Origin of the sequence: Actinotignum sanguinis (assembly GCF_003957255.1) — a bacterium.
Taxonomy (GTDB): Bacteria; Actinomycetota; Actinomycetes; order Actinomycetales; family Actinomycetaceae; genus Actinotignum; species Actinotignum sanguinis.
This window is the reverse complement of record NZ_QDIE01000005.1, coordinates 1-57,671: the sequence shown is the minus strand read 5'-3', so window position 1 is coordinate 57,671 and position 57,671 is coordinate 1. Positions and strand designations below refer to the sequence as shown.

The window sequence follows — 57,671 nt, the reverse complement described above, 5'->3', positions numbered from 1 at the left end:
CACCCCGATGCAGTGGAGTCCGGATCGCAATGCCGGTTTTTCCACCGCGGATCCGGGCCAGCTCTACCTGCCGGCTATTACCTCGCTGTCCTATAACTACCAGGCGGTCAACGTGGAATCGCAGCTCGCGCAGCCGCGTCGCTGCTCCACTGGATTCACGGGATTCTGGAGGTGCGGCGCGGCCACCCGGCCATGGGCTCGGGTGATTTTGTGCTGCGCGAATCGAATAATGACGCGATCCTCGCTTTCACCCGCTCCTGCCCAGAGGAGACCCTCCTCTGCATCATGAACCTGGCCAATACCCCGCGCGCCGGGCGCATCGAGCTGCCCGACTATGCCGGGTGGCTGGCCACGGATGTGTTTGGCGGGGCAGGTTTCCCGGCCGTCGGTGCCGCTGGCGGTTACGATGTCACGCTGGGCAGCCGCGATTTCTTCTGGCTCAAACTAGATGCGCCCGGGCAGGCGGAACCGGGCCCGGTGGAAGGTGCCCGCGCCGCAGAAATCGGAGAACAGGTGGACTTCACGGCGCTCTCCCGCCCGGCGCCGCCGGCCGCCGCGGCACCCGCGCAAAAGCCCACCGCGGCGAACACCGCAGATCATGAAGAAGGGAGCGCAGCGTGAGTTGGGACATCGGCGAGCGGATTCCGGAACTCGAGGCGTGGATGCACGCCCGGCGCTGGTACCGGGGCGAAGCCCATCCGCTCTACCTGCGGGCCCGCGCTGACTTCGCGTGCGGCGCAGAGCCCTTCACCCTCACCTGGCTCATTATTGACGCCGGGTCTACGCTCTACAACGTCCCGCTGCTCCTCGCCCCCGCTACCGGGTCCACGCTGCACGACGACGCCGCGCCAGTCACGGCGGTCGCGCCGGTCGCGCCGGCTGAGCCAATCGAGCCGGCCCCTCCCGCCACCCCGATTGCCCGCGCCCACGGCCACCTTATTTTCGACGCGACCACGCATCCTGCCGGCCAGCGTTTCCTCTTCGAGGCCGCCACCGGCCAGCCGGGCAGCGAGCCCCTCCTGCATTCCCCGGCGCTCAGCACGACACCTAGCCAGCCCGCCAACAGCACCCTTGACCTGGTCACGCGCCCGGCCGGCTTCCCGGGGAGCTACCGCGCTGCCCGGCCGCTGAGCGGCGAACAATCCAATAGCTCAATCATCTATCAGACCAGCACCGTGCCCCTCATTATCAAGCTCTTTCGGGTGCTGAGCCCGGGCGCGAACCCGGACGTGGAGCTGCAGGCCGCGCTTTCGGATACCGGCACGGTTCCCGCGCAGTGGGGCTCGGCAGCGCTCGTGGGTGGCCCGGCCGCAGCGGGCAGCGATGTGCTGGTGGCGCAGGAGTTCCTCACCGGCGCCCACGACGCCTGGCGCGTCGTCACGAGCTCTTTCCCCGCCCCGAACAGCCCTGTTCTGAATACTTCCCGCGCGCTGCTGGGCGATTTTTCCGAACGCATCCGCGAACTCGGCTCCCTCACCCGCGCTTTCCACACCGCACTCGCCACCCGCCTGGGTACCACCGCGGCGACGCCGCAGCTGCGCGAAGCGCAGCTGGCCAGCTGGCATGCACGAGCTCGCGCCGCCCTTACGGCTATCCCCGAGCTAGCAGCCAGCCGTGCGCGCATCACCGAGGTTTTTGCCGCCGCCGCGGCCACCGCCTGGCCGGCGCTCCAGCGCATCCACGGGGATTACCACCTCGGGCAGGTTGTGGATGTGCCGGGGCGTGGCTGGGTGGCCCTCGATTTTGAAGGTGAGCCCCTGCGCCCACTCCCCGAGCGCGTGGCCCCCGACCTCGCCCTGCGCGATGTGGCCGGCATGCTGCGTTCCTTCGATTACGCCGGTGGCCAGGGCGAACGCGATGGCCAGCCCGCCTCCCGCATGCGCGCGTGGACCCGCGCCGCGGAAGTTGCTTTCCTATCCGGCTACGGCGCGATTCCCGCCGCGCACCGGCCCCTGCTGCGCGCCCTCCTCCTGGACAAGGCACTTTACGAAGTTGTGTACGAGGTCAATCAGCGCCCGGACTGGATCGATCTCCCCCTGGGCGGAGTCCACCGCCTGCTCGAGAACTAGCAGAACCGCAGGTCAGCCCGCCGCCCCGCGGCGGGCTGCGGCGTCGTCGCCCTTCGCACGCCACCACCCACGCCCGCCACCTCCTCCGCACCCGGCCCGCGCGCTGTCCACGGCAGGCAGCCGCGGCCCGGGATAGCGCATCTTTCAGGTATCCTGGGATATGTAGATAGTCGCGCGGTACTTCCCGGAAATTCCGCGATGCCGCTTGGCAGGACACAGCACATCACCGGCGCGCGCGGGTGGTTTCCCGCTCTGACCGCCTACGCTCCATCGTGCAGAGAGGCACACATGTCTAATTACGTAGAAGTTGATGAAGGCACGCTCGAGGCTGTTTCCAAGGGTTGGTACTACGCACCCCACGATGTCCTCGGGCCCCATTCCAACGGCAGCACCGTCACCATTCGCACCATTCGGCGACTCGCGGATGCGGTATTTATTGAAACGCTGGACGGGCGGGTACCTGCCGTACACGAATACAACGGAATTTGGCGCGCGGTGCTCAACACCCCCAACGTGCCCGATTACCGGGTGGTGGCCTCGTACGGGGGCGTGGAAAGCCGCGGGGATGACCCCTACCGTTTCCTGCCCACCCTGGGCGAAACCGATATTTACCTCATTTCGGAGGGGCGCCACGAAGAACTGTGGAACGCACTGGGCGCGCATGTGCGCCACTTCCCCTCCGTTCTCGGGGATGTCACGGGCGTGGCCTTCTCGGTGTGGGCGCCCAATGCGCTCGCCGTACGGGTGGTCGGTGATTTCAACGGCTGGGATGGTTCCCTGCACGCCATGCGCTCCCTGGGCAGCTCGGGGCTGTGGGAAATCTTCGTGCCGGGCGCCGGCGCGGGGGCGCGCTACAAGTTTGAGATCCAGTACAAGGACCTGAGCTGGCACCAGAAGGCCGATCCCATGGCCCGCTACAGCGAAACCGCGCCGTCCACCGCCTCTATCGTCACCGAATCCAACTACGAATGGAACGACGACGCCTGGATGGCCCAGCGTACCGATCCGGCTTCGGGGCCGGTCTCCATTTACGAAGTCCACCTGGGTTCGTGGCGCAAGGGGCTTTCCTACCGGGAGCTCGCTGACCAGCTCATCGGGCACGTCAAGTACTGCGGCTTCACCCACGTGGAATTCATGCCGGTGGCGGAGCATCCTTTCACGCCGTCGTGGGGCTACCAGGTGACCGGGTATTACGCCCCCACCTCGCGCTACGGCACCCCCGATGACCTGCGCTACCTCATTGACCGGCTGCACCAAGCCGGGATCGGGGTCATTACCGACTGGGTCCCCGCGCATTTCGCCACCGACGAGTGGGCGCTCGCGCGTTTCGACGGCCAGGCCCTGTACGAAGATCCGAATCCGCAACGCGGCTCGCATCCGGATTGGGGCACCCTGGTCTTCGATTTCGGGCGCCGGGAAGTGCGGAATTTCCTGGTGGCCAATGCGCTGTACTGGCTGGAAGAATTCCATTTCGATGGAATCCGCGCGGATGCCGTGGCTTCGCTGCTCTACCTGGATTACTCGCGGGAAGCCGGGCAGTGGCAACCCAATATTTACGGCGGGCGGGAAAACCTCGAGGCCATTTCCTTCCTCCAGGAAGTTACCGCCACCGCATACCGGCGCAATCCCGGCGTCATGATGATCGCGGAAGAATCTACCTCCTGGCCGGGCGTCACCGCGATGACGGATAGCGGCGGGCTCGGCTTTGGCCTCAAGTGGAATATGGGCTGGATGAATGACACCATCCGCTACTTCGAGGAGGAGCCGGTCAATCGGCGCTGGCACCACGGGGAAATCACCTTCTCCATGGTGTACGCCTATTCGGAAAACTATCTGCTGCCACTCAGTCACGATGAAGTGGTGCACGGCAAGGGCTCGCTCTACCAAAAGATGCCCGGCGACGACTGGCAAAAACGCGCCGGAGTGCGTGAATTGCTCGCCTACCAGTGGGCGCATCCGGGTAAGCAGCTGCTGTTCATGGGCCAGGAATTCGGGCAGATCCGCGAATGGAACGACGACGCATCCCTCGACTGGTGGCTGACCGACCAGCCCGAACATGATGGCATCTTGTCCCTTGTCAAACGGCTCAACGAGCTCTACGTGGAGCATCCGGCTTTGTGGAGTGATGATTTCACCCCGCACGGATTCGAGTGGATTGACGGCTCGGATGCCGATAATAACGTCATTACTTTCCTGCGCCGCTCCGCGGATGGCAAAGATGTTGTTGTGGTGGCCTGCAATTTCGCGGGTATCCCCCACCACGATTACCGCATCGGTTTGCCGGACGGCGGGACCTGGACGGAAGTGCTCAATACCGACGCGGTGGAATACGGCGGTTCCGGGGTGGGTAATCTCGGGGAGGTCCACGCGGAGGAGATCGGCTGGAACGGCCGGCCCTACTCGGCTCCGGTCCAGCTTCCCCCGCTCGGGGTGGTTTACCTCCACCACGCGACTGAGCAACTCGCGGGGGTTGAGGCGGGCGAAGCCGGCGAAGCCCTCGATGCAGAAGCTGAAACTGGCGCGGCCGGCGCGGCGGGCGCGGCTGGCGGGAATGCCACGGCCGGCGGGGGCGATGAGGGCACGGAGGAATCCGCAGCAGCTGCGGCCGCATAAAGCAGCACCTCAAACAGTCGCCTCAAGCAGCCGCCTAAGATAGCCGCCTCAGCGCGCGCCGCTTACTAGCTCCTTCGCGGCAGCGCCTGGCAGCGGCGCAACAGTGGGCCCGGTGATCACGTGACCACCGGGCCTACGCCTTTGCCTACACACAAAAAGCAACCACAACTACATTAACTTTTCCAAATCATGCGCTGGAGTTGCACTTTGTGAGCGCTGCCCTCGGGGCGTTGCTTTTTGCGGGCACCGCGTGCCGGGGCGTTGCTTTTTGCGGACACCGCGTGTCGAGGCGTTGCTCTTTGCGAGCCCACCCCGTCCCAATCCGCGCCTGGAAACAAAGTGCGCTGGAGAGCCTCGTTTTCAGGTGATTTTATGTTCCGTACGCGCATGTGACGAGAGCGATAGTTCGAAATGCGTACTTCGCCGCCCCTATAGTGCTCCGCCGATCCAAACCGCTCAAGCGGACCGCCGTACTGGCCGGGCTAAGTACCTTTTCCGAGGTGTACTTCGCACGTATAACAAATGAAGTACAGCTCGAAAAACACATAGTGCCTCATTGCCGAACCAATAACCCGGACTTTCCTCGGCAAATCACCGACGGAAAGTCCGGGTTATGAGTAAATATGTCAGGGGTGGCCGGTCAGCTCCGGCGGAGCATTACCAGGTGACCGGCCGCCCGAACCGGAGGAATCAGCCACCGGGCTTACCCCTTGACGGATCCGCCCGTCAGTCCCGACACGATGTAGCGCTGCAGGAAGAGGAAGAGGAGCAGAATCGGGAGCGCGGAGATGACCGCGCCGGCTGTGAACCAGCCCCATTGCTTCTCATTGCCGCCCACCCAAATATTCATGCCGATAGCCAGGGTCCAATTCTCTTCTTTGGAGAGAATTGTGGAGGCCAGGATGAAATCGTTGAAGGCTCCGATGAAGGCCAGCAGTCCCACCACCGCGAGGATCGGGGTGACCAGCGGGAGCACGATGGTCCAGTAGACCTGCGAATGGCTAGCGCCATCGATCTTCGCCGCTTCGTCCAGCTCCATCGGAATGGAGTTGAAGGTGCCGTACATGAGGAAGGTATTGGCGCCCAAGGCCCCGCCCAGGTACACGCAGATCAACGAGAGCTTGGAGTCCAGCCCGAGCACCGGCACTACCTCGCCGAGCTGGCTGAGCAGCAAGAAAATTGCTACGAATGCCAGCAGCTGCGGGAACATCTGAATGACCATGAGGGCCAGCAGCCCGCCTTTGCGCCCCTGGAAGCGGAAGCGCGAAAATGCGTAGGCCGCGGCCGCTCCCATAAGAACCGCCCCGAGCGCGGAGAAAATCCCGATCTCCAGAGTATTAGCGAACCAACGCCAGAACATCGTCGAGGTTCCCAATTGGGTGAAGTTCTGAGTCGAGATCTCCGAGAAAAGGGAATTCGCAGACGTCAGCGTCGTTTTGGTATTCGGGTTCAGGGCTGCGGAGAGCACATAGATAATCGGGAAGGCCGAATAGACGACGGCGAAAAGCCCGACCAGGTGCCGGAAGCCCACCTGGGAAAACCAGCGCCCGAAACTCACCTTATTGTGATGGCGTTCCTTGTGGCTGATCTTCTCCTCGATCACGGGAACTGCGCCGCGCGCGGTTACACCCACACCGCCCGCAGCACCGCCGGGAACCGTCATGATGGAATCGTTTGCCATTACTGTGCCCCCTCAATTGAACGCGAACGCCGGAAGCTGATGAGGGAAATCGTGCCGACAATAACGAAGATGAGGATGGACATGGCCGAAGCCAGGCCGTAATTCTTCGTTGCCGCGCCCGAAAGCCCGGAAATTTGGTACACCATCGAAATGAGGATGTCCGTGGAGCCCACCGGTACCGAGGCGTCCGCGAATTGCGGGCCGCCGCGCGTGAGCATGTAGATGAGGTTGAAGTTATTGAAGTTAAAGGCGAAGGAGGAGATGAGGAGTGGGGTCACCTGGATCATGAGCTGCGGCAAGGTAATATACCGCCACCGCTTAAGCCCGCCCGCGCCGTCGATCTCTGCCGCCTCATTGAGTTCGGACGGAATGGATTGCAGCGCCCCCGTGCAGATGAGGAACATATAGGGGAAGCCCATCCACAGATTCACCAGGATCACGGAAAGCTTGGCCAGCCACGGATCGGTCAGCCACCCGATCTCCGCACCCCCGAAAAGCACCTGGTTGAAGAACCCGTACTTCGGGTTGAGCATACCGGCGAAGAGGAATGCCGTCATGAAGGAGGGGAAAGCGTAGGGAAGCAGCATAATCGTGCGGTAGATTTTGCGCCCGCGCATCCGCTCGTCATTCATGACCAGCGCAAAGAACATGCCCAGCAGGAAAGTGGTCGCCACCGAGAGGAAGGCGAAAGCGAAAGTCCACACCAGCACCTTGAGGAAGGGGCTCGCGTAGCGGGCATCACCGAAGGCGTCGGCGAAATTCTTGAAGCCCACCGTCACCCGCCAGCCGGTATTGAGAGTTTCACCGTCGTCAGCGCGGTAGAAGCCCTCACTGGAATCAGCGTGATAGACCTTGCTCGTGGTGATATCGGTGAGGGTATCGGCCGCGGCGTCGTGCTTGAGGGTCGATTGGAAAACAAAACCGGTTGTGGCGGTTTGGGTTCCAATAAATCCATCCCCCGGGTCCTCACTCATGGGGACGCGCAGCGCGGTGATCTCCGCCTGCCGCGCCCCGATCTGAGCGGGCGTGAGGATCTCATAGCCGGGCACCTCGGTGATGCGCTTGCCGCTGACCTGGGCATTTTTCACAGCGACGAAGGGTGCATCCTCGGTGCCCACGAGCACCGCGCCGTCGTCGCTCACAATAGCGAAGCCGAGTTCCCCGCCCGCGTCCACGACTGCGAGGGGGTACTGCGCGCTGCCCTCAACCCGCTGGGTGGAGGTGAGCAGCAGTGCTTCGGTGGCGCGCTCTTTGGTGAGCATATGGCGGTCGCCGTAGTTGGTGAACGCGATGTAACCGGTGTAGAGGATAACGAACACCTGGAAAATCGCGAGGAATACCAGCCCCGGCGTGAGGTACTTGGCAGCCAGGTGTTTCCGCGAGAAATACACGTAATCCACGATGCCCAGCACCGCCGCAGCTACAGCAACCAGGATCCACGATCCCTCGTTAAAAGCCGCCGCGATAATGTAGATCCCCAGCGCGTTGACCAGCGCCATGAGGACCAGCTTGATAACAAAACCCACCGACCAGGTGCGCGCGTGCGAGGTTCCCACCACCGGGATCTTCTTTTCCGCACGGGCGCTGCCACGCTCGGTCGCGCGGCGCCCGGTCCGGTTCTCCGTTTCCGTACTCATGACTTACCTCTTCGCTGACGCGAGGGTGACCCGGACACCTCCGAGTCACCCTCGCGTTCGCAGCTTACTTGGCTAGTTCTGCCTGCAGATTCTGGATGAGGCTCTGCCATGCGGCCACCGGTTCGGCGCCGTCAATGATCTGAGCTTCGGTGACGCCCCAGGGCACCCACACCGCACCCATTTCCGGGATGGTGGGCATCGGCTGAGCGCCTTCGGCCGCCCGCGCGAAACCGGCGGTCACCTCGTCCTTCTGGGCTTCCTGAGCTGCGGCGGTCAGCGCCGGGAGGCGGTTGCCGGCCTTGTAAATATCCAGCTGCACCTCCGGGGTGGCCATGTAATCAACGAGGAACTGGTTGGCCACAATCTGGTTCTTCGACTGCGCGGAAACATAGAAGCCCTGCACGCCTACGAGCGGGGTCGCGGCCTTGGGGCCCGGCGCCGGAATCGGCTCCACCGCTACCTTGAGGCCAGCGCTGCGGAAGTCCTCAATCATCCACGGGCCGCCCAGAATATAGGGCGACTCGCCCTTCTTGAAGGCATCGACCGCAATATCGTAGGTCATCGCCGTTTCGAAAACGCCGGTCTTGCCCTGCTCGTGCAGCCAGGTGGCGAAAGCCTCGCCGTTTACCCCGCCCATACCGAGGTTCGTGGAGGTGGAACCGTCCGCATTCGTCTCAAAAACGGGCGCTCCGAAGGACTGCTGGAAGGGGTGGTAGGTGTAGGGATCGCCCTTGTCGGTGGTCTGGATGAGGAAGGGGTACTTCACGCCCGCTTCCTTGCCCTTGGCGATCATTTCGTCAAACGTGGCCGGAGTGGAATCCGCCAGCGCGGTATTGCGGATGAGGGCGAGATTCTCCAGCGCGTAGGGCAGGCCGTACAGATTACCGCCGGTGGAGAAGGCCGTGGTGGCCACGTCATTGAAGTCCTTCGCCTTATCACCTAATTCGATGGGGGCGACGACGCCGTTCGCCACGAATTCACCGAGCCAATCATTGGCACCCACGGTGATATCCGGGCCCTGACCGTTCGAGACCTGGGTGAGGAATTCCGCGCGCACATCCCCGAATTCCTTGACCACGAGCTCCACGTGGTTGCCGGTTTCCGATTCAAATTTCTTCGCTGCGCTTTCCAGGGCGGGCTGACGGTTGGAATCCGTCCACACCGTAATGGTGGCCCCGCCTCCGGCAGCCGGTGCCGCCGAGCTGGCTCCGGCAGGGGCTTCGCTCTTATCCGCCGCACCGCCATTACCACCGCAGGCGCCTAAAACAAACGCCAGCGCGGATACCGCGGCCATCGCGCTTATGCTCCGTCGCATTTTTACTCCTTGCGTTGATTCTTCGCTACGCGGGATCGCACCATCACGTTCCCCGTTATCTCCGAGGGTAGCGCATCATTCGGTAATTTTCACCCCTTTTTGCAGTCTTTTTTACGCCATTACATTCCCCTCGGTGAATCACGCCGACTTTTCCGCAGTTTTGCGGGCTTATGGCGCTATTCTCTTTTCAGAAACACTTTCAGAGTGGGAATGGTGATCGGTGGGTAGCTGCGCCGTCGTGCCGAACCGTAACAGCGCATAGAGGCGAGACCGGCAGGCACGTTCCCGCTCTCCACACCCCGCCGCACCCACTTTCGCGCTGGAGTTTTCAGAAAAGCCTCAGTACGATGTTTCACGACGGCGCGCACCGCGCCGACCAGCACAAGGACGTCTCGGTACCCATGAGTAAAATTCGCATGCAAGATGTTGCCACCCACGCGGGGGTGTCCGTCGCGACCGTATCGCGCGTGATTAACCAGAAAGGCAACGTCAGCGAGGAAACGCGCACCGCGGTGCTCGCGGCCCTCGATATGCTCGGATATGAGCGCCCCCCTCGCCTGAGCGAGGCAAGCGGAACCGTGGGCCTGCTCCTTCCCGAACTGACCAACCCGATTTTCCCGGTGTTCTATCAGGAGCTCGAACGGGAATTTAACGCCGCCGGGTACACCACCACCCTGGCAACCCAGGCTCCCGGCGCCCTTACCGAGGACGAAGCAGTCGCATCACTAACCGCTCGCGAGGTATGCGGATTGGTTTTCGTCTCGGGTATGCACGCCGATTCCAAAGCTTCCCCGGAACGGTACGTGCACCTGGCCGAACGTCTCCCTTTCGTGACGATCAACGGGGCGAATCCGCGGGTTCCGGCACCGGATTTTTCTACCGACGACGCCGAATCCATGCACCAGGCCGTGCGGCTACTGGCTGGACTCGGGCACACCAGGATCGGCCTGGGCATCGGACAACGCCGCTATATCCCCGGCCAGCGTAAAGAAACTGGTTTTAGCGAGGCCATCACCCAGGTTCTCCCCGGCGCTGCTGTGATTGTTGCAGAAACTTTTTTCACTGCCCACGGCGGGGCGCGCGCGGCCGAAGCCCTGCTCGCACGCGGGTGCACCGCCATGGTTTTCGGCTCCGATATTATGGCGCTCGGTGCGCTGGATACCCTGGAGCGGCGCGGGGTGCGGGTGCCCGCGGATGTGTCGATTGTTGGTTTTGACGATTCGCCGCTTATTCGCTTCATGCGCCCGGCCTTGACCACGCTGCGCCAGCCGGTGGCGGCTATCGCGCACGCCGCCTGCGCCACGCTGCGGGCAGCCATGGAAGATCTTGCCCCAACCCAGCGCACCAAGGCGGGCGCCTCCATGACTTTCCCGGCCGAATTACTGGTGCGTTCCACCACCGCGGCCGCGCCCTCCCCCACTAACTGAAAGGACATCCCATGCTCCTCCACCCTGCTTCCGAACGTGAAAACTGGTGGCGTGACGCCGTTATTTACCAGATTTACCCGCGTTCTTTTGCTTCCTCGGGCGGGCCGCTCGGGGACCTGCGCGGCATCGAGGGCCGGCTACCTTACCTAGCAGATCTGGGAATTGACGCGGTCTGGCTTTCTCCTTTCTACCGCTCCCCGCAATTCGACGCCGGCTACGACGTGTCCGACTACCGCGATGTTGACCCGCGTTTCGGGACCCTCGCGGATGCCGAGCACCTCATCGAAGCCGCGCACGAGGCCGGCCTGAGAATCATCGTTGATATCGTCCCGAACCACACCTCCTGGGATCACGAGCTCTTCCGCCGCGCGGTGGCGGCCGGCCCCGGCTCACCCGAACGCGAGCTGTTCTGGTTCCGCGAGGGGAAAAACGGAGGTAGCGAGCCTCCCACCAATTGGCGTTCCGTTTTCGGCGGGCCGGCCTGGTCCCGGGTACGCGATCTACCCTTCGTTGCCGGTACCCCGGCCGCGGAGGAGGATCTCTACTACCTCCACCTTTTTGATCGCTCACAACCCGATCTCAACTGGCGCAACCCCGCGGTGCGCACCGAATTCTTGGAGACGCTGCGCTTCTGGCTGGATCGGGGTGCGGATGGCTTCCGGGTGGATGTGGCCCACGGGCTTATGAAAGATCCGGAGCTACCCGATTGGTCCGGGGAGGTGGAAATGGCCGGGGTAACGGAGAAACCCGAACCGGCACCGTTCTTTGACCGCGATGAGGTTCATGAGATTTACCGAGAGTGGCGCGCGGTCTTGGATGAGTACTCTCCCGAACGCATCCTGGTGGCGGAGGCCTGGGCCGATACCGAAGAGCGCCTGGCTCGCTATATCCGCCCCGATGAAATGAACCAGGCTTTCAACTTCATTTATTTGGCCGCGCCTTTCGAGCGCGACGCCCTGCGTGACATTATTGTGCAGTCCCTGCGCCAGTCGGATCGGGTGGGGGCGCCTACCACCTGGGTACTCTCGAATCACGACGGCGTGCGGGTGTGCTCGCGCCTGGGTTACCGGGATACCTCCCGCGGAGCGAATTGCATCGGGGCTCACGATCCGCAACCGGATCGCGAGCTGGGTGCTCGCCGCGCCCTGGCCTGGCACCAGCTCACTGCCGGGCTGCCGGGGGTCTACTACATGTATCAGGGCGAGGAACGCAACCTGCCCGAACATACCTCGCTGCCGGATGAGGTGCGCGAGGACCCCACTTTCGCCCGCACGCACGGCGCGGAGCTGGGCCGCGACGGCTGCCGGGTTCCGCTCCCCTGGGAATCGGATCGCCCCGGCTTCGGTTTCTCCCCGGACGGCGCCACCTGGCTCCCCCAGGGCACGGACTGGGCACGCTACACGGTGGATGTGCAGGAGGCTGATCCGCACTCCCCGCTCCACTTCTTCCGCACCATGCTGCGCCTGCGCGACGAGCTGGAGCTCGGGGTCGGTTCCCTCGAGGACGTCTGCGATGAGTACGGCGCCGGCGTGCTCGCCTATGTCAATCGCGCCGCGACCACCAACCGAGCTGTGAACGCGCAGCGTCCACCGGTTCTCATGCTCACGGTATTCGACGACGCCGCTCCGCTTCCGGCCGGTTGGCGGGTCCTGCTGGCCTCGGATCCGGCGGCCAGTTCCTTGGGCGAAGGGGAGATGATCCCGGCGGATACTACCGTCTGGCTGGTGCCGGTGGAGTAGGAGCCCCTCTCCTTAGAAAAGCGCGGAGGCAAGGTCACGGCGGGCCTTGCGCACAACTTCGGTATCCGCTCCCACCGCGGTGAAGAGTTCCAGCAGGTGGGTGCGCAATTCTTCGCGCGCCTCAGCGCTGGTGACCTTGATGGCGGTGATAAGCCGGGCGAATCCCAGATCGGGACGGCCGGCAGCTACCTCGATATCGGCAGCGGCGATCTGCGCCGCCGCATCGCCCGGCCCACCGGCATCCGCCGCGGCCATAACGGCTTGCGGGTCCTGCCCGCGGGTGGAACGCAGCAAACGCACCTGAGCGCGGCCCACCTGAGCCACGTCACTATCCGGATCTTCTGCCGCGAGCGCGTCAAATTCGGATTCCGCGGCGTCCAGATCTCCCCTATCCAGGGCTTCGAGCGCTGCTAGATGGTGGGGGTTGACAGGTGTTTCACCCGCTTCATCGGCTTTCCCGCTCACGCGGCCGGCCACGCCGGCCCGGTTGGCCGCAGCCAAAAGTTGGTTAACGAGTTCCGTGAGCTGCGCCGTGGTGGGTTCCCCCTGGAAAAGCGGAACGGGTTGGCCGCCGACGAGCGCGATACCCATGGGGATGGTCCGTACTCCGAAAGCCTGGACGAGTTCCGCTTCGGTGCTGGCGTTGACCACCGCGATGCGGATCTGGCCATGACGCCGGCGCGCTTCGCTTTCCAGGGTGGTGCCCAGCTCGCCGGCCTCGCCGTCGGCCACGAAAAGCACGATAACCGGAACCTGCGCGGATAGCTGCACTTCGGCGTTGAGACCGGCAGCGGTGAGGGTGGTGAGGTATGCGCCGGGCACCGGCGCCGCGTTTTCCTGCTTCTTCGCCGCTGCCAGGGCCGCTAAATCGACCGGGCCGCGCATGGACATATCTGCCATATTAGCCTCCGTTCTGCACCGAGGTGAGCACCGGTTTCGATGCCGCTACCGTGGTGATCGTTGTGTTCTGGGCGCCTGCCGCCGGGATTTTCAGGGCCACCGTGAAGGAATAGTTGAGGCGCATGGTCCCCTGGACCGTCACCTCGGTATTGGCCTGGCCGGTGGCCAGCCCGGCAATTTTCGCATCCGTGACCTTAATGGAACCGCCCTGGGCGGTGTGGCGGATTTCGAGGGCCTGGTTGACTTGGAAAACGGTGAGGATGCCGCCATCGCTGGCGCGGAAACTTTCCGGGGTGGTTTGGGCCGGGCCGAATGCCTGGCTCACCGCGCCCACGCCCTGCACCGCGCCGGCCAAAGAATCATAGGTCTGCGACAGCTGGGTGCGCACCGCGTCCGCGGCGGCCGGATCGGCATCCGAGCCGTAACTGAGGGCGCTTCCCTTGGCGTTGAGGGTACCGAGGTAGCCGTCATGGGCGGCTTGCGGAGAGGCCACCGCTCCTTCGCCGTTATCCGCGGCCACGCGCTGCGCACCTGCCGGGCCTGCGGGAATTTCCGGAATCACACTGCCGGGAAGAATATCCATGGCGGCCCACAGCGCCCAATTTTCCCGGGCCGCGCCCTGGGTGAATACGTTAAGGCCCTGGGAGGTGGTATTCGCCGGCCATTTCACCACCGCGAGCGCGCTGCGCGGGAAACCTTCCGCCCCGGAAATTGCCACCGAATCAATGGTGGTGGACAGTTCGGGCATATCGTAACTATCGGCCAGAATGCGTTTGAGCGCGTAGTGGGCGCTACGCTCCACGCTAAAGGGGCCGGAACCGCGCCCGCTGAATTCCTCGGGGCTGGCGGCGGCGTCGGCCTTGGTGAGCTGCTCGAAAATCGCGGGGGCGACCCGCTCGGTGAAGTGTTTATCGGAGAGCGCGGCACGCGGGCTTGCCGGAGCCGGGGTGGGTTCCAGGACGACGGCGTTTGCCGAGCATCCGCCCAGTAATGCCAGTGCCGCGAGGGTGGCCAGGGCCTTACGCATGGGTCGTTCCTTCCTCGTCGTCGTTCTGTTTGGGCCGCTTTTGCCCCCAGATATTCCACCAGCTTTGCGGATCGGATTCCGCGGCGATATCGCTATCGCTACTGTTGTCACCGGAGTTTTCCGGGCGGTCCGCATCGCCAAGTTCGGCAGGTTTGACCGGTACCCCGTCCTTCATGTGGATAACGGGGAGGATTCCAGAATCTGCCGCGGCCTGCCATTCGGCGCGCGAGCCGCGGTAGCCGGGTTCCTCATCCGGGCCCGGGAGCGCGGCTGCCGGTTCCGCTGCCGCGGGTTCGTCTACCGCCGATTCCTCGGTTGCTGGTTCGTCGGCGGGTGTTTCTTCCGAAACGCCTTCTTCCGGAGCGATCAGCTCGATGCGGTCAGCCGGATCGAGGGGGCGTTCGCGCAGCTCCTGCGCGCGCGGGCTTTCCATCAGGATGCCCGCGCCCAGCGCTCCCCCGGTTACCGCGACCCGGTCACCCGCGGCGCAGTCACTTACGGGCTGAACCGCCCCGCCCGTGCCACCCGCACCACCGGCTTCGCCCACCGCCGCCGGTACGGCCGGCATAATGGTCGTTTCATCCGCGGCCCGCTTGGCACGCGATACGCGCTCATCCTGCCCGGCCCGCACCTTCGCGGCGAAGCTGCGCTGGTTCTTGGTGGCGGTCATGAGCAGGGCCACCCCGCTGAGCCCCACAATCAGCCCGAGCAGGCTCACGGGCAGGGACCAATTCCGCCCACCCGGCAGCGCCCAGGTGAGTTCCACTTGCGGGAGTGCCCCGGAGGAGGTCTGCATAATGAGGGATTCCGCGCCCGGGGAGGTCACGGTGTAGGTGAATTCCACCTTCCCCTTGCCTTCTTCCTTGGAGAACCACATATCCGAGGCGAGAACCTGGCCCGGGTCCGCCTCCCCCTGAGAGGGGGTCAGCGTCAGTGCGGCGTCGTCGTTCATGCCGGTAATAGTGGCGCCGGGTACGCCTTCCGCGTACGCGAGCACGTCACCGGAAAAGCCGGCGCCCACGGAAATGGTGTCCTGCGCCGGGCCGGAGACAGCTACCTCCACATCGGTCCCGCCCATATCCAGGACGCCGGGGGCGGTGACGAGCACGCCTTTCCCATCCGGCGCCACGGTGGCGGAGACGCTGGAGGCTGGCTTCCACACGGTGCCGAGCAAAATGCCCACCACCAGGATCGCCAAGCCCGCGAGCGCGAGACCGACTCCTCCGTTCTTCTTCATCATTCCCCTTCTCACTCCGGCTTGCGGCCCGGTACAACCGCACCGGCGAAAGACCATCGACGACAGTTTCCTACGTTAAAGCTACCGCGTGACCTGCTCGGTGGCGGAATTTTTCGGCGCACGGCCGCGCTTTTAGGCTTAGAGAAAAGCCTAACCGTTATCTAACCGTTATAAAACTCCGTTCCGGCCGATGGTGGTGAGCTCCACAGCGTTCACCACATGCCCAGCGCTACCCCCACCGGGTGCGCTGACCGGTAGGCTTAGGGCAGCAATTTCTATCCAGCAGCGCGCGGAAAGGTTGTTATGGCGGATTTAGAACTGTTTCCAACAGTACGCAGGGGTTACGACAAAGCTCAGGTCGATGAACGCATTCACCAACTGGCTGATGCGCTCGCCGAAGCTCGGTCGCGAGTAGCGGGTTTGGATGCGCAGGTTTTGCGTATGTCCGGTGAGCTCACCGAATTGCACAGCCGTTTGCGCGAAGATGAACGCCCGTCCTATTCGGGTTTGGGCACCCGGGTGGAGCGGCTGTTGCGCGGGGCGGAACAGCAAGCGATGGACGTGATGAGCCGGGCGAATTCCGATGCGGAACTACTGGTCTCCCGGGCGCGTTCGCAGGCGGAAAATCTCACCTCCGCGGCGGAAAAAGAAGCGCAGGAAACGTTGGATACCTCGCGTACCGAGGCAGCTCAGGTGCGCCAGCGTGCCGAGGCGGAAGCCACTGAATTGACCACGACCTCGCGGCGCACGGCCGAGGAGCTGGTGACCTCGGCCCAGCGGGAAGCCGAGCGTTTGGAGGCGAAAATGCGCCACGATGAGGCCGAGCAGTCCACCCGGCTCACCCACGAAGAAGAGGAGCGCCGCGCGGCTCTCGCCCAGGAATTGGCGCAGGCGCGCACCCGGGCCGAGGAAGAGGTCACGCAATTGCGCACCGAGGCTGAAACTGAGGTGGCGCGTTTGCGCAGCGAGGCGGAGGCCGAGGTCGCGAAAATCCGCGCGGAGGCCGAACGTGAGGTTGCGCAATTGCGAGCGGATTCGGCCGCGGCCCGCGCACGTTCCGATGAAGAATCGCGTACGGCCATGGCGAAGTTTGTCGACGACGCCGAGGCTCGGGCCGCCAGTGCGGAACGCCGCCTGGCGGAAGCCACGAAGCGGGCTAATGCCCTGACATCCTCCTCGGAAGCTGAGGCGAGTGCGGCGCTGAGCGCCGCCCAGACCGAAGCCCGGGAACTGGTGAGCGCGGCGCGGGAAGATGCCGAGCGGATGCGCCGCGAAGCACGCGACGCCGCCGAAGAATCACAACGCCAGGCCGATGCCCACGTGGCCGGCCTGGAAGAACAGCGCCGTACCCTGACCTCCTACCTGGAGGATATGCGCACGATGCTGGCCACCTCGAATATCCCGCTGGCCCTGGATGAAATCGTGGGCAGCGCCGAGGAGCGCACCGCTGCGGAAGCGGCTGAAGCTGGGGAAGCTGGTCAAACTAGTGAGGCTGGTGAGGCTGGCGCCGAGGCTTCAGGAACTGGCAATCAGTCTCCCGCAGCTGCAGAATCCGATGCGGCAAAGTCCGATGCGTCAGAATCCGACGCGGCCGGCGAAAGCAACTGGGACGCTACCGACAACCGGTAGTGTCTCCTCACGAGCCGACGGGGGCAGGGGTGTTTTTCCGGGGTGTACTTCGAATGTACGACATACGCACTACACCTCTAAAAACACCTCCTGCCCCCGCCGATACTCATGTGATTCTTGAGAGCGGTGTGATTCCCGAGTCTCGCGATGGTGGTCGCTAACGAGTAGCAGTCTCGTAGAGCTCGCGCAGCGCGGTAGCGACTTCGTGCGGCTTTTCCACCGCGGAGAAGTGGCTGGCACCCTCGAGTTCCACGAAAGGCTGATCGGGGCGTACCTCATGCAGCTGGGCAAATTCTTCGTGCTTGGCATTCGGGTCATCCACCCCGCGCAGCAGCAGGATAGGAACATCCAGCTCCATAACACCGCGGGTACCCGGGCGGGTGAGCATCATTTGTTGCAACCAGGAGAAAGCTCCGGCATCTACCGTCTTGAAATAGGCGGCAACCTTCTCTTTAAGCTCCGGGCTGGCCGCCGAGCTGAGCATAGTATCCACCCAGCCGGCCAGCACATCCCAGCTCTGCCCCGAGGCAAGCTTCTCAATGGCTTTTTCCCGCGGGGAAGGCGAGGGCTCCGGCCCCAGAATCGAACCGTCCAGCAGCGCGAGCCCGGCAATCTGCTCGGGGTGGCGCAGGGCATAAGCGGCCGTGACGGTCGCGCCCATGGAAATTCCGGCGAGCACGATGGAGTCATAGTCGGCCAGGGTTTCTTCGAGGGCAGCCAGGTAGGAATTGATGTGTGGCGTGGTGGCGCCCGCGGCGTCGTCGACCTCACTACCGGAAGGCGAGTCCCCGAAACCGGGGGCATCAATAGCAATCGTGTGCAGATCCGAAAGCTCAGCGCGCACGCCCTCCCACATCCGGGACGTCATCGGCATAGCGTGGAGCAGAACAAGCGGAATACCCGCACCTTCGTGAATATGTGTGGCAAGTTTCATAACTCGATTGTAACGCCGCTACCGGAACTTACCCCGGGTACGGCGACCCTGGCGACTAGTTATCAGGCATACACTTCGCGTCGGTGCGCAGCACGCAAAACCGTAACGAGGAGCTTATCGTCTTCTATTTCATAGATGACACGATAGTTACCCACACGAATACGCCAGGCGGGATAATTCGTTAGTTTCTTTACCCCTACCGGACGAGGCTGGACCGCAAGCTTTTCTATTTCCCCAAGGATTCGGTCCCGAATCGGCTTTTCTAACTTGCGAAGCTGCCTACCGGCTAAATTTGACAGAATAACGCGATACATTTAATCGAGACTGGCCTTGAAATCTTCCAGGGTAATGCGCACACCGTCATCAGTACGCTTGGCATGCTCATAGGCAGCGATATCCTGAGCCATCTCGAATTCTTCTAAGGCGTGAAGATCATCAATCGTGACAATGGCAGCAGCGGGTTTGCCGTTGCGAGTAACGGTGAATCTCCTACCGGCATGAAGCGTTTCCCCGAGCACATAGGAGAGTTCTTCACGTAATTCCCTAGTACTAACCTGATTTTCTGCAATAGTCATATCACATACTTTACATTGTGTACACACCGTACACAATTAGTTGTAGTCTAGGCGCGACCGCGGTGCTGCCAGCAACCCGGATGCCAGTGGCGGCGCGAATCCACCCCGTACTGGGCACCCCAGATGGTGTCCTCCGTCCAGGCAACGATATTGCTTTCGCCAACCCGGATCATCCCACCGCAACCGGGGCACACATAATCCTTCGCGGCGCTGGCGATGCGCCGCACTTTATATGTGGCGCCATCGCGGCCGTTTTCATAGGTGAGCCCACCCATCGCCGCGCTGATATTCAGCGGGCGAACGGGACGGGAGTACTTTTTCGACCGGCGCATTCTTCCATGGTAGCCCCTGAGCGCGCAGAGTCCACTAGCATCGCGTACGACGCCGCAGTCTCCCGGCTATGCAACCAGCTTGCCGTCCTGCGCAACCAACTGCCCGGCTCGGTAGACCCGCCGCGGGCGCAGCTCCTCATCCACAACCAGCAGATCCGCACGTTTGCCCACCTCGAGGGAGCCGCGATCGGTCAAGCCCATCACGCGGGCCGGGGTGGCGCTCGCCATGGTAACGGCGTCGTTCATATCGACTCCTGCGCCGACCACGGTGCGCACAATATCGAGAAGATGCGAGGTGCCGCCCGCGAGATTGCCCCCGCGCAGCCGCGCCTGCCCGTCGGTCACGTGCACCCGCAGCCCGCCCAGCTCGTAGGTACCATCCGCCATACCGGCAGCCGCCATGGCATCGGTGATGAGCGCGATATTTTCCGGGCCCACGATTTCGACCACGTTGCGCACCAGCTCGGAGCTAATATGCACGCCGTCTCCAATAAGTTCGACGACGCAGCTGCCGCGCCGCGCGGCAGCCAAATACTCGGCTACCGGACCGGGCGCACGGTGGCGCAATTCGCGCATGGCATTAAAGAGGTGGGTGGCCACCGGGGTTGCTCCGCCCGCCATCGCCCGCTCCTGGAGCTCCCGCGCCGGGCCGGCCTCCGCGTGGGTATGCCCCCAGGTGGGCACCACACCGTGCTCAAGCAGCAGGTCCACCACCTCGCTCGCCCCCGATAGCTCGGGGGCGAGCGTCATGCCCCAGGCATGCCCGCGGGCAGCGGTGAGGAGCCGGTTGGCGATCTCCACGCTCGGGGTTTCCAAATAGGCGGGGTTTTGCGCCCCCGCTCGCTCGCTAGAAAGGAAAGGCCCCTCAATAAGAATGGCGGCCAGGGTCCCATCCTCGACCGCATCGGCCAGCAAACTTGCCCCGGCCTCCATGCGCTCCACGCTCAGGGTGGTGAGAGCCGCGGCTATCGAAGTGGTCCCGTGCGCCAGGTGTTCCCCGGCCGCCTGCGCCACTTCCGCGCTATCTTTCGCATCCGGGAAGGAAGCCCCTCCCCCGCCGTGGCAGTGTTCATCAACGAGCCCGGGGAGGATGAGCCACCCCTCCGGGAGCTCTGCCGTCACATCGCTCGATACCGTATCTACCCGCGTGAGAACTCCCTTGTCCCACGCGATTTCACATTCGCGTACGCCGCCGGGCAACGCTGCCCGGCCGTATAAGAACCCCATTATCCCGTCCTAAAACAGTCGATCCTCCGGGTGGTCTATGCCACGCATATCGTCGTAATTCAAGATCATACAGTCAATGCCGCGGTCTTCGGCCAGCACACGGGCCTGAGGTTTGATTTCCTGGGCTGCGAAAATACCGCGCAGCGGGGTGAGGAGGGGATCGCGGCGCAAGAGGTCGAGGTAGCGGGTGAGCTGTTCGACCCCGTCGATTTCGCCGCGGCGTTTAATTTCGACGGCGATATAGCCACCCTCGCCGTCGCGCACCATCAGATCGACCGGACCGATGGCGGTGGGATACTCCCGGCGCACCAAGCTGGCCTGCGGGGCGATGCGTTCCACCTGTTCGGCCAGCAGTTTTTGCAGGTGCGCTTCCACCCCGTCCTTGACGAGTCCGGGATCCACCCCGAGGTCTTGCTCGTAATCAGAAAAGACCTCGTAGATCCGAATAACCAGCCGGTCATCGGTTTTCTTGTGCTCCACGTTCCAGATGGTGCGCACGCCCGCCTCGCGCTCGGCCGCGCTCGGTTCTTCTTCGGTGAAGAGGGTTGGGCCCATCATCCAGTTGAGGGGCTTGTAGGAGCCGGTATCTGCATGAACCAGCACCGAGCCATCCGCCTTGACCATGAGGAGCCGAGTGGCCGGTTCGAGATGCGCGTCCAGGCGTCCGGAATAATCCACCGAACAGGTAGCAAAAACAACGCGCATCTAGAACAACACCCAATCTCCCCGGGGCGGGGCCGAATCCGCCCACGCCACCAGCGCGGTATGCGCTTGGCAGCTCATGGCCATATCAATTTCTGTATGAGCATCCCCCACGCGGGCGGTGGCGATATCGTCACGGACTTTAACCAGGTTGATGCTCAGGGAACGCCGGTCGAGGCGCAGCGCCGGGCGCCAGGATAGGGAGGCGACCCTAAACCATTCCAGCGCATCGGTGCGGAAAAACACCACGCCGGTATGCCAGCGGTGCTGCCGGCGTACCGCCGCCTGGGAGGACCCCCACTGGTTGAAGAGGTACCGCACCCGCGCCAGGAAGTAGATGAGGAGCGCGAGGAGAACCAGCACGACGATCAGTGCTACGCTTTGCCAGCTCATTCGCGCTCTCCGCCTACTGCCCGCTAACCGACTGCTCGGTGACCGAATCGGCCACCACGATAACCTGGTTAGCGGTCACCGTGAGGAAGCCGGAGCCGGACATCGTGAAGCTGCGATCGCGTCCGTCCTCGCAGCCGCGCACCTCGACATTGCCTTCCGTGAGGAGGGCGACGAGCGGGGTGTGGTCCGTGAGGATACCCACCGAGCCTTCGGTGCCGGGCGCGGTCACCGATTCGGCGTTACCGCGCCACGCCAGCTCCCGCTGGGAAACGATCTCAACGTCCAGCATTATTCGCTCCGCAGTTCGTGGTACTTGCGTTCCAGATCCTCGATGCCGCCAATATTGAAGAAGGCCTGCTCGGGGACGTGGTCGTATTCGCCGTCGCAAATACGGCGGAACGCTTCCACAGTTTCCGCAACCGGAACGGTGGAGCCTTCCACGCCGGTGAACTTCACCGCGGTGTACATATTCTGCGAGAGGAACTGCTGGATCCGGCGCGCGCGGGCAACGGTCAAGCGGTCTTCTTCGGAGAGTTCATCCACACCGAGGATGGAAATGATGTCCTGAAGTTCGCGGTTCTTCTGGAGGATCGCCTTGACGCGGGTCGCGACTTCGTAGTGCTGCTGGCCCACGATCTGCGGATCCAGAATACGCGAGGTCGAGGCGAGGGGATCCACCGCCGGGTAAATACCCATGGATGCAATATCACGCGAGAGCTCGGTGGTCGCATCCAAGTGAGCGAAGGTGGTTGCCGGCGCCGGGTCGGTGTAATCGTCCGCCGGAACGTAAATGGCCTGCAGCGAGGTAATGGAATGCCCACGCGTGGAGGTAATACGCTCCTGGAGCGCACCCATTTCATCGGCCAGGGTGGGCTGGTAACCCACCGCGGAAGGCATACGCCCGAGCAGGGTGGATACTTCCGAGCCGGCCTGGGTGAAGCGGAAGATGTTATCGATAAAGAGCAGCACGTCCTGGTTGGCGACGTCGCGGAAGTACTCCGCCATCGTCAAGCCGGACAGGGCGATGCGCAGGCGCACCCCCGGCGGCTCGTCCATCTGGCCGAAAACGAGGGCCGTCTTATCGAGCACCCCGGCTTCGTCCATTTCGTGGATGAGGTCGTTACCCTCGCGGGTACGTTCACCCACCCCGGCGAATACGGAAACGCCATCGTGGTCGAGAGCCACGCGCTGAATCATTTCCTGGATGAGGACCGTTTTACCCACGCCCGCGCCACCGAAGAGGCCGATCTTGCCACCCTGCACGTAAGGGGTGAGCAGGTCGATGACCTTGAGGCCGGTCTGGAACATTTGGGTTTCCGGCTCGAGTTCGTCGAAGGCGGGAGCCTGGCGGTGAATCGACCAGCGTTCCTTCACCTCGATCTCATCGGGGGAAACGTTAAGCGGTTCGCCCACGACGTTGAAAACGTGCCCGCGGGTCACGTCACCGACCGGAACGGTGATGGGGGCACCGGTATCGATAACGACGGCGCCGCGCACCAGGCCGTCAGTCGGCTTCATCGCGATGGTGCGCACCACGTTATCACCCAGGTGCTGAGCCACTTCCAAGACCATCTCCTGCTCGATGACGCTTCCGTCACCGGCGGGGAGGGTGGCCGTGGTTTTCAGGGCGTTATTGATATCGGGAAGCGCGTCGGACGGAAATTCGACGTCGACGACGGCGCCAATGACCTGCGTAATCCGGCCGGTTGTGGCCAGGTCCGCGGTCTGCTCCTCTAGTTGTGCAGTCATAGTGTGTTCCTTATCCGTTACGAAGCGCGTTATCCGTTACTTAGTGCATCGGCACCGGAGACGATTTCAGTGATCTCGGTGGTGATCTCAGCCTGGCGCGCGTTATTGGCGAGCCGGGTGTACTTCTCAATAAGTTCAGCAGCGTTATCGGTAGCCGCGTGCATCGCCTGCTGGCGCGAAGCGAGTTCGGAGGCCGCAGCCATGAGAAGAATCGAGGAGATACGTTTGCGAACATACATGGGCACGAGCGCTTCGAAAACGTCGTGCGCTGAGGGTTCGAAATCGTAGAGCGGTTCGGTTTCTTCCGTGCCGCCGCCCGAGAATTCCGATCCGGTATCCTCCAGATCGCCTTCCCCGTAGTCCACAATGGCGAGCGGAAGCATGTGGCGCACCTGCACCACCTGGCTCACCATCGATTGGAAACGGGTGTAGACCACGTGGACTTCGGCAACGCCGCCTTCTTCCGGCGCGGCGGTGAAAGCCTCGAGGAGGGTGCGCGCGATTTCATCGGATTGCTCCGGATCGGGTTTATCCGAGGTGCCGCTCCACTCCCCAGCGATATTCACGCCGCGGAACTTGAAGTACTGCAGGCCGCGCCGACCGGTCACGTAGAGCACCGGATCCTTACCTTCGGCACGCAGATTCTCCACGGTGCGTTCCGCTTCGCGCAGTACGTTGGCCGAATAGGCTCCCGCCATGCCGCGGTCGGAAGTCACCACGAGTACCGCTACCCGATTGGTATCGGTACGCTCGCGCATCAGCGGGTGCTGGGCGTCAAAGTCGTGGCGCCCCACCAGCCCGAGCGCGCGGGTTACCGCCCGCGCGTAGGGGTCCAGTTCCTGCGCCTCCCGGCGCGCCGAGCCGATACGCGAGGCCGCAATGAGCTCCATCGCGCGGAACACCTTCTGCAAGGTGCTCGTCGCACGAATTTTGCTCTTGTAAATCCTCTGTTCGCCGGCCATCGATTAACCCTTCGTCGGCCGCGCGAGAGTTTCACGGGCCTGTTCGGCCGGGACATCCTCTTCCCCACCCGCGGGCAGGTTTTCGGCGGTGCGGTAGGACTCCGTGAAGGCACTCACCGTGGCTTCGAGTTCGGCTTCGAGATCCTTATCCATCTCACCGGTAGTCGCGATGGTTTCCAGCACCGAGGAGTTGTGCCGCACGTAGTCGAGCATGCGAGCTTCCCAATCGTGCACCTTCTCCACCGGGACATCATCGAGATAGCCCTTCGAGCCGGCCCAGACCGAAACCACCTGTTCCTCAATGGGGTACGGGGTGTACTGCGGTTGTTTGAGCAGCTCCATGAGGCGCTCACCGCGGGTGAGCTGCTGGCGGGTGGCCGGATCAAGATCCGAGGCAAACATCGCGAAGGCCGCCTGGGAGCGGTACTGGGCCAGGGTGATCTTCAGGGTACCGGCAACCTTCTTCATCGCCTTGATCTGCGCATCGCCGCCCACGCGGGACACCGAGATACCCACGTCCACGGCCGGGCGCTGATTGGAGTTGAAGAGGTCGGACTGCAAGAAGATCTGACCGTCGGTAATGGAAATAACGTTGGTCGGAATATAGGCCGAGACGTCATTCGCCTTGGTTTCCACAATCGGAAGGCCGGTCATGGAACCTCCACCCAGTTCATCGGAGAGCTTGGCGCAGCGTTCCAGCAGGCGCGAATGCAGGTAGAAAACGTCGCCCGGGTAGGCTTCACGCCCCGGCGGGCGGCGCAGCAGCAAGGACACGGCTCGGTAGGCTTCCGCCTGCTTAGAAAGATCGTCAAAGACGATAAGCACGTGCTTACCTTCGTACATCCAGTGCTGGCCGATAGCCGAACCGGTGTAGGGGGCCAGGTACTTAAAGCCCGCCGGATCGGATGCCGGGGAGGCCACGATGGTGGTGTACTCCAGCGCGCCGTAACGGGCCAGGGTACCGCGCACCGAAGCGATGGTGGAGCCCTTCTGGCCGATGGCCACGTAAATGCAGCGCACCTGCTTGGAGGGATCCCCGGTTTCCCAGTTCTTGCGCTGGTTGAGGATGGTGTCAATCGCGAGGGCAGTTTTACCCGTCTGCCGATCCCCGATGATGAGCTGGCGCTGGCCGCGCCCAATCGGGGTCATCGAGTCAATAGCCTTGATACCGGTTTCTAGCGGTTCGTGCACCGACTTACGCATCATCACGCCGGGAGCCTGCAGCTCCAGGGCACGCCGGCCGCTGAGATTCTCAATTTCACCCAGGCCGTCAATCGGCTTACCGAGCGGATCCACCGTGCGGCCGAGGTATCCGTCGCCCACCGGGACGGAGAGCACCTCACCGCTGCGGCGCACTTCCTGGCCTTCTTCAATATTGGAGAAGTCACCGAGAACCACAACGCCGATTTCCCGCTCTTCCAGGTTCATCGCCAGTCCGCGGGTGCCATCCTCAAAAACGAGAAGTTCATTGGCCATCGCACCGGGCAGGCCGGCCACGCGGGCGATGCCGTCCGCCGTCATGGTGACGTGACCAACTTGCTCACTCTCGGACTGCTCCGGCGTGTAGCTACGCACGAAGTTATCGAGCGCTGCCCGAATCTCTTCGGGCTGGATTGTCAGATCAGCCATTCTTTTTCCTTACCTGTTGCTCGCCGGTGCCGCCGGCATGGCCGCGACTTTATCGCGTACATCTTTAATTCTGGACTGCAGCGTCGCGTCAATAACATCCGAACCGTGCTGGATACGCATGCCGCCCACTACAGTCGGATCTACCGAAACGTGGATGGAAACTTCGGTTCCGTACATCGCGGTCAGGGCGCGCTGGAGGCGTTCCTCTTGGTTCGCCGTGAGCGGCTGGGCCACCAGCACCGATACTCCGGAAACATCGCCCAAATCCGCTGCCTGGACCGCGTACTCCATGAGTGAGGCGGCCAGGGTCATCTCCCGCACTCGCGCGAGGGCGCGGTGCGCGAGTACCCGGGTTTCCTCCCGAATATTCGGAACCACCCGATCAAAGAGCGCCGCGCGTTCCTCCGCGGAGTATTCCTCGCGGGAGAGCGTGATGCGCAGATCGGGAGTTTCTTTAAGCGTACGCATAAGCTGGTAGAGCTCATCTTCGACGCCGGAGAGCACCCCGGCGCCACGCGCCCGGACCAATACAGCGTGTGCGCCGAGGGTATCCACGGTCGTGACGAGATCAGCGTCCTCCGTCCACGTCCGCCCCGCTACCGCGCGCAGCACCGTAAGAACCGGTGCGCTCACGTGGGCGGCGAAAATGGCACCTGCCAGGCTTTCCCGTGCCGCACCAGCCCGGGTGGTATCCGCGAGGGTTCCACGCAGGGAAGGAGAGGCATTGATGGCGTCTGCAGCGGCGAAAAGTTCGCGCGCCAAGTCAATTTCCTGGCCGGGATATTCCTGAAGCAGGGCGTCCCACTCGGCGGTGACCGCGGCGGCGGATTGCTTACTCGTGGACCGCATTACGCCCCCGTTCGCGCCTGCTCCTCGAGATTATCGAGGAACGAATCGACGACGCCCTGGTTCACACTCGGATCGAGGCGAATCTGCTCACCCACGATACGACCGGCCAGCTGCGAAGCCATAGTGCCCAGATCCGCGCGGAGAATCCGCGCGGCGGCGTCGGTATCAGCCTTAATCTGAACCTGAGCCGCGGCGGAAATGCGCCGCGCTTCTTCGCCGGCTTCCCGGCGTGCACGCTCGATAATATCGGAGGCATTGGACTGTGCCTGGGCGCGGATATCCGCGGCTTCGCGCACCGCAGCGTCCTTTTCGGACTGGATGGTGGCGCGTTCTTGAGCCACTTCCTCGCGGGCGCGCTCGGCAGCGAGCAAACCTTCTTCGATTTTCTCCCGCCGCTCATCAAGCATCTTCGTCAGCGTCGGCCAGGCGAATTTATACACCGCGATGGCGACGATGAGGAAAGATACCGTGCCCCACAGCAGATCCGGAATGGCCGGAATGATAACACTGTGTTCTTCAGCGAGATACATTGCTTAAGCTCCGAACACGAAGCCCGCGGCGAAGCCGATCAGGCCGAGTGCTTCGGTAAAGGCGATGGACAGGAACATATTGACACGCAGGTAGCCGCGGATCTCGGGCTGGCGTGCGGTAGCTTCCTGGTTCTTCGCACCGATGAGGCCGACGCCGATGCCGGGGCCGATAGCCGCGAGACCGTAACCGATGGTCGCGAGAACTGCTGCAGATCCAGTCATGGGATTGTCCTTTTCTTGTTGTTTTAGTGGGCGGAAATAGAAAGTTGGATATACGCGGCGGTGAGCAGGGCGAAAATATACGCCTGCAGGCACGCCACGAAAAGTTCAAAGACGGTGAAGAGGATACCTGCCACCAGGGTGACCGTACCCAGGCCGATACCGAGGCCCCCGCCCATGGAGAAGTAGAGCGCGTGGGTGCCCAGGAAGCAGAGCACGAGCAGCATATGCCCGGAAAGCATATTGGCCAAGAGACGAACCGTCAGGGTGACGGGCCGAATAATGAAGGTAGAAAGCAACTCAATGGGCGTCATGATGATGTAAATCGGCCAGGGCACCCCGGGCGGGAAGAGTTGTTCCTTGAAGAAGGTACCCGCCCCGCGTTCTTTCATACCCGCAATAATGAAAGCCACGTACGCCACCACGGCGTAAATGAGCGGCATACCAATAACCGACGTACCCGCGAGCTGCAAGCCCGGGATAACGCCGGTCAGGTTCATAAAGAGAGTACCGAGGAAAATGGTGGCGAGCAGGGGCTGGTACTTCCGTGCCTGCCCTTCAAGAATTTCTTCACCGATCTGCACCCGCGAGAAGTCCAGCAGGGATTCCATCGCAGCCTGCGCACGACCCGGAATGAGCTTGGCGCGCTTGGCATAGATAACGCAGAAAACCAGAAGAACTAAAGCCGCAAGAAGACGAATCACCATCACGCGATTCATCTCAAATGGCGTGCCGGCGAAGAAGATGGGGGCGGGGAAGAATTCCTCAACTCCCGGGGCGTGGAACCCGTCGTTCTCCATCGGCAGGCCGAGCATGCTCAGATTCGCGAACGAACCGACTGCCATGCGCTCACCCTCTCCATCGAATCTTTCCGCGGCGGGAACCCCGCCTGAACGGCACTGCTAACCTATCTTAGCGTGGAAATCACAATTGTCATCACCGCGCGGCCTTGAACTTTGCCGCCGTGAACAGTGGTCTACGTTACTCTTACCGCCTCTGCGCGGCTAGGACTAAGCGCCCTGTTCCCGAATATACCCGCGAAACGCGGCCTGGCATCCCGGCCGGCTCACGATGCGGTCGCACGAAGATCCGCGCGTAATACCACCCACGATTGCACCGCGAGCGCACAGATAATGAGCCCGGCAAGCGCCAGCGCCGCGGTTCCCACCGGCGCGGCGGTCAAAGTCCGCACCGCCCCGAGGCCGCCCAACACCACCACGAGTTTGACCGCGTAGCTAGCCAGGGCCCATCCGCTCCCACCGGGCAGGTAACGTGCACTGCCCCAGGTCACCACCTGGAGGATAAACGCAATGAGGGTGGCCCATCCCACGGCGCAGGCGTGCTCACCTTGACCGGCAAGCAGGCACATCGCTATTCCGATTATTCCGACGACGACGCATCCGAGTGTTGCGCTTAGCTGGGCACGGCGCAGCAAGCGCGCGGCGCCTCCGCTCGGGGCGGCCCCCCACCCGGATTGGGCCCTCATTGATGTTCCTCCGCTTCCTGCACCGGCTCTGTTTCCCTCGCCTGCTCAATCATGGAAACAGGCGCATCTCCGGCATTCTCCTCCGGGATTCGCTCCCCGCGCGCCGCCGAGCTGCGCCGTCGGCCAAACATCCCGAAGGTGACCACGCAACCGAGCACCACCCCCGCCGCACCGATCAGGGCGACGTGCCGGGCGGGTAGCACAATAAGCAACATGCAGCTGAAGGAGAAAATAGCCGTCCACAGATAGAGAATGAGCACGGTGCCGGTATGCGAATGGCCCAGGCGTAGCAGGCGGTGGTGGAGGTGGCCGGCGTCGGCGTGGAAAGGAGACTGCCCGCGGGCCAGGCGCCGGGTGACGGCCCAGATGAAATCAGAGAGGGGCAGCACCACCACGGCGAGGGCCAGCAGCAGCGGCAAATACGCCGGGAGCGCGTAGCCGAGGGAGGTGGATTGCGGATCGATCTGCCCGGTGACCTGGATAGCCGAGGCGGCCAGCACCATGCCGAGCATAAGCGCGCCCGAATCGCCCATAAAGATACGAGCCGGGTGGAAATTATGCGGCAGAATCCCGGCGCACATCCCCACCGTGGCCGCCGCGGCGGCGCAGGCAACCGAGGTGTAATCCCCCGGGGTGGCATTGCGGGTAAGAATATAGGAATAAATAAAGAAAGCCAGGGAGGCAATCCCCACGATCCCGGCGGCCAGCCCGTCCAGCCCGTCCATAAAATTCACAGCGTTCACCGTGATGACCACCATGAGGATGGTGAAGAAAATCGATAGGCGGGTGGAGCCCACGGTCAGCCCCATAAAGGGCAGCGTGACGAACTGGACGCCCTGCCAGGCCATGACCCCGGCGGCCAGCACTTCGCCGGCCAGTTTCGTCATCCAATCGAGTTCCCAGATATCGTCGATGGCACCCACCAGGCACATGAGCCCGGCGCCCAGCCAAATCGCCCAGGCTTGGGAGGCAGGCCCGAGCACCCGGTGCAGGTAGGGGATCTGTGAGGCAATGGCGAACGAGGCCGAAAATCCCAAGAACATCGCCACCCCACCCAATCGCGGGATAGGCACGGTGTGGATATCGCGTTCGCGCACCTGCGTCATGGCGCCCACGCGCAGCGCCAGGCGCAGAATCGCGGGAACTAGGAAGTAAGTGATGGCGCAGCTGAGCACCATCATGAGCAGGTAGACGCGCATGCTCTCTCCTTCCTAGTGCTGTTGCCGTTCAGTCTAGCCGGCTCGCACCGTGCTTCAGTGCGGCGCCGCCGCATCGCTTCAGCCCAGCGGCACGATGGCGGCAATATCCTCATCAGCAATAGCGCCGTGGCGCAGGATCTGCGCCCGCTCTCCCGCGAAGCTCACAATGGTGGACGGCACCCCGCCCGGTGCGGTGCCCCCGTCCAGGTACACCGCGACTTTCTCGCCCAGCTGCGCACGGGCCTGCGCGGCGGTGCGGGCCGGGGCGTGCTCGGTAAGGTTCGCGGAGGAAACGGCTAGCGGGCCGGTGCGGCGCAGCAGCTCCAGAGCGAGCGGATGATCGGGCATGCGCAGCGCCACGGTTCCGTGGGTTTCGCCCAGGTCCCAGCCGATGCTGTTATTCGCGGGGAGGATGAGGGTGAGAGCCCCGGGCCAGTACGCCGCGGCGAGTGCGCGGGCGCCGGCCGGGATGGCGGAGGTCAAACGGGCGGCGTCCTCCATCGAGGCGACGAGCACCGGGGAGGGCTTATCGCGCCCGCGCCCTTTCGCGGTGAGGAGCCGGGTGACAGCCGCGCGCGAAAACGCATCCGCGCCCAGGCCGTAAACGGTATCGGTTGGGAGAACCACGAGCTCGCCGCGCGCGAGGGCGGCTACCGCGGCATCACAGGTGTCCATATTCTGCCTCCAAAAAACGTTCTCGCCCGGCCAGGTCCCGGCCGGTTGCCACCCGGGTGAAACCCTGTGTCCGAGCGTATTCGCGCAGGGGCGCGCTCTGCGTCTCGGCGTGTTCGAGAACGAGGATACCCCCGCCCCGCAGTAGCTGCGCCGCGCGCGCCACGAAAAGCCTGGGCAGGTCCAGGCCGTCCGCTCCCCCGCCCCACAGGGCCCGCGCCGGATCGGCCCGCACTTCTACGCTCACGGGCGTATCGGGTGGAATATAGGGAGGATTAGCGACGACGACGTCGACCGCGTGGTCCAGTTCGGGAAGCGGCTCAGTCACATCGTGGTGCAGAAAAGTAACGGGCGAGCCGTAGCGAGCATTATTGGTGGTGGCCAGGTGCAAGGCCCGGGGATCTGTATCGACGCCGATCACCCGGGCAGCGGGGACTTCGGTAGCGATACTCAAGGCAATGGCCCCGCTGCCGGTGCCAAGATCGACAACAAGGGGGCCTGCCTGCTGCCCGGCGGCGCCGTTCCGCGCCGCCGCTGCGCCGTCGTTCCCCCTGGCGGTACCGTTCCCGCGGGTATGCGCGGCTACGCACGCCCGCGCGGCCGCGATGGCGCGGTCGGCTACGATCTCAGTTTCCGGGCGCACAATAAGCGCATCGGGGGTGGATACCAGCTCGAGGTAGCGGAAATACATCCGCCCGGTAATATGCTGAAGTGGCTCGCGCGTGGCGCGGCGGGCCAGATACCGGGTGAAAAGTTCGCGCTGTGCCGGAGGCGGGGTGGTGCGCGGATCGGGGCGCTTCCCGGCGGCAGCTTCGGCCAGCCAGCGGGCATCGGCGGCCGGCGAATCTACCCCGGCCGCGGTGAGCTGCGCGGTGGCACCTGCCAGCAATTCCGCCCAGGTGGTCATAGCGCTCGGCTACCTTCTACTTTTCTTCCGCGGCTTCCATACGAGCCGCTTCATCCATAATCCGGGCCGAATCGATGACGGCATCCAAGTCCCCATCGAGAACCGCGTCGAGATTATGGGCCTTGTAGCCGGTGCGGTGATCGGAAATACGATTTTCCGGGAAATTATAGGTGCGGATGCGCTCGGAGCGGTCCAGGGTACGCACCTGAGAATGGCGCAATTCCGCGTTTTCAGCGGCCTGTTGATCCAGCTGGAGCTGACGCAACCGGGCGCGCAACACCCGCATAGCGGATTCACGATTTTGGATCTGCGATTTTTCATCCTGCATGGAGACCACAATCCCGGTGGGAAGGTGGGTAATACGCACCGCCGAATCGGTGGTGTTCACGGACTGTCCGCCTGGCCCCGAGGAACGGTACACGTCAATCCGCAGGTCATTCGCGGCGATTTCCACTTCGCCCGGGTCATCCACTTCCGCGAAAACAAGCACCCCGGCGGTGGAGGTCTGGATGCGCCCTTGGGATTCGGTTACGGGTACGCGCTGCACCCGGTGGACCCCGCCTTCGTACTTGAGGTGGGCCCAGACGCCTTCGGAAGGATCCTCAAGCTGCCCGCGGGAACGGATGGCAACCTCAAGGTCCTTATAGCCACCCAGCTCGGTTTGGTTGGCACCCAGCACTTCCCAACTCCAGCCCTTGGAGGTGGCGTAGCGTTCGTACATGCGGGCCAGGTCCCCCGCGAAGAGGGCGGATTCTTCCCCGCCGGCCCCGCCTTTGATCTCCATAATGACATCGCGGGCGTCGTCTTCATCGCGGGGAATAAGGACTTCCGTGAGTTCCTGGGAGGCTGCTTCGTAGCGTTCTTCCATTCCGGGAAGTTCGGGACGGAAGAGTTCAGCATCTTCCCCGCCCTGGGAGATGATTTCCTTAGCTTCGGTGAGGTCCTGTTCGGCCTGCAGGAAACGCCGGTACACGCGTACCACCCGCCCGAGTTCGGCATAGCGCCGCCCGAGTGAACGCAATTTATCCGGGGAGGAGAGAACTTCCGGGCTGGCCATATCCGCTTCGATTTTTTCAAATTCAGCGAGATGGTGCTCGGCAACCTCACGACGTGTATCAGCCATAACGAGGACCTTTCTTCACGCGCACCCAGCGCGTGCCCTGCCGCCACCGGAGAGTGGCGACCCTACCGACAATGGTGCAAAAAGAAAAGGAGCGCCCTTGCGGTGACGCTCCTTTCCGTGGCGCTTACTTCTTGCGCTTGCCGTAGCGTGCCTCGAAGCGAGCCACGCGCCCACCGGTATCCAGGATCTTCTGCTTGCCGGTGTAGAACGGGTGGCAGTTATTGCACACTTCCACGCGCATATGGTCACCGTTGTAGGTGGAACGGGTGGTGAACTCATTACCGCAGGTGCAGGTCACGGAGACCTCGTGGTAATCGGGATGGATTCCCTGCTTCATTATCTCTCCTTGGTTCGTAGCTGCCCCCGGGTCCGAGCATGGTTCTCCATATCACGGTGAACCGGGAGCCGACAGAAAATTATGGCACGGGCGGGCCGGCCGAGACAAGGTACCGTGCGCGTATCACATCACTATGTGCGCCACGCGCTCGGTACCCGGCCACCCGGCCGGCTCCTCCCGCCGTTTTTATTCGGCTTATTCGCCGCGCGATCCTTGCATGGAACGCATAATCGACACGAGGAATTCCGCGTTATTTTCGGTATTCCGCATCCGCTTGAGCACGAAGTCCGCCGCTTCATCCACTCCGAGAGTTCCCAGGGCCCGGCGCAGCTGCCAGATGACCTTGAGTTCTTCGGGCTTGTAGAGCATTTCTTCGCGGCGGGTACCCGAGGCGTTGATATCGATCGCCGGGAAGATACGCCGATCCGCGAGCTGGCGCGAAAGGCGCAGCTCCATATTGCCGGTGCCCTTGAATTCTTCGAAAATAACTTCGTCCATCTTCGAGCCGGTTTCCACCAGCGCGGAAGCGATAATCGTGAGCGAGCCACCATTTTCGATATTGCGCGCCGCACCGAAGAACTTCTTGGGCGGGTAGAGCGCCGCGGCATCCACACCACCGGAAAGGATACGCCCCGAAGCCGGTGCCGCGAGGTTGTAGGCACGCGAAAGGCGGGTGAGGGAATCGAGAAGAACCACCACATCCTGACCGAGTTCCACCAGGCGCTTGGCGCGCTCAATAGCCAGTTCGGAGACGATAGTGTGATCCGAAGCCGGGCGGTCAAAGGTGGAAGCAATCACTTCGCCCTTGACGATGCGACGCATATCCGTCACTTCTTCGGGGCGTTCATCCACGAGGACCACCATGATATGAACCTCGGGATCATTCGCGGCAATCGCCTTGGCGATCTGCTGCATAATCATGGTTTTCCCGGCCTTCGGCGGGGAAACAATGAGGCCGCGCTGGCCCTTGCCAATGGGGGCAACCAAATCGATGGCGCGAGTAGACAGGCCCTTACGTTCGGTTTCCAGGCGCAAAATCTCATCCGGGTAGACCGGGGTGAGCTTATTAAAGTCCGGGCGGCGCGCTGCTTCAGCTGCGGGCAGGGAGTTAATAGTATCCACCTGGACGAGCTGGTTACCGGACCGGTTATTGTTTTGATTATTGTAACGACGGCGCGGATTACGCTTGTTATTGCGGTTATTATGCGAGGAATTATCCTCATCGTGCTGGCGAATAGCACCCACCACGGCATCCCCGCGGCGCAGACCGTACTGGCGCACCAGCGCGGTGGAAATCTGCGCATCATTGGGGCCGGGCAGGTAGCCGCCGGTGCGCAGCACCATCTGGTTACCCTGGGTATCCACAATGCCGGCAACGGGAACGAGGGTATCCTCCGCCTGGCGCTTACCGGCCGGAATCTCCTGGCGTTCCTCACGTTCGGGCTTAGAAGCCGGCGCGGAATCCTCCGCCTCGTGATCCGCGCGATCAGTACGTTCAGCGCGTTCCGAGGTGCGGCGGGAGCGGCGGGCTTCTTCATGTTCCTCACCGCGCCGGTTGCGCTTGCGGCGGCGGCGCTCCGAGGTGGTGTCATGGTGGTCACCGGCGCGGCGTTCCGCGGCATCGCCAATGGCATCCAGGGCCGCGAGGGTGTTTTCGTCACTGAGGGAATCGGAACGGCGGGCAGTCGAGGCAGCTTCCTGCTTCGGTTCGGGCAGATCGATATGCACCGGTTCGCGGTGATCCCGGCGCACTCGGCGCCGCACTTTACGTTCCTCACGTTCATCGCGGCCGGCGGCGGTACTGGGCGCCGCCACGGGTGCGGCATCAGCACTGGCGGCACTTACCGCGTGGGGGCGGGTGGCTGCTTCCGCAGCGGTCGACACCGAGGCGGCTTCATCCGCGCTTTCCTTCTTCGCTGCGGGCTTTGCCGTGGTGGCAGCAGCGGGCTTTTCGCGCGTTTTCTTGATATTGGCGAGGCTATCTTCCTTGCGGGGCCGCCCGCGCCGCGCGGGGCGAACTTCGCGAATGGCCGCGAGCAGGTCCGCCTTCTTAGCTTTCGGGTCAATGTCCAGGCCGAGTTCTTCGGCGAGCGCGCGCAGCTGCGGCACCCGCATCGTTGAGATTGCGCCTGATGTTGGGGTTTCCGTCACGAGGTTCCTTCCTCGGAATTCAGGGGTTGTTAACGCACTTATGACAATTTCAAGTACGTGGGAAATAACCGGTATAAGAACGTCGGTTAGACCTTAGTCTACACCAGATAGGCGCCCCGTGTGGACATTCCAGCGGTATTCACCGTAAATCCACGCCGCTGCATCATAGAAACTGTGTCAGCGTCAAGGCGTGAAAATACTAGCACGGATGGGCCCGCACCGGAAATAACGGCCGGGAACCCGGCCGCGCGCAGTGCCCGCACCGCGTCCGCGGAGGCCGGCATCGCCCCGGCGCGATAGTCCTGGTGGAGGCGATCCTCGGTGGCCTGCCACAGCAAATCGGGGTAGTGCTCCAGGGCAAGGGCGAGCATGGCGGTGCGCGACGCATTAAAAGCGGCATCTGCGTGCGGAACGGTATCCGGCAACGCGGCCCGCGCCTTTTCGGTCAGGAGCTGTTCCCCGGGAATAAGGAGGGTGGTGTCCACCGCGGTGGGGATACGCGCCGCCCGGGCCTGCGTTCCTTCCATCCACGTGACGACGGCGCCCCCGAAAATCGCCGGTGCGGCATTATCGGGGTGCCCTTCAAATTCGGTGGCGAGGGAGAGGAGCACGCCGTCGTCGAATATATCGGGGCGATCTACCAGGCCGCGCACTAACAGTAAGCCGGCCACCACAGCCGCCGCGGAAGAACCGAGGCCGCGCCCCTGCGGAATTGCGTTAACGCAGTGCAGTTCAAAACCGACGCCGGGCAGGGCCGCCGCCTCAAAACCGCGGCGCAGAGCCCGCACGATGAGGTGATCTTCACCGGTGGGAAGAACATCCGCGCCTTCCCCTTCGATACTCACCCGGGTAGCGCCGGTGGTCAGGCGCACGCTCACTTCGTCCCAGAGGTTATGCGCCATGCCCATGCAGTCGAAGCCGGGACCGAGATTGCCGGAGGTTGCCGGGACCCGCACCCGCGCTTCGGAGGTGGCGATACGCATTAGGCCACCTCCACCCGCACGAAGCTCGCGGTGCGTACGGTCGCCAGGCCCGCGGCGGCGGAAAGATCCGCAATGGTTGCTTCCACATCGGCTTGGAGGGCTTCGTGGGTAGTAACCGTGAGGCGGCACAGGTGATCCGCGGTGGGCGATTCTTGGCTCACCCCGCTAATGGAAACATTATGGCGGGCAAAAGTCCCGGTAACCTCGCTGAGAACACCCACGTGATCGGCCACGTCCATGCTCAGCTGGAAGCGCGAGCGCGCCTGGGAGGGGGGCAGAATCGGCAGCTCGCCGTACGCCAGTTCGCGCGGAGCCAGCCCACCGTGCACGCGGTGATGCGCGGCGGCCACCAGATCGGAAAGCACCGCGGTGGCGGTGGGGTTCCCGCCGGCACCCGGCCCGTAGAACATGAGCCGATCCGCGGCTTCGCCCTCCACCACAATGGCGTTATAGGCGCCGTGCACGGTAGCGAGCGGATGCTGGGCGGGAATGAGCGTGGGGCCCACGTACAATTCAATGCCGTCCGCGCGCCGCTTGGCGGAGGCCACCAGCTTGACCACGTAGCCGCCACGCCCGGCCGAGGCAATCATCTCCGGGGTGATATCGCGGATTCCGTGGGTGTGCACATCCGAAAGCTGGACGCGGGTGTGGAAAGCGAGAGAGGCCAGGATGGCGCATTTTGCCGCGGCGTCGTACCCGTCCACATCGGCGCTCGGATCAGCTTCGGCGTAGCCGAGCTCCTGCGCCTTCTTCACCGCGGCATCGAAACTTTCCCCGTTGGTGGTCATTTCGTCAAGGATGTAATTGGTGGTGCCGTTGACGATTCCGAGGATATGGGTGACGCGGTCTCCGGCGAGGGATTCGCGCAGCCCGTAAACCACCGGGACGGCCCCGCCCACCGCGGCTTCGTAATAGAGGTCGACGCCGGCACGCGCCGCGGCGTCGTACAATTCTGGACCGTGTTCGGCCAGCAGCGCCTTATTTCCGGTGACCACCGAGGCACCGGCGGCAAAAGCGGCCAAAATATATTCGCGCGCCGGTTCGATGCCGCCCATGAGTTCAATAACAATATCCGCCTGGGCAATAATGGCGTGGGCATCGGTGGTGAGCAGCGTGCGATCAATGGCCGGATCGCGCGGGGCCTCCAGGTTGCGCACCGCAATTCCGATCACGCGCAGGCGCGCCCCGGCTCGCAGGTTAAATTCTTCCGCATTGGCTTGCAGCAGGCGGACGACGGCGCTTCCTACCGTTCCCGCCCCCAGCAGGGCAACCTTGACTTCCTTCACGCCTACTCCTTATCTTGACGAACGCGCCGCGCGGATGCCGGCTCGGCCGCGCGGATACCGGCTCGGTCCGGGCGATGCGCCGGCCCCTCATCTGTCCTCGCGTGTCCTAGCCTAGCGAAGGTGGCGCCGGTGCGCGCTGTCGGCCCGCCCGTTGCGGGTGGATGAGCTCCGCGTGCGGGCGCACGCGAGTATATGAGCTCCGCACGTCGAGCTACGTGGGTGTGGCGCTCACCACGCGGATGGGTACAATATCCCCATGGAAAATGCATCGAGCGATGCACAAAGAGAAAGCGAGGTGCGCGATGCCCACTGTGAAAATCAAGGACGTCACCTTCGGCTCCGGGCCGACGAAAATCCTCGTGTCCATAACGCCCGCCAATGGTGACGAGCTACGGACACAAGTAGCGAAGCTTCCCGCACAGGACATTGACGTCCTGGAATGGCGCGTGGATTTCCTCGAGGATCTTTCCACCCTCACCGAGGTGGGAACCCTCTTGCGCCAGGCCACTAACCTGCCGATTCTGGGCACCTTCCGCTCCGCGGCGGAAGGCGGTCAGAAAGCGATCATGCCCGATGATTACGGGCCTTTGGTGCTCCGCCTTATCCAATCCGGGCTGGTGGATGCGGTGGACGCGGAGCTTTTCCGCACCGGGGCCTGGACCGAGCGCATTATTCAGGAAGCGGCGCGGGCCCAGATTCCGGTGATCGGCTCCTATCACGATTTCCGTTCCACTCCGTCCGAAGATGAAATCGTTAACCGCTTGCGGCTCTTGCAGGTACACGGGGCCTCCATCGCAAAAATTGCGGTGACTCCCGCGCATCCGGGCGATGTGGTGACGGTACTCAATGCAACCTATCGGGCCAGCCAGGAGCTGCACGTTCCGCTCATCACCATCGCCATGGGGGCCTTGGGCACCATGAGCCGCATTACCTCCGCGATTTTCGGCTCCGCGGGCACCTGGGGCCAGGCCGGGCATACCACGGCGGCCGGGCAGATTGCCGTGCATGAGCTGCGCCCGGTCGTGGACGCTATTTCGGCCTGGAGCAGCGCCCCGGATACCTGGGAAAAGCCCGCGCAGGTGAGCGAGGCGGTTCTTCCGGAGGGATAACGATGTTTCCGGAGGGCTAGTTGTCAGCAGCGGTGGCCGGAGAATCCGCCGCCGGGGAATCCGCGGCCGGATAATCCGCGTCCAGCGCGAAGAGATCGGCCACGGTCTCCCGGCGAATAAGCCAACGGGCCCGGCCATCGCGCACGGCAATAACTCCCGGGCTGGGAAGCATATTGTAATGGGAGGCCATGACTCGCCCGTAGGCGCCGGTGGCCGGCGTGACAAGCAGGTCACCGGCGTGAATATCCTCCGGAAGGGCGACGGCGTGCACCACAATATCGCCCGATTCGCAATGCTTACCGACCACGCGGCATACGCGCGAATATCCGGGCTCTCCCGGGGCGGTAGGAGCGCGATCCACGAGCGCCGCGGTGTAATCCGCACCGTAGAGTGCGGGGCGGATATTATCGGACATTCCCCCGTCTACCGAAACATAGGTGCGGGTGCGGGTGGCATCCACGCGGACATCCTTGATGGTTCCCACGGTGTAGAGCGTCATACCGGCCGGGGCAATAATCGAACGGCCCGGTTCCACGGATACCCGCGGGGCGGGAATGCCACTCTGGCCGCTGTGCCGGGCCACTTCCGCGGCGAGCACGGCGGCGAAGTTGCGCGGGGAGGCCGGAATCGGATCCGCACCGGTATAACGCACCCCGTAGCCGCCCCCCAGATCTATTTCAGGGATAACGGTTCCCAGCTCGCCTGCCACCCGAGCCCGCAGGTCAAGGATGGCGCGTGCCGCCGCCACAAAAGCATCCGTCGCCACGATTTGGGAACCGATATGCGAATGCAATCCCACCAGGCGCAGCCACGGATTGGCGCTAATACGCCCAATAGCCTCCCAGGCGGCGCCACCGGCAAGAGACAACCCGAATTTTTGGTCCTCATGAGCGGTAGCAATGAAATCGTGGCCGCCCGCGTGAATACCGGAAGTTACCCGAACCACGACGGCAGCTACCTGCCCGCGTCGCGCGGCTGCGGCCGCCACCATCTCCACTTCGGCCAGAGAATCAACCACAAGGTGAGCAACCTCGTGGTCCAGTGCCAACTCAATTTCCGCCGCGGATTTATTATTTCCGTGCAATCCGAGCTGTTCCCCACGTGCTCCGGCCGCCAGGGCGATGCGCAACTCACCTTCGGAGCAGGTATCCAGGTGGAGACCTTCCTCCAGCATCCACCTAGCCACGCCCACGCTGGCAAAAGCCTTGCAGGCGTAGTAGACATCCGCTCCTGCCAACTCCGCAAAAGCCTCGTGCATAGCGCTCACCCAGGCGGCGGCCCGCGCGCGAGCATCAGCTTCGTCCAGGATGTAGAGCGGGGTGCCGAATTGCGCGGCCAGCTTACTTACCGAGCAGCCGCCCACCTCAAGATCGCCAGGAACGCGGCGCACCGTGGTAGACCACAGCCCGGTAGCCGAGCCATCCGGGACGGGCGCGGGTAGCTGCTCGAGAGCACTCACCTCGGCGCTCACATTTTCTCCGGGGCGCTGACCCCGAGCAGGTGCAGCCCGTTAGCGAGAACCTGACGGGTCGCATCATTAACCCACAGGCGGGTGCGATGCAGATCGCTGACTTCCTCATCCGCGCGCGGGGTGACCCGAGCCTTGCCGTACCAGGTGTGGTAGGCACCCGCGAGCTCTTCCAGGTAGCGGGCCACCCGATGCGGTTCGCGATTGGCCGCGGCCAGGGAAACTACTTCCGGGAAACGGGCGAGCTGCCCGATCAGATCAGAATCGGTCTGCTCCAGCAGTTCCGGGGTGAAAGCATCCGTGCGCCGCACCCCGTGTTCGGCCGCATTACGGGCCACATTAGCGGTGCGGGCATGCGCGTATTGCACGTAGTAGACCGGGTTGTCATTGGTGTGCGAAGCGAGAACATTGAGATCCAGGTCCAGGGTGGTATCCACCGAGGCCCGCACCAGCGAATAGCGTGCCGCATCCACACCCACGGCATCCACCAGATCTTCCAGGGTCACCACGGTGCCCGCGCGTTTGGACATGCGCACCGGAACGCCATCACGCTTGAGATTGACCAACTGGCCGATGAGGATTTCCATATTGCCGCCCTTACCTGCGGTATCCCCGAACGCGCGGGCCATGGCATACATGCGCCCGATATAGCCGTGATGATCCGCGCCGAGCATATAGACGGCGTGATCTGCCCCGCGGTGGCGCTTATCGAGGTAGTAGGCGATATCACCGGCGAAGTAGGCGGTTTCCCCATCCGATTTGACGATAACGCGATCCTTATCATCACCGAAATCGGTGGAGCGCAGCCACACCGCATTATCTTCTTCGTAAATAACACCGCGTTCGCGCAGTTTTTCAATGGCCGCGGCAACCGCTCCGGAATCGTGAAGGGACTGTTCGTGGAAGAACACATCAAATTCGGCCCGGAAATCTGCCAGGGAGTGCTTGATCTCCGCGAACATGAGCTCAACGCCCCCGGCGCGGAACACTTCCTGCGCTTCGGCTTCCGGGAGGGTGCGCGGATCGGGATGGCCAGCAGCTAGCTCCTGGTCAATAACCTGCTGCGCAATATCGGAAATATATGTTCCACCGTAGCCATCTTCCGGTGTTTCGCGGCCCAGCGCCGCGGCCAGCAAACTTTCCGAGAAATGATTGATTTGGTTGCCGTGATCATTGAAATAGTATTCGCGCACGACATTCGCGCCGGTGAAGCTGAGAATCCGGGCGAGGGTATCCCCCACCGCGGCCCACCGCGCTCCCCCGATATGGATAGGACCGGTGGGATTCGCCGAAACGTATTCCAGATTAACGGTGGTCCCGGCACCGGCCTGTGAAGAACCGTAACGTTCCGCCTGCTCCACGATGGTGCGGGCCAGTTCCCCGGCCGCACCCGCGGAGAGGCGAATATTAATAAAACCGGGGCCGGCTACCTCTACCTGGGCGATACCGGCGACGCCCTCAAGGCGCCCGGCCAGCAGGGTGGCCAAGTCACGCGGAGGCATTCCCGCGCGCTTGGCGAGCTGCATAGCCACATTGGTGGCCCAATCCCCGTGCTCACGCGAACGCGGGCGCTCGATTTTCACCGCGGGAATATCACCATCGAGGTGAAGCTGACCTTCATTACGTGCGGCGCTGATTTCCGCCGCGATACATGCACTGAGTTCTTCCGGAGTCACGTATCTAAGTGTACGTGCTAAGCCCGACAAAATTGCACCGCCACCCGCAGCCGCATACGATATGGCACTCCGTTGGAGAATCCGCGGTATTTTTCCTGGCGCCCACCAACGTGGTAAAGTAGCGCAGTGCGCCCCGATAGCTCAGGGGATAGAGCGTTCGCCTCCGGAGCGAAAGGCCGCAGGTTCGAATCCTGTTCGGGGCACAAATCGCACAATGATGGGCCCGCGTATCGAAAGATACGCGGGCCCATCGTGCTGAGCTGGTGGCCGCAGCTGCGCCGTCGTTCCCGCACCGCGTGAGGCGCGAGAACGCTACCGGCGCTTAGTACTCAACCACCAAACGCCCCACAACCTCGTGGTTCTTGAGCTTTTCAATGCCTTCGGGGATCTCCTCGAAGGGGATGGTGGTCACCTGCGGGGTGAGCTTGCCGGTGGCCATAAAATCATATACGCCGGCAATATCGGCCTTGGTGCCGCCATTAGATCCAATGAGGCGGCACTGGTTGAGGATGAGGCTCTTCGTGGAAATAAGGGATTCCAGCTTGCCCATGCCCACAACCACCACGGTGCCATCGCGGCGAATAACATCTACGGCATCCGCGGTGGTGGTACCGAAACCGGCGAAGTCCACGATGAGATCAAAGGTGATGTCCGAGAAGTCTTTAATGCCCTTCTTCACGCACTTGGCACCGATCTTTTCCGCCAGTGGCCACACCTTCTCATTGATTTCAGCCACGTACACATCCGCGCCGGCGAGCACCGCCACCCGCGCCCCGATTTGCCCCAGGCCGCCCAGACCAATAATCCCCACGGTCTGGCCTTTGCGCAGGCCGCCCTGGGTCACAACCGCCGCGTGCGAGGTCATCCCGGCATCCGTTGCTGCGGCACCGAGAATGAAATCGACTTCATCCGGAAGGGGAACAAGCGCTTCGGCCGGAACGGCCATCTTCGGAGCGAAACCGCCGTCGAAGCTATAGCCGGGCGCCCCGGCCGCGGTGGTGGGGCACACACCCACGCGATCCCCGACCTGATATTCCGTAACGCCCTCACCAACTTCAGCCACAACTCCCGAATTTTCATGCCCGATGGTGATAGGACGCTTGACGAGCATGGACAGCCAGCCCTCATCCGTGAGCAGCCCGACATCCGAATGGCAAATACCTGCCGCCTTCATCTCCAGGACCACTTCACCCGGACCGGCCTTCGGTTCAGGTACCTCGTTGAGAACAAGCGGTTCATTGGTATTCGTAAATTGCCAAGCCTTCATCACAACTCCTTTGCGTGTGGCGGTAGCGGCGCTTCGATGCGCCGCAAGGTACTTTCAGCCTAACAGCCCCTGTTTACTTCGTCACTACTGTCGCGGCAGTTGCGCTGAGAGCGTGGCGCGGGAATACACGCGGGCACGCGCTCGTGCGGTGCAGCTTTCCGCGCGGAATATAAGCACGACGCCGCCGCTACCGGCAGCGTTCCCCTCCCGCTACCGGGGATTTAAATCCGCACCGAGTACTGCGAACGGTCGAAATAGCTGCGCATGGTGCTCGGTTCGTCGGTAATAATGCCATCAACACCCAGGTCAAGAAGCCGCTCCGCCTCAACGGCCGAATTAATCGTCCAAGCATGTACCGCCAGGCCCTGCGCGTGGGCAAGCTGCACGAAACGCGCGGTGAGCACGGGAACCGGGCGCCCCAGCTTGCCACCACCCGCAGCCCGGCGCGAGCGCGAAAGCGGGCGGGGTAGCGAACGCGGGCGGGGCAGCGCGATATCAACCGGCACCTGAACAGCCTGGAAGCCGCGCTGCGAGCCGGGGAATTTGGCGATGCGCACACCCTGCACCCCGGGCAAGCGGGAAAGAGCCATGAGCCAGGCCACCGCGGAGCGACCCAGCGAAAATGTGGCGCCCGGCAGCTGGCTACGCATACGCTCCACGCGAGCCTGGGAGAAACTGGCCAGGCAGACCCGGCCGGCAGCCCCGGTGCGCCGCACCGCCGCCACCAACGGTTCCACGGCCGCATCGGATTTCGCGTCAAGATTAAAAACAGCATCCGGGAAGGCGTCGAGCACTTCGTCCAGGCGCGGCGGGCGTTCTCCGGCTTCGTTACGGACCTGCGCGACTTCCGCCCAGGTGTGCGCGCTGACCGGGCCGACGCCGTCCGTTGTGCGGTCCAGGAGCGGATCGTGGAGGATAACCGCCACCCCGTCCGCGGTGGTATGTACATCCGATTCGATATGCCGAAATCCCGCGCGGTACACGGCATCAAAAGCGCGCAGGGAGTTTTCCGGGTATTCGTTACCGCCACCGCGGTGGGCGATGATGAGCGCCGGCCCATCAATATCGTAGAGTCGCCCCATTACTTGCAATCCGCCTCGAGGGGCTGGGCTTGGCGTTCTTCCAAGAAGGCGAGCGGATCGAGGAGTTCGTCATTCGCGGCGTGAATCTCCAGGTGGAGGTGCGGGCCGGTGGAATAGCCATTCGAGCCCACCGCTCCGATCACGTCACCGGCCTTGACCTTGTCACCGGCCTTGACGAATACTCCGTCGTCGTACATATGGATATACCAGGAACTGAATTTCTCCCCGTTAATGGTGTGCTCAATAATAATGAGATTATTTGAGCGGCCCTGGATGCCTTCGCCAGCGTGCTTGACCACGCCGTCGGCAATGGCGTGGATCGGGGTGCCGGCCGGAGCGCCGAAATCCTGCCCGGCGTGGGAGGATACCTCACCGGAGATCGGATCCACGCGGGTGCCGAACGGCGAGGTGAGGCGGTAACTCCCCTCGGGAAGCGGCTTGACGATGAGGCGATCCGTGGGGATATCAAAAGCGGCGCGGGTCCCGGAGGCGCCGGCGGAGGTAGGGCAGGCGCGGCGCGGATTTTCTGCCGCGGTGCGAGCCTGGGCGCGTTGAATAGCGCCCACTTCCCCGGTGAGCTGGGCCGGGGTGGTGAATTCTTCGGCCATGGGGGCCACAAAAGCCGGGTTGACGGCCTGCGCCGCATTGCCCTGCAACGTGGACATAACAGGAAGTACCATGCCCAGGCAGGCCACCGCACCGATAAGAATATTGCGGTAGGGAGAAACGGAACACGCCACCGCCCATTGTGCGGCAGCTCCGGCCAGGATGCGGCCCGAACGCTCCCGGTTCTGCGCGCGCCCGCGGGCTTCTCCCGCGCGAACCGCCGCATCGATATCCGATTCGGAGAGGACTTCCGTGCCCTCGCTATCGGTGGTGATTCCCGCGGTGGGCGCTGCCTCGCAGGCAGCGACGGTCAAAGAAGAAGGAAGAACGACGCCGAAAGCGGCCCCGCGCCCCACTTCCATCTGCGGTTTCAGTTCCGGGGTGGGGTGCGCCGCGCTGGTGGGACTAGGTTCCGGCAGTATGCCTAACCGGGTAGCTTCCGGCTGCGAGGTAGCTTCCGGCGGTGCGGTAAGCGGTTCGGTGCTTGCCGGCACCGCAGCGCGGGCACGTTTGCCGCGCGCGGGAAGTTCCCGCACCGTTGCGAGCGTTGCGCCCGCCGCGGCGATGGTAACGGGAGCGAGCGATGCGGGTGGGGCAACCGTTACGACCGCTGCAACCGTTACATCCGTTACAGCAGGAGCGACGGCGGCGGCGCGGCGCCCACGCCGCGTGGGTTGCGAAGCTTCGGCCCGTTTACCGGAGGTGCGCACCTGGCCAGTACTTTCTGCGCTAGCCACCACTCGGGAAGTTGCATGGGATACCGGCGCGGCGGCACGGCGGGCATGGCCGGCAGCAGGCGCAGGAGTTTCAGGCGAAGCGGGCGCCACATGCGGAGTGGGAATTGCGTGCACAGCGTGCACAGCGGGCGCAACGTGTGATGGATGCGCTGCGCGTGCAGCCACCGCACGCGAGCCCGCGGGCCGCGAAAGCCCCGCACCCGCATCCGCAGCGTTGCGCACGGCGCGTTTCCCGCCACGCTCCTGCGGAGCCTCACTCGCCCGGACGGCCCTGCGCCCGCCGCGAGAGGTGTGGTGTGCCGCGCTCACTGCTCTCCTAATTTTCCCCGCCCTGAGACCGGTCAATCCACCGGCCTATCACTGTTACAAAATGATAACGGTCAGCGCTCGAAAGGCAAAGAGTTTTCACCACATGAGCCGTAGCGCACCCCGCGCTCCCCGCGCCGATGCGCTCCCTGAGCACCGCCACCGCACCCCACTACATCCGCGCTATCTTGCGGTTTTAGGAGCGGCGCTGCATGGAATCACGCACGTCACCCACGAGGTCTTCAATGACGTCTTCGAGGAAGATCACACCCGTTACCGTTCCGTTATCTTCCACGATGGCCATATGCGTTCCCGAGGTTTGCATGGTGCGCAGGGCATCCTCCACGCTGGTGCTGGCAGCGAGGCTGCGGACCGGGCGCACCAACCGGGCAGAGATGGGCAGCTCGCGCTGCGCGGCGTCGAGAATATCTTTCACGTGAATGTACCCGACGATATTCCCGCCACTGACCAGCGGGAAACGCGAATACCCGTGGTCCGCGACCAGGCGTTCCACCTGCGCGGGCGTGGCGTTACGCGCGCAGGTCACCACTTTTTCGAGGGGCAGCATGGTATCCCCCACCCGGTGTTCGGAAAATTCCAGCGCTCCGGTGATGAGCCCCTGGGTATCTTGGAGCACCCCGGCCGCCTGGGAGGCGTGCACAATCGCCGCCACTTCCGAGGCGGTAAAAGCGGAAATGACCTCGTCTTTAGGTTTCATCCCCATCCAGGAAACGATATGCACCGCGAGCCAGTTGAGCGATCCGGTCACCGGGCGGAATACTCGATCAAACACCAGGAGCGAGGGCACAAAAAGCATGCCGAGGCGTTCGGGGTGGGTGACCGCGAGATTCTTCGGCACCATTTCTCCTAGAATCACGTGTAATGCCGTCACGAGCAGCAGGGCCAGCACGAAAGCTATCGTGTGGGCAAGGACCGGCCCGGCACCCACCGCGGCCAGCGGCACCAGCAGGAGAGCCGCGAGCGCCGGTTCCGCGAGCGCCCCGAGCGCCACCGAGCACAGGGTCACGCCGAGCTGACAGGCGGCCAGCATTTCGTTGAGGTTACGGGATGCCGCCAGGGTTTTCGCGGCGCGCGGGTTGGTTTCCGCCAGCGGTTCCAGGCGGGAGGGCCGCGAGGCGGTCAATGCGAATTCGCAGGCCACGAAATAGGCGTTTCCGGCGAGCAACAGTACGGTGAGGATAAGGGCGAGGGTATTACTCATGGATTTTCACCTCCACCGTTTCCACGCGTCGCTCGTCCATAGCACGCACGGTCAGCTGGGCGTCGTCGACCTCCACCGTGTCCCCCACCACGGGAATGCGGCCAAGTTCCGCCATAATCAACCCGCCGAGGGTTTCGTAGGGGCCGTCTTCGGGCAGGCGCACCCCGCAGATACGGAAAGCTTCGTCCGGGCGCAGCAATCCGGGCACCACCCAGGTTCCCGGTGCGGTGCGGCGCGCGCCGCCGCCGCGACGGTCGTGTTCGTCCGCGATATTGCCGACGATTTCTTCGACGGCGTCCTCGAGCGTCACGATTCCGGAGGTACCGCCGTATTCATCAACGACGACGGCCGTTTGGCCACCGATATCCCGGAGCACCACCAGGAGCTCGGGCAATTCCATCGTTTCGGGCACCGCAAATGCTTCGCGCATCACCGAGGAAGACGTAACGGGCACATCCGCGCGCCGCTCGGCGGGAATGGCCACCGCGGGGCGCAGGTGCGCGAAACCGCGGATATCGTCCAGGCCGCCCTCGCCCACCACGGGGAAACGCGAGAAGCCGGTGGTGCGGGCCGCGGTAATAACATCCGCCGCCGAGGCTGTTTCTTCCAGGTACTCCACTCGGCCGCGGTCGGTCATAATATCGATGGCGGTGAGCCCGCCCGCGCCAATGGAGGCGGTGAGCAGGCGCGCGGTGGAAGGCTCCAGGGTGCCGGCCGCCGCGGATTGGCGCACCAGGGCGCCCAGTTCCGGGCCCGAGCGCGCCCCGGAGATTTCATCGGCCGGCTCCACGCCCATGCGGCGCAGCAGCCAGTTCGCGGTGGCGTTGAAGGAAACGATCACGGGTTTGAAGACCACGCTGAAGGCGTGCAACGGGCCGCCCACCCGGGCCGCGGTGCGCAGCGGTTCGGCCAGCGCCATATTTTTCGGCACCAGTTCCCCGAAGAGCATGGAGAAGAGATTGACGAGAAGGAAGGCCGCGGCCGCGGCAATAGCAACCGCCGCGGCACGTGCCACTCCGGCCGCACCGAGCCAGCCCGTCAGTATTTCCGTGAGGGGTTGCTGGGCCACGTAGCCGAGCAGGATCGTGGTGATGGTAATGCCCACCTGGCACGCGGACAGGAAAAGGGAGAGGTGGTGGAGGCGTCCGGCCACACTGGCGGCGGCCGGGTCCTCCGCAGCACGCGATTCCACCGCGGCCGGATCCAGGGCCACGAGGGAGAATTCCGCGGCCACGAAAAGCGCGGTTCCCAGCGTGAGGAGGATGCCAAGAAGTAAGAGAAGAGCGTTGGTCACATAAACTCCAAGATAGGTACTTCTTGCAGTCTAGCGATTCCCACCTCCCGCGCGGGAGCCGTAGTGCGTGAGCCGAACCGCGGGCGCGAGCCGAACCGTGTGGGTGAGCCGCGCGGGCGCGAGCATACGTAACCGGACCGCGCGGCAAGCACGGTAGGATTTACGTAGTAACAAGGGAGGCAGCCGTGGATTCTTTACGTGTCATCTTCATAGGCGATGAGTTGGTGGCCGGGTACGGCGATGCGCGGGCGCTCGGGTGGACGGGCCGCGTTATGGCACGCACTCTCACCGATCCTCCGCTTCTCCCTCTCACCTTGGCGGTTCCCGGGGAAACCATTTCGGAGATGGCCGAGCGCTGGGAGCGGGAAGTTGCTTTACGTACCGGACCGGAAATTGAAGCACGCCTGGTTATCGGGCTGGGCAGTCACGATCTGGAGCGCGGCGGCACCATGGCGCGGGCACGCCTGCACCTGGCGAATCTGCTGGATTCCGCGGACCGGATGCGGATGCGCCCCTTCGTGGTGGGCCCGCCTCCGCGCCCGGATCTGCCCCGCGATGTGCAGCTCAATTTGTCCAATGCCTACCGGGATGTCACGGAGCGGCGGCGTTTCCCCTTCGTTGATACTTTCAGCCCGCTCGTTGATCACGAACAGTGGAATACCGATATGGACCTGAGCGGGGGTTACACTCCCCGCCAGGCCGGTTACGGGCTCATGGCCTGGCTGGTTCTCCACCACGGGTGGAACCAGTGGCTCGGGATTCGCGAAGCTCTTTAGTAGTACGCTCCCTGCCGGAAATCCCAGCTGAGGAAGGATTCCGAAAGCAGCTGGAGAATCCGATCCAGGTACACGCCCTTGCGGATAAGCACCGGCGCGGGGGTGACCATGCGCTGCCCATTCTGCTCGGGAACAAGGTTCCCCGCCGCATCAACGAAGGACACCATAACGCCCTGCTCCCAGCGCGTAGCTTCGGAGGCATCAGGCTGGATGGACGTCACGTAATCATCAGCTTCGATCACCAGATCCGCTTCGGTGGCAATATCGGTTCCAATCCCTTCCACCTTGCCACGGTTCCCACGCCCGGAGGGGTTCGCCGAGGAAGCGAAAACGAGCTTCTTATCTTTTTCCCACAGCTCCGCGGCGATCTGCTCGGCGGCCTTGCCGTAGCGGATCACGAAGCAGGAGGTTCCGCGCCCGTCGCGCACCAGGTTACGCGCTTCACCTTCTTCGGGAATGTATTTTTCAGCCGCCTCGGCCCGCCACGGCAGGATGCAGCCCATGAGGATATCCTCGTCCCAGTTCTTCTGGTAAAAATCGCGGATCTCCGGGGTCAGCTGCGCCAGGGTTTCCAGTTCTTCCATAGAGCCGCACAGCACCACTGCGGGCTTATTGCGCTTGCGATTCTTCACCGCAAATTTCCGTTCCAGCCCGGCCGAATCCGTGGTGGCGATAATATAGCCGACCTTGGTGGGGAGCACGCACATGGCGCCGCCCGCGCGAAGTAGCTGGGTGGCTTCCGTATTCAGTTCGCCATTCCAGTGCACATATCCTTCAGCCACGCGGGCCTCCTTATTTCTCTCATCCGTGGGTGCTTGCGTTTCTCCGCGAAACGTTCACGCAAAGTTCCTTGCCGCGTTCTTTTCGGTACGACGCCGCCCGGCGCGTGCCGCGCCAGGGAAACCGCGCGCTCTCGAGACTAATGGAAATTCCAGATTTTGAGACATTTTGTTCACATTCTGGACGTTCGGGAAGTGTTCCGCGGATCAAAATACCCGCCTGTGCGGGGACTATCCGGAGTAACATAGCACGTGGACTGTCGAGGATATTGCCGTTTGCCAATGGGGACACGGCGAATGAAAACCATACGGAAAGGCACTAGCGGGAATGAGCGGAGTGGGATCTGAGGGAGTCGACGTTCTTGTTGTGGAATCCGGAATCCTCCGTGTTGAGATCTCCTATGCCGGGAAAACTGGCTGGGCGCTCGCCCATAACCAGGTTCCGGTTGTCAAAAATATCCTCGTTTCCAATAGCTCAGAAAGCGAGGCGAGTGAATGCGCACATCTGGAACTCACCGCCCGCATTGGCTCGAATCTACTATTTGACATCACCGTTCCCGTCCCCGAACTTCGCCCCGGAAAAACTACCGCGATAGCGCCTCGTTTCCTTGAACAGACTCGCCTAGATCCGAATAATCCGCTGTTACAAGCTACCGAATCACAACCGGGCACCCTTGAGGCGCACCTGCGGTGCGAAGGAAGTAGCACGGCCGAAAGCGCCCGCACCAGTTTGCGTATCCTCGCTCCGAATGAGTGGTTCCACGCTCCGGCGTATTTTGAGTCCCTGGCAGCTTTCGCTCAGCCCAATGCGCCGCAAATTCCCGCGCTTGTGCGCAAGGTTTCTGATTTGCTCAAAGAGGCTACCGGGGATGCCTCAGTGCAGGGGTACCAGGCCGGTACCGAGCGGGTTCTCCAGATTATGTCCGCGGTCTACGCAGTCTTAGCTGCTGAAGATATCCGTTACGTCACCCCGCCTGCCTCTTTCGAGAATACCGGCCAGCGCATTCGCACCACTGAGGAAGTTCTCACCGCACAAGCGGGGACCTGCATCGACCTGGTTCTCGCGTATGCGGCTTTAGCGCAGGCATGCGGCCTTCTTCCGGTTATTATCCTGGTGCCGGGCCACGCCCTTGTCGGCATTGCAACCACGGAGGATGGCCTGCGCGAACCGGTTATTACCGAACCGGCGGCCATCAATAATTATTTACGCTCCGGTGCGGTTCTTGCCTTAGATGCCACTTTTTACGATGCCTCACTCAGCTTCTCCGATAATCTCAACCGCACCAAGGCACAGCTCACAGACGGTACCGTCCTTGCCCTCATCGGACTGACGGAATCCCATAGAGACGGCCTGCGCCCGCTTCCCACCCAAGCGCCGCCGGCCTCCGCACTGCCGGACACCGCAACCGCAGGAGACACCTCCACTTCTAGCACTCAGTTGTCCTCCCCCGCGGCTGATATTCGGGCTGCCGGAAAGCTGGTACAGCAATTGCGGCTGGAAGACTCCGCGGATCATCTCACCTTGGATACAGCAGATCCGGCCCCCGCGCGTGTCCAGCGCTGGAAGCGCGAGCTATTGGATCTCACCTTGCGCAATCGACTCCTCAATATCAAACCGGCTAAGGAAGTTCTTGAGTTCGAGGTCCGGGCCGGAATGCTGGCGGATATCGATGATCGCATCTCGCGCGGGGATCGTATTACGATGCGAGCTCAGGATGATCTTTCCGATAATCGTTTCCTACGCGGAACCACGGATGTCAGTGATTTATCCGATTCTGAGGTGAGCTCAGAATTGAGCGAACGTGGAATCCTCTTCGGGCACGTGACGGACTACCGTTACGCCGACTTCTTTAAAAACTTGGCCCGTACCACGAAAACTCTTGCAGAAGAAACGGGATCCGCCAATCTTTACCTCATGCTCGGAACGATGCGCTATACGAGCAAAAACGGAAAAGATGCCCGCGCACCGCTTTTCCTGCTCCCGGTACGGCTACGGGGAGGTTCGGGCCGTTCTCGTTTCACGATCCAAGCCGATAACAGTGCCGAGGCCACCCCCAACCATTCTCTGGTGGAATGGCTCCATCAGGAACACGGCGTGCATATCACCGCACTTTCCGAACCGAAGCTTGATGACTCCGGTCTCGACATCGACTACGTTCTACGTGAGATTTCTGCCGCGCTTGTCCGCGAAAATCTTCCCTTTACCGTCACCCGGGATGCGTACCTCGGGATCGCAAAGTTCTCCACGTTCGGAATGTGGCGTGATCTGCGCGATCACTGGGATATTTTTATGGAATCTCCGGTGTTTGAACACCTAACGCTGCATCCCGGGGAAAGCTTTGTGGAACCGGGGGACCTCCCACCGATTGAGGACACTACCCCGAATGAGGCGGAGCTTAATCTTCCTATTCCCGCGGATGGCGCGCAGATGCGCGTGGTATCGGCTGCCGGCAAGGGATATAGCTTCGTGGTGGAAGGCCCTCCGGGAACCGGGAAATCTCAAACAATTACGAATATTCTGGCCCATCTCCTAGAACAGGGGAAACGGATACTGTTCGTAGCGGAGAAGCAGGCTGCGCTCGACGTCGTTAAAACACGTATGGAGCGTATTGGCCTGGCACCTTTTATTCTCGATTTACACGGTGGAGAGCAGCGCCCGCAGGCGATTCGGGATCAATTGCGCGGCGCGATTGATGCGAGTGTTCATTACGATATGCACCGCTGGGATAATGCGCGCGCACTCTTACGCTCCCGTTTAGAACCTCTCGCGGCCTATCCGGCGCTCGTGCACGGAATGAATGCGGCCGGGCATTCGCTTATGGTCAGCTGTCACCGCCTCCCTCGATCTTGGCGAGGGTGCGGTAGCGGTAGTTCCGCAACGCTGTGTCACCGATCCGAATGCACGTGCGACTATTGCTGCTATTGACGAAGCTCTGCCCAATATCGCGGTGCGAGCGCGCAGTACCGATCTGGCCGCTATGTCCGCCTGGCAGCCGATAGGCCCTCATCACGCCCCGCTCCCTGAGCTCATACGTGCTTTTGACGGGCTCGCGATCATGGCCTCGCACTGCGAGCACTACCCTGAGATTGCCGATACCCTCGAGAGTGTCCCACTTGCGGACGTGCGCAAAGCACTCGATGGCACAACGCCTTTATTGGATCCGGCTGAAGCACGGCATCTGGCCTCATCCACGTGGAAAATCGCCTCGGTTGCCGATAAGCTTGCCCGGCTCGCTCCCGAACTGGAGTTTTTCACCGACCTTTTCTCCCCCACATTCTTCGCGTACGGCGAGACCTCCTCACTCACTCACGCGCTCGACGATCTCGCGGAAGGCGGCTTCTTCGGGAAAAAGAAACGCTTGGCAGCCTATCGTTCGGCCCTCATTCCGGCGCTGCCCGCAGGCAAAGAGCCAGATACCGAGGGAGAGCACTCCCCCGATGCAGTCCGAGCAGCGCTCGGCCGGCTCAGCTATATGCGCCGCGCGGTTGCGGATCTGGAGACAGAATTAGAGAGTATTCCAGGAGCCCGGCAGCGAGTGAGCGTTCCCCTGAGCGACCCGAGCGCTCCGGCAGTTCTCGCGGAGGCCGCGAGCTCTCTCGAGCGTTCTGTGGAACTATCTACTCGCTTCCCCGCCTTGGTTGAGTTGACTCGCCGCACAAACAACATGGATGATGTGCGCGCCGCGCTCGAGGCGATCAGCGCCACCTGGAATTCCTGGGTGCATGCCGCCGATCTACAGCTCCCCGCGGAGAACCAGCGGATGAGCGTTTTCAAAGAATGGTATCCGCGCTGGTCAGCAGCCGGGCGAGATTCCCTAGCTGCCGCGGTTGAGTGGCGCCGCGCCACCGCTATCTTGCGCGACAACGGTCTGGAAGAATTCCAACACCAAATCGAAATAGGTGAAGTGCCAGACCGCGATATCTCCCTCGCGTTCCGCCGCGGAGTAGCCTCCACCAGTGCCGAAGAACGCATGCGTTCCTTCAGCGGTCATATTTCCCTATCGGAACAAAATAGCTCGGATCTTGCACGTCTCCAGGAAGCGTTCGCCACCATTCAAGGTGAAGCCACCCAGGCGCTGCCGGCCACTCTCATGGCGCGTCGTTCCTTCCGGCCCGGGGAACTCCACGGAAAAGTAGGAACTCTGCGGCGCAACCTAGATCGCAAACGCGGGGCGCGCAGCTTCCGCTCGTTGCTTGAAGAATTCACCGAGGAGATCCTGGAAGCCACTCCCTGTTTCTTTGCGAGTCCGGCATCGCTCGCCACTTTCGTAGACCCCACTGCCGTAGTTTTCGACGTCGTCATTTTTGATGAAGCGAGCCAAATTACCGTCGATCAGGCAATGGGTGCTATCGGCCGCGCCAAAGCGGTTATTATTTCCGGAGACAGCCGGCAGATGCCACCCACTCGTTTCGGGAAAACCGGTCCTTTTAGCGGCGATGATGAGGACCTCGACGATCCAGATCGCCCGCTTGTGGAGACAGTCGTAAGCGATTTGGAATCTATTCTTTCTGAGGCCGTTGAATCGGGCCTTCCGCGCCTCTGGCTGTCCTGGCACTACCGCTCGCGGGATGAATCCCTCATCGCCTTCTCTAATGAGGCATATTACGAAGGCAAACTCTCCAGTTTTCCTTCGCCCGGTAACGCGGGACTTTTCGGCGGCGCGGGTGTGAGTATGCGGCGCGTGGATGGAACATTCGACCGCAGCCGCGGTGCCACGTTCCGAACCAATCGGGTGGAGGCCGAAGAAATTGTGCGTGATATTCACCGGCGCCTTAATTCTCCGGCATTAGCGCACCAATCAATCGGTGTCGTCACCTTCAATATCCAGCAGCGCAACCTTATCCTGGACTTGCTTGAAGACTCGCGCGATCCCCTTATCCGCGCCGCAATGGAACAGGAAAAAGATCCACTTTTCGTGAAGAACCTCGAGAACGTCCAGGGCGACGAACGCGATGTCATTATTTTCTCAACAGCATTTTCACCGCGCGAGCCCGGTGGGCCACTCCCCCTCAATTTCGGGCCGCTCAGCCGCGAAGGCGGTGAGCGCCGTTTCAATGTAGCCATTACCCGCGCACGCAGCGAGGTTCTGGTGGTCACCTCCTTTGATCCGGAAGACATCGATCTCAATCGCACCCGGTCGCGCGGAATGCAGAACTTGCGTGAATATATGCTACGGGCTCGCGCCCGCACTCAGAACGACGGCGCAGCTGCCGCGCCAGCGGATACGGATGCGGAAGGGAGCTCCGCGATTCCCCGCGCCCTGAGTATTAATGACAACCCGGTCCGTGACCGACTCATGCGCGCGCTGCGTGAGCGCGGCTGGGAAGTGGAGGGCGATTACGGCCTCTCGAGCTACACCCTCGATATCGTGGTGCGCGAACCGGGGAGCAAGGTGTGGCTGCTGGCTGTCATGTTTGACGACGAAAAATGGAGTTCACTCCCTAATGTCCAATAAACAGTCCGCAGCCCCAAACATAAAACTCAAAAAGTTGCACGACTCAGGTCCGGCGCATGCCACGCCGGTGTGCCGGGCAGTATGCATTTTCCCGAGACTAACGAAAATCCCAGATTGTGGGAGTGATTCCGCGGTTTAGGCAAGCCGCCCGCCCCCGTACCAGGCCCGTACCTCCTCCAGGAAAGCCTGCATCGCTCGGCCACGCAATACGCTTTTATCCCAGGCCAATACACACCGCAGCGCAACTAACCAATCCAGCGGTACAAATACCAAACCTTCCACACCCGAGGTACTCGCGTTTTCCAAGACCAGGGCCTCCCCCACCCCAGCTTTCACCATCATCTGCGCTTCGCGATGGTTACTGTAGGTGCCGCGGATCGTTAGTTGGCTATGTTTGCCTAGCCAGTAACCGAGTTCCCTGCTCGGTTCGGCCGGCATAATGACCGCGCGTTTGACAATATTCGCACGGTAAACCACGCTCAGTTCGGCCAGGTCACTCCCAGCTGGGACCAGCAAACCCCATTTATCTTCGGTGGGTAACGGGAGGGTTTCCCATTGGGAGGAATCCCAGGAGGCATCCAGAACCGCGAAGGATATCGCCCCACTACTCAATCCTTGGGCGATCTGATCGCGTTCCATAGCTTTGACGCTAAAACCAATGCCGGGATACCTAGCCCGGGCACGGCCCATAATGCTGGCGAGTTCATCCAAGGCGCTGCTTTCACGGCCTGCGATCATCACGGTTCCGTGGGGGTCCTCGCGCATGGTACGGAGTTCCTGAGTTGTTTCTTCCATAAGAGCGAGTATCTGGTAGCCGCGCTCAATCAAACGCCATCCGGCCGGGGTGATGGAGCCACGCCTGCCCCGCCGCTCAACCACTTTCTGGCCCACTTCTTCTTCGAGGGCTTGGATGCGCTTCACAATGGCGGGGGATGTACACCCCATTTCTTTGGCTACCGCTTCCATTGTTCCCACTCGGGATAGGACGATCAGCGTTTCTAGCAATTCTGGCTTCATTCCATTTTCTCCATTTCTACGGCTCCCACTATGCTGTTTCGCCGCTGCGCGGAACAGGAAGTGCGGGCGTGTCTTCGCGGTACTTGCGGATAATGAGCATCCCCAAACCTGCCAAAACTATTGCGGTTACTGACAAGGCGATCCCGCCGCCACCGGTTGCCGGCAACGCCTGTGCGGTAGCTGCTTCACTTTTCGTTGTTGGCGTCGTTGTTGGCGTCGTTGTTGATGCCGTTGTTGATGCCGGCGCGGGAGGTGTGGCCTTTTTCGTTGTTTCAGAGGGAGTGGGGGCCTCCGCCGTGGGGACCGCGCTCTCCGGATGCCCGGTAGGCAACGGCCCCACACTCGGAGCCACCGACGGAACAAACGCACTCGGATACCCACTAGGCAACGGCCCCACACTCGGAGCCACCGACGGAACAAACGCACTCGGATACCCACTAGGCAACGGCCCCACACTCGGAGCGCTGTCCGGGATTTCCCAGAAGGGCACGAAGGGGAGCTTCAAAACCCAGCGAGCTTCCTCGCCCACAATCTGGTAACTGTCGTTGAGGGTAGGCGCGCCGATGCGGTAGCGCTTCGCCGCAGTTTCCGTTAACTGCACGGTCACAAGCGCATAAGCACCGTTTTCTTCCTGCTGCCCGGCGGCGTTGTATCCCCCGTTTGCAATCGTGTACACAAAAAGATCACGCTGCGGATCGTCGTCGCTGTAGTACGGGGCCTGAGCCATTCCGTATCCGCCTTGCTGCGGGGCGGGAAGCAGCTCTGGCGCGCGCGGGATAACCGCCTGACAATTGGGCGCGGCGTCGAACTCGTAACTAATTCCTTTTGCGTCATCCCATCCGGAATCCCCGACGATAACGCTATAACTATCGCGTAGCGCCGGGAGCAAGGTGGCGGTTACACGGTAGCGGACGATAAGATTCGGGTCGCTGGTTTCTTGGCCCTTGCTATCCATCGCTCGCACTTCGTAGTGGTAGACCAGAGTGGTCCAGGGAATGCTATCGAAGGATAGAGTTGCGGGCATGCGGCAATCGTCTCCGCGCACTAAAAGCGGCGGCGGGGCGACCGGTACCCGGATTTTTGCGGTCTTTTTTAGCACGTATTCCCACGACGGCGCAGCCCCCGCCAAGCGATAACTAGCCCGCGCAGCTTCGGTTAGCGATACCGTAACCCTAATGATCTTGTGTTCTTCGCCGGTATTGCTAGATTCGGATAGCGTTTCTTGCCGGTGGTCAAGTCCTGGGTAGTGGTGTATCTGTGTTCTCGAATCATGATTGTCATTCTCTGGTTTCGATACTAATAAGGACTGGATATCAGATACCGGTCAAGCAATAACGTCCTTCCCACTAATAGTCTT

49 protein-coding genes, 1 tRNA gene and 1 pseudogene (1 of these 51 running past the window's edge) are annotated in these 57,671 nt (G+C 62.6%); 11 read left to right on the top strand and 40 right to left on the bottom strand.

Features of this window, described 5'->3' with window-relative positions; all coding sequences use genetic code 11:
* From treS to glgB, 3 genes and pseudogenes are all read left to right on the top strand, one after another.
* A pseudogene (gene treS, locus DDD64_RS02570) lies at nt 1-621 on the top strand (maltose alpha-D-glucosyltransferase); it begins 1,250 nt to the left of the window's first position.
* The gene (locus tag DDD64_RS02565; RefSeq protein WP_126134886.1) at nt 618-2,069 is read left to right on the top strand and encodes a hypothetical protein; all 1,452 of its coding nucleotides are present in this window, start codon (nt 618-620) and stop codon (nt 2,067-2,069) included. The pseudogene treS and the gene DDD64_RS02565 overlap by 4 nt, the downstream one beginning before the upstream one ends.
* A gap of 288 nt (nt 2,070-2,357) precedes the next feature.
* A complete protein-coding gene (glgB, locus tag DDD64_RS02560; protein WP_241227346.1) occupies nt 2,358-4,682 on the top strand; it encodes a 1,4-alpha-glucan branching protein GlgB in 2,325 nt (774 codons plus the stop codon).
* A 703-nt stretch (nt 4,683-5,385) separates the two neighbouring features.
* Here glgB and DDD64_RS02555 read toward each other — a convergent pair.
* The 3 genes from DDD64_RS02555 to DDD64_RS02545 all read right to left on the bottom strand — a co-directional run bounded on the left by DDD64_RS02555 (nt 5,386) and on the right by DDD64_RS02545 (nt 9,315).
* On the bottom strand, nt 5,386-6,363 hold the full coding sequence (locus tag DDD64_RS02555; RefSeq protein WP_126134885.1) for a sugar ABC transporter permease: 978 nt from the start codon (nt 6,361-6,363) through the stop codon (nt 5,386-5,388).
* Nucleotides 6,363-8,000, bottom strand: a complete 1,638-nt coding sequence (locus tag DDD64_RS02550) for an ABC transporter permease subunit (protein ID WP_126134884.1) — start codon at nt 7,998-8,000, stop codon at nt 6,363-6,365. The genes DDD64_RS02555 and DDD64_RS02550 overlap by 1 nt, the downstream gene beginning before the upstream one ends.
* Nucleotides 8,001-8,064: 64 nt before the next feature.
* The gene (locus DDD64_RS02545) at nt 8,065-9,315 is read right to left on the bottom strand and encodes a sugar ABC transporter substrate-binding protein (RefSeq protein WP_126134883.1); all 1,251 of its coding nucleotides are present in this window, start codon (nt 9,313-9,315) and stop codon (nt 8,065-8,067) included.
* A gap of 401 nt (nt 9,316-9,716) precedes the next feature.
* Here DDD64_RS02545 and DDD64_RS02540 point away from each other — a divergent pair, with 401 nt between their 5' ends.
* Nucleotides 9,717-10,742 (top strand): LacI family DNA-binding transcriptional regulator, encoded by a 1,026-nt coding sequence (locus tag DDD64_RS02540; protein WP_126134882.1) that lies wholly within the window; start codon nt 9,717-9,719, stop codon nt 10,740-10,742.
* Nucleotides 10,743-10,753: 11 nt separating this feature from the next.
* Entirely contained in the window at nt 10,754-12,481 is a 1,728-nt protein-coding gene (locus DDD64_RS02535) for a glycoside hydrolase family 13 protein (protein WP_126134881.1), read from the top strand.
* Between the two features lie 12 nt (nt 12,482-12,493).
* On the opposite strand, the gene DDD64_RS02530 is transcribed toward DDD64_RS02535, so the two are convergent.
* From DDD64_RS02530 to DDD64_RS02520, 3 genes are read right to left on the bottom strand one after another with little or no spacing between them, the layout of a single operon-like run.
* Nucleotides 12,494-13,381, bottom strand: coding sequence for a tetratricopeptide repeat protein (locus tag DDD64_RS02530; RefSeq protein ID WP_126134880.1), 888 nt, complete (start codon nt 13,379-13,381; stop codon nt 12,494-12,496).
* A 1-nt stretch (nt 13,382) separates the two neighbouring features.
* The gene (locus tag DDD64_RS02525; RefSeq protein WP_126134879.1) at nt 13,383-14,408 is read right to left on the bottom strand and encodes a DUF8094 domain-containing protein; all 1,026 of its coding nucleotides are present in this window, start codon (nt 14,406-14,408) and stop codon (nt 13,383-13,385) included.
* The gene (locus DDD64_RS02520) at nt 14,401-15,648 is read right to left on the bottom strand and encodes a hypothetical protein (RefSeq protein WP_126134878.1); all 1,248 of its coding nucleotides are present in this window, start codon (nt 15,646-15,648) and stop codon (nt 14,401-14,403) included. The genes DDD64_RS02525 and DDD64_RS02520 overlap by 8 nt, the downstream gene beginning before the upstream one ends.
* Nucleotides 15,649-15,948: 300 nt before the next feature.
* Between DDD64_RS02520 and DDD64_RS02515 the strand changes: the two genes are divergently transcribed.
* Nucleotides 15,949-17,274: a cell division protein DivIVA gene (locus tag DDD64_RS02515; protein ID WP_241227345.1), complete on the top strand. Its 1,326-nt coding sequence runs from the start codon at nt 15,949-15,951 to the stop codon at nt 17,272-17,274.
* 157 nt (nt 17,275-17,431) lie between these two features.
* On the opposite strand, the gene DDD64_RS02510 is transcribed toward DDD64_RS02515, so the two are convergent.
* The 24 genes from DDD64_RS02510 to DDD64_RS02395 form a co-directional block, all read right to left on the bottom strand.
* On the bottom strand, nt 17,432-18,208 hold the full coding sequence (locus tag DDD64_RS02510) for an alpha/beta fold hydrolase (protein ID WP_126134877.1): 777 nt from the start codon (nt 18,206-18,208) through the stop codon (nt 17,432-17,434).
* Nucleotides 18,209-18,270: 62 nt separating this feature from the next.
* A complete protein-coding gene (locus tag DDD64_RS02505) occupies nt 18,271-18,522 on the bottom strand; it encodes a type II toxin-antitoxin system RelE family toxin (protein WP_126134876.1) in 252 nt (83 codons plus the stop codon).
* The gene (locus DDD64_RS02500) at nt 18,523-18,783 is read right to left on the bottom strand and encodes a type II toxin-antitoxin system Phd/YefM family antitoxin (RefSeq protein ID WP_126134875.1); all 261 of its coding nucleotides are present in this window, start codon (nt 18,781-18,783) and stop codon (nt 18,523-18,525) included.
* A gap of 47 nt (nt 18,784-18,830) precedes the next feature.
* The gene (locus DDD64_RS02495) at nt 18,831-19,115 is read right to left on the bottom strand and encodes an Rv1322 family protein (RefSeq protein WP_126134874.1); all 285 of its coding nucleotides are present in this window, start codon (nt 19,113-19,115) and stop codon (nt 18,831-18,833) included.
* 66 nt (nt 19,116-19,181) lie between these two features.
* Nucleotides 19,182-20,342, bottom strand: a complete 1,161-nt coding sequence (locus DDD64_RS02490; protein WP_126134873.1) for an N-acetylglucosamine-6-phosphate deacetylase — start codon at nt 20,340-20,342, stop codon at nt 19,182-19,184.
* A gap of 9 nt (nt 20,343-20,351) precedes the next feature.
* A complete protein-coding gene (gene nucS / locus DDD64_RS02485; RefSeq protein WP_126134872.1) occupies nt 20,352-21,047 on the bottom strand; it encodes an endonuclease NucS in 696 nt (231 codons plus the stop codon).
* Nucleotides 21,048-21,437 carry a DUF2550 family protein gene (locus DDD64_RS02480; protein WP_026429109.1) on the bottom strand — a complete coding sequence of 130 codons (390 nt, stop codon included), beginning with the start codon at nt 21,435-21,437 and terminating at the stop codon, nt 21,048-21,050. It abuts the gene before it with no gap.
* A gap of 13 nt (nt 21,438-21,450) precedes the next feature.
* On the bottom strand, nt 21,451-21,726 hold the full coding sequence (locus tag DDD64_RS02475; protein ID WP_126134871.1) for a F0F1 ATP synthase subunit delta/epsilon: 276 nt from the start codon (nt 21,724-21,726) through the stop codon (nt 21,451-21,453).
* Nucleotides 21,726-23,186 (bottom strand): F0F1 ATP synthase subunit beta, encoded by a 1,461-nt coding sequence (gene atpD, locus DDD64_RS02470; RefSeq protein WP_016441725.1) that lies wholly within the window; start codon nt 23,184-23,186, stop codon nt 21,726-21,728. The genes DDD64_RS02475 and atpD overlap by 1 nt, the downstream gene beginning before the upstream one ends.
* Before the next feature lie 29 nt (nt 23,187-23,215).
* Nucleotides 23,216-24,148 carry a F0F1 ATP synthase subunit gamma gene (locus tag DDD64_RS02465; RefSeq protein WP_126134870.1) on the bottom strand — a complete coding sequence of 311 codons (933 nt, stop codon included), beginning with the start codon at nt 24,146-24,148 and terminating at the stop codon, nt 23,216-23,218.
* Nucleotides 24,149-24,151: 3 nt separating this feature from the next.
* Complete coding sequence (gene atpA / locus DDD64_RS02460) at nt 24,152-25,777, bottom strand: F0F1 ATP synthase subunit alpha (protein ID WP_126134869.1); 1,626 nt, start codon at nt 25,775-25,777, stop codon at nt 24,152-24,154.
* Nucleotides 25,778-25,786: 9 nt separating this feature from the next.
* A complete protein-coding gene (locus DDD64_RS02455) occupies nt 25,787-26,626 on the bottom strand; it encodes a F0F1 ATP synthase subunit delta (protein WP_126134868.1) in 840 nt (279 codons plus the stop codon).
* Nucleotides 26,626-27,156 carry a F0F1 ATP synthase subunit B gene (atpF, locus tag DDD64_RS02450; RefSeq protein WP_016441729.1) on the bottom strand — a complete coding sequence of 177 codons (531 nt, stop codon included), beginning with the start codon at nt 27,154-27,156 and terminating at the stop codon, nt 26,626-26,628. The genes DDD64_RS02455 and atpF overlap by 1 nt, the downstream gene beginning before the upstream one ends.
* 3 nt (nt 27,157-27,159) lie before the next feature.
* The gene (atpE, locus tag DDD64_RS02445) at nt 27,160-27,378 is read right to left on the bottom strand and encodes an ATP synthase F0 subunit C (RefSeq protein WP_016441730.1); all 219 of its coding nucleotides are present in this window, start codon (nt 27,376-27,378) and stop codon (nt 27,160-27,162) included.
* Between the two features lie 23 nt (nt 27,379-27,401).
* The gene (atpB, locus tag DDD64_RS02440) at nt 27,402-28,220 is read right to left on the bottom strand and encodes a F0F1 ATP synthase subunit A (RefSeq protein ID WP_016441731.1); all 819 of its coding nucleotides are present in this window, start codon (nt 28,218-28,220) and stop codon (nt 27,402-27,404) included.
* A gap of 221 nt (nt 28,221-28,441) precedes the next feature.
* Complete coding sequence (locus DDD64_RS02435; protein WP_126134867.1) at nt 28,442-28,861, bottom strand: hypothetical protein; 420 nt, start codon at nt 28,859-28,861, stop codon at nt 28,442-28,444.
* Entirely contained in the window at nt 28,858-30,060 is a 1,203-nt protein-coding gene (locus DDD64_RS02430; RefSeq protein WP_126134866.1) for a glycosyltransferase family 4 protein, read from the bottom strand. Before DDD64_RS02430 ends, DDD64_RS02435 begins: the two co-directional genes overlap by 4 nt.
* Nucleotides 30,061-30,138: 78 nt before the next feature.
* A complete protein-coding gene (locus tag DDD64_RS02425) occupies nt 30,139-30,735 on the bottom strand; it encodes an L-threonylcarbamoyladenylate synthase (RefSeq protein WP_087069879.1) in 597 nt (198 codons plus the stop codon).
* A complete protein-coding gene (prmC, locus tag DDD64_RS02420) occupies nt 30,722-31,639 on the bottom strand; it encodes a peptide chain release factor N(5)-glutamine methyltransferase (RefSeq protein WP_126134865.1) in 918 nt (305 codons plus the stop codon). The genes DDD64_RS02425 and prmC overlap by 14 nt, the downstream gene beginning before the upstream one ends.
* A 16-nt stretch (nt 31,640-31,655) precedes the next feature.
* Nucleotides 31,656-32,762, bottom strand: a complete 1,107-nt coding sequence (gene prfA, locus DDD64_RS02415) for a peptide chain release factor 1 (RefSeq protein ID WP_087069881.1) — start codon at nt 32,760-32,762, stop codon at nt 31,656-31,658.
* 124 nt (nt 32,763-32,886) lie between these two features.
* Nucleotides 32,887-33,099 (bottom strand): 50S ribosomal protein L31, encoded by a 213-nt coding sequence (rpmE, locus tag DDD64_RS02410; RefSeq protein WP_016441737.1) that lies wholly within the window; start codon nt 33,097-33,099, stop codon nt 32,887-32,889.
* A 195-nt stretch (nt 33,100-33,294) separates the two neighbouring features.
* On the bottom strand, nt 33,295-35,250 hold the full coding sequence (gene rho, locus DDD64_RS02405; RefSeq protein ID WP_126134864.1) for a transcription termination factor Rho: 1,956 nt from the start codon (nt 35,248-35,250) through the stop codon (nt 33,295-33,297).
* Nucleotides 35,251-35,348: 98 nt separating this feature from the next.
* Entirely contained in the window at nt 35,349-36,233 is an 885-nt protein-coding gene (gene thrB, locus DDD64_RS02400) for a homoserine kinase (protein WP_126134863.1), read from the bottom strand.
* Nucleotides 36,233-37,519 (bottom strand): homoserine dehydrogenase, encoded by a 1,287-nt coding sequence (locus DDD64_RS02395; RefSeq protein WP_126134862.1) that lies wholly within the window; start codon nt 37,517-37,519, stop codon nt 36,233-36,235. Before DDD64_RS02395 ends, thrB begins: the two co-directional genes overlap by 1 nt.
* Nucleotides 37,520-37,821: 302 nt before the next feature.
* On the opposite strand from DDD64_RS02395, the gene aroD reads away from it, so the two are divergent.
* Nucleotides 37,822-38,628, top strand: coding sequence for a type I 3-dehydroquinate dehydratase (aroD, locus tag DDD64_RS02390; protein WP_126134861.1), 807 nt, complete (start codon nt 37,822-37,824; stop codon nt 38,626-38,628).
* A gap of 16 nt (nt 38,629-38,644) precedes the next feature.
* Here aroD and lysA read toward each other — a convergent pair whose 3' ends face one another.
* Both lysA and argS read right to left on the bottom strand, forming a co-directional pair.
* The gene (gene lysA, locus DDD64_RS02385; protein ID WP_241227344.1) at nt 38,645-40,087 is read right to left on the bottom strand and encodes a diaminopimelate decarboxylase; all 1,443 of its coding nucleotides are present in this window, start codon (nt 40,085-40,087) and stop codon (nt 38,645-38,647) included.
* 8 nt (nt 40,088-40,095) lie between these two features.
* Entirely contained in the window at nt 40,096-41,772 is a 1,677-nt protein-coding gene (gene argS / locus DDD64_RS02380) for an arginine--tRNA ligase (RefSeq protein WP_126134859.1), read from the bottom strand.
* A 130-nt stretch (nt 41,773-41,902) separates the two neighbouring features.
* On the opposite strand from argS, the gene DDD64_RS02375 reads away from it, so the two are divergent.
* Nucleotides 41,903-41,975 (top strand) — tRNA-Arg (locus DDD64_RS02375).
* A 119-nt stretch (nt 41,976-42,094) separates the two neighbouring features.
* Here DDD64_RS02375 and DDD64_RS02370 read toward each other — a convergent pair.
* From DDD64_RS02370 to DDD64_RS02350, 5 genes are all read right to left on the bottom strand, one after another.
* Nucleotides 42,095-43,039 (bottom strand): zinc-binding dehydrogenase, encoded by a 945-nt coding sequence (locus DDD64_RS02370; RefSeq protein WP_126134858.1) that lies wholly within the window; start codon nt 43,037-43,039, stop codon nt 42,095-42,097.
* 221 nt (nt 43,040-43,260) lie between these two features.
* Nucleotides 43,261-44,121, bottom strand: coding sequence for a glycerophosphodiester phosphodiesterase family protein (locus DDD64_RS02365; protein ID WP_126134857.1), 861 nt, complete (start codon nt 44,119-44,121; stop codon nt 43,261-43,263).
* Nucleotides 44,121-45,773, bottom strand: a complete 1,653-nt coding sequence (locus DDD64_RS02360) for a M23 family metallopeptidase (RefSeq protein ID WP_126134856.1) — start codon at nt 45,771-45,773, stop codon at nt 44,121-44,123. The genes DDD64_RS02365 and DDD64_RS02360 overlap by 1 nt, the downstream gene beginning before the upstream one ends.
* Nucleotides 45,774-45,966: 193 nt before the next feature.
* Nucleotides 45,967-46,992: a hemolysin family protein gene (locus DDD64_RS02355; RefSeq protein ID WP_126134855.1), complete on the bottom strand. Its 1,026-nt coding sequence runs from the start codon at nt 46,990-46,992 to the stop codon at nt 45,967-45,969.
* Entirely contained in the window at nt 46,985-48,286 is a 1,302-nt protein-coding gene (locus DDD64_RS02350) for a hemolysin family protein (protein ID WP_126134854.1), read from the bottom strand. The genes DDD64_RS02355 and DDD64_RS02350 overlap by 8 nt, the downstream gene beginning before the upstream one ends.
* A 185-nt stretch (nt 48,287-48,471) precedes the next feature.
* Here DDD64_RS02350 and DDD64_RS02345 point away from each other — a divergent pair, with 185 nt between their 5' ends.
* Nucleotides 48,472-49,062, top strand: a complete 591-nt coding sequence (locus tag DDD64_RS02345) for a GDSL-type esterase/lipase family protein (protein WP_126134853.1) — start codon at nt 48,472-48,474, stop codon at nt 49,060-49,062.
* Here DDD64_RS02345 and DDD64_RS02340 read toward each other — a convergent pair.
* The gene (locus DDD64_RS02340) at nt 49,059-49,844 is read right to left on the bottom strand and encodes an L-threonylcarbamoyladenylate synthase (protein WP_126134852.1); all 786 of its coding nucleotides are present in this window, start codon (nt 49,842-49,844) and stop codon (nt 49,059-49,061) included. The genes DDD64_RS02345 and DDD64_RS02340 overlap by 4 nt on opposite strands.
* A 334-nt stretch (nt 49,845-50,178) precedes the next feature.
* Between DDD64_RS02340 and DDD64_RS02335 the strand changes: the two genes are divergently transcribed.
* Nucleotides 50,179-52,767 (top strand): DUF4011 domain-containing protein, encoded by a 2,589-nt coding sequence (locus tag DDD64_RS02335; protein ID WP_164545878.1) that lies wholly within the window; start codon nt 50,179-50,181, stop codon nt 52,765-52,767.
* 52 nt (nt 52,768-52,819) lie between these two features.
* Nucleotides 52,820-55,297, top strand: coding sequence for an AAA domain-containing protein (locus DDD64_RS09130; RefSeq protein ID WP_338119666.1), 2,478 nt, complete (start codon nt 52,820-52,822; stop codon nt 55,295-55,297).
* Between the two features lie 135 nt (nt 55,298-55,432).
* On the opposite strand, the gene DDD64_RS02325 is transcribed toward DDD64_RS09130, so the two are convergent.
* Both DDD64_RS02325 and DDD64_RS02320 read right to left on the bottom strand, forming a co-directional pair.
* Nucleotides 55,433-56,314, bottom strand: coding sequence for a LysR family transcriptional regulator (locus DDD64_RS02325; RefSeq protein ID WP_126134849.1), 882 nt, complete (start codon nt 56,312-56,314; stop codon nt 55,433-55,435).
* 28 nt (nt 56,315-56,342) lie between these two features.
* A complete protein-coding gene (locus DDD64_RS02320; RefSeq protein WP_126134848.1) occupies nt 56,343-57,338 on the bottom strand; it encodes an LPXTG cell wall anchor domain-containing protein in 996 nt (331 codons plus the stop codon).
* Nucleotides 57,339-57,671 lie beyond the last annotated feature (333 nt).

Excerpts from the sequence above, each read along its gene's own strand:
- glgB (WP_241227346.1), top strand. The coding sequence starts at position 2,358 with ATGTCTAATTACGTAGAAGTTGATGAAGGCACGCTCGAGGCTGTTTCC.
- DDD64_RS02555 (WP_126134885.1), bottom strand. The coding sequence starts at position 6,363 with ATGGCAAACGATTCCATCATGACGGTTCCCGGCGGTGCTGCGGGCGGT.
- DDD64_RS02550 (WP_126134884.1), bottom strand. The coding sequence starts at position 8,000 with ATGAGTACGGAAACGGAGAACCGGACCGGGCGCCGCGCGACCGAGCGT.
- DDD64_RS02545 (WP_126134883.1), bottom strand. The coding sequence starts at position 9,315 with ATGCGACGGAGCATAAGCGCGATGGCCGCGGTATCCGCGCTGGCGTTT.
- DDD64_RS02540 (WP_126134882.1), top strand. The coding sequence starts at position 9,717 with ATGAGTAAAATTCGCATGCAAGATGTTGCCACCCACGCGGGGGTGTCC.
- DDD64_RS02535 (WP_126134881.1), top strand. The coding sequence starts at position 10,754 with ATGCTCCTCCACCCTGCTTCCGAACGTGAAAACTGGTGGCGTGACGCC.
- DDD64_RS02530 (WP_126134880.1), bottom strand. The coding sequence starts at position 13,381 with ATGGCAGATATGTCCATGCGCGGCCCGGTCGATTTAGCGGCCCTGGCA.
- DDD64_RS02525 (WP_126134879.1), bottom strand. The coding sequence starts at position 14,408 with ATGCGTAAGGCCCTGGCCACCCTCGCGGCACTGGCATTACTGGGCGGA.
- DDD64_RS02520 (WP_126134878.1), bottom strand. The coding sequence starts at position 15,648 with ATGATGAAGAAGAACGGAGGAGTCGGTCTCGCGCTCGCGGGCTTGGCG.
- DDD64_RS02515 (WP_241227345.1), top strand. The coding sequence starts at position 15,949 with ATGGCGGATTTAGAACTGTTTCCAACAGTACGCAGGGGTTACGACAAA.
- DDD64_RS02510 (WP_126134877.1), bottom strand. The coding sequence starts at position 18,208 with ATGAAACTTGCCACACATATTCACGAAGGTGCGGGTATTCCGCTTGTT.
- DDD64_RS02505 (WP_126134876.1), bottom strand. The coding sequence starts at position 18,522 with ATGTATCGCGTTATTCTGTCAAATTTAGCCGGTAGGCAGCTTCGCAAG.
- DDD64_RS02500 (WP_126134875.1), bottom strand. The coding sequence starts at position 18,783 with ATGACTATTGCAGAAAATCAGGTTAGTACTAGGGAATTACGTGAAGAA.
- DDD64_RS02495 (WP_126134874.1), bottom strand. The coding sequence starts at position 19,115 with ATGCGCCGGTCGAAAAAGTACTCCCGTCCCGTTCGCCCGCTGAATATC.
- DDD64_RS02490 (WP_126134873.1), bottom strand. The coding sequence starts at position 20,342 with ATGGGGTTCTTATACGGCCGGGCAGCGTTGCCCGGCGGCGTACGCGAA.
- nucS (WP_126134872.1), bottom strand. The coding sequence starts at position 21,047 with ATGCGCGTTGTTTTTGCTACCTGTTCGGTGGATTATTCCGGACGCCTG.
- DDD64_RS02480 (WP_026429109.1), bottom strand. The coding sequence starts at position 21,437 with ATGAGCTGGCAAAGCGTAGCACTGATCGTCGTGCTGGTTCTCCTCGCG.
- DDD64_RS02475 (WP_126134871.1), bottom strand. The coding sequence starts at position 21,726 with ATGCTGGACGTTGAGATCGTTTCCCAGCGGGAGCTGGCGTGGCGCGGT.
- atpD (WP_016441725.1), bottom strand. The coding sequence starts at position 23,186 with ATGACTGCACAACTAGAGGAGCAGACCGCGGACCTGGCCACAACCGGC.
- DDD64_RS02465 (WP_126134870.1), bottom strand. The coding sequence starts at position 24,148 with ATGGCCGGCGAACAGAGGATTTACAAGAGCAAAATTCGTGCGACGAGC.
- atpA (WP_126134869.1), bottom strand. The coding sequence starts at position 25,777 with ATGGCTGATCTGACAATCCAGCCCGAAGAGATTCGGGCAGCGCTCGAT.
- DDD64_RS02455 (WP_126134868.1), bottom strand. The coding sequence starts at position 26,626 with ATGCGGTCCACGAGTAAGCAATCCGCCGCCGCGGTCACCGCCGAGTGG.
- atpF (WP_016441729.1), bottom strand. The coding sequence starts at position 27,156 with ATGTATCTCGCTGAAGAACACAGTGTTATCATTCCGGCCATTCCGGAT.
- atpE (WP_016441730.1), bottom strand. The coding sequence starts at position 27,378 with ATGACTGGATCTGCAGCAGTTCTCGCGACCATCGGTTACGGTCTCGCG.
- atpB (WP_016441731.1), bottom strand. The coding sequence starts at position 28,220 with ATGGCAGTCGGTTCGTTCGCGAATCTGAGCATGCTCGGCCTGCCGATG.
- DDD64_RS02435 (WP_126134867.1), bottom strand. The coding sequence starts at position 28,861 with ATGAGGGCCCAATCCGGGTGGGGGGCCGCCCCGAGCGGAGGCGCCGCG.
- DDD64_RS02430 (WP_126134866.1), bottom strand. The coding sequence starts at position 30,060 with ATGCGCGTCTACCTGCTCATGATGGTGCTCAGCTGCGCCATCACTTAC.
- DDD64_RS02425 (WP_087069879.1), bottom strand. The coding sequence starts at position 30,735 with ATGGACACCTGTGATGCCGCGGTAGCCGCCCTCGCGCGCGGCGAGCTC.
- prmC (WP_126134865.1), bottom strand. The coding sequence starts at position 31,639 with ATGACCACCTGGGCGGAATTGCTGGCAGGTGCCACCGCGCAGCTCACC.
- prfA (WP_087069881.1), bottom strand. The coding sequence starts at position 32,762 with ATGGCTGATACACGTCGTGAGGTTGCCGAGCACCATCTCGCTGAATTT.
- rpmE (WP_016441737.1), bottom strand. The coding sequence starts at position 33,099 with ATGAAGCAGGGAATCCATCCCGATTACCACGAGGTCTCCGTGACCTGC.
- thrB (WP_126134863.1), bottom strand. The coding sequence starts at position 36,233 with ATGCGTATCGCCACCTCCGAAGCGCGGGTGCGGGTCCCGGCAACCTCC.
- aroD (WP_126134861.1), top strand. The coding sequence starts at position 37,822 with ATGCCCACTGTGAAAATCAAGGACGTCACCTTCGGCTCCGGGCCGACG.
- DDD64_RS02370 (WP_126134858.1), bottom strand. The coding sequence starts at position 43,039 with ATGAAGGCTTGGCAATTTACGAATACCAATGAACCGCTTGTTCTCAAC.
- DDD64_RS02365 (WP_126134857.1), bottom strand. The coding sequence starts at position 44,121 with ATGGGGCGACTCTACGATATTGATGGGCCGGCGCTCATCATCGCCCAC.
- DDD64_RS02355 (WP_126134855.1), bottom strand. The coding sequence starts at position 46,992 with ATGAGTAATACCCTCGCCCTTATCCTCACCGTACTGTTGCTCGCCGGA.
- DDD64_RS09130 (WP_338119666.1), top strand. The coding sequence starts at position 52,820 with ATGTCCGCCTGGCAGCCGATAGGCCCTCATCACGCCCCGCTCCCTGAG.
- DDD64_RS02325 (WP_126134849.1), bottom strand. The coding sequence starts at position 56,314 with ATGAAGCCAGAATTGCTAGAAACGCTGATCGTCCTATCCCGAGTGGGA.
- DDD64_RS02320 (WP_126134848.1), bottom strand. The coding sequence starts at position 57,338 with ATGCCCGCAACTCTATCCTTCGATAGCATTCCCTGGACCACTCTGGTC.